This is a genomic window from Streptomyces sp. 7R007 (assembly GCF_054850255.1).
This window is the reverse complement of record NZ_JBTWMV010000005.1, coordinates 1-57,671: the sequence shown is the minus strand read 5'-3', so window position 1 is coordinate 57,671 and position 57,671 is coordinate 1. Positions and strand designations below refer to the sequence as shown.

38 protein-coding genes (1 of these 38 running past the window's edge) are annotated in these 57,671 nt (G+C 73.0%); 24 read left to right on the top strand and 14 right to left on the bottom strand.

Translation table 11 applies throughout. From position 1 onward, the window contains the following. The 5 genes from ACYF6T_RS08600 to ACYF6T_RS08580 all read left to right on the top strand — a co-directional run. A protein-coding gene (locus ACYF6T_RS08600) for a class I SAM-dependent methyltransferase (RefSeq protein WP_461694836.1) crosses the window boundary here: on the top strand, positions 1–281 show its end. The gene continues 517 nt to the left of window position 1, outside the view; only the last 281 of its 798 coding nucleotides appear in the window; its start codon lies off the left edge, out of view; it ends in the stop codon at positions 279–281. Between the two features lies 1 nt (position 282). Then, positions 283–1,119, top strand: a complete 837-nt coding sequence (locus tag ACYF6T_RS08595; protein WP_461694835.1) for an SAM-dependent methyltransferase — start codon at positions 283–285, stop codon at positions 1,117–1,119. A 31-nt stretch (positions 1,120–1,150) separates the two neighbouring features. Beyond that, complete coding sequence (locus ACYF6T_RS08590; RefSeq protein ID WP_461694834.1) at positions 1,151–2,431, top strand: MFS transporter; 1,281 nt, start codon at positions 1,151–1,153, stop codon at positions 2,429–2,431. After that, positions 2,397–4,589 carry an FAD-dependent monooxygenase gene (locus ACYF6T_RS08585; RefSeq protein ID WP_461694832.1) on the top strand — a complete coding sequence of 731 codons (2,193 nt, stop codon included), beginning with the start codon at positions 2,397–2,399 and terminating at the stop codon, positions 4,587–4,589. Before ACYF6T_RS08590 ends, ACYF6T_RS08585 begins: the two co-directional genes overlap by 35 nt. A 1,022-nt stretch (positions 4,590–5,611) precedes the next feature. Then, positions 5,612–6,193 (top strand): TetR/AcrR family transcriptional regulator, encoded by a 582-nt coding sequence (locus tag ACYF6T_RS08580; protein WP_461694831.1) that lies wholly within the window; start codon positions 5,612–5,614, stop codon positions 6,191–6,193. Between the two features lie 51 nt (positions 6,194–6,244). On the opposite strand, the gene ACYF6T_RS08575 is transcribed toward ACYF6T_RS08580, so the two are convergent. The 3 genes from ACYF6T_RS08575 to ACYF6T_RS08565 are packed head-to-tail and all read right to left on the bottom strand — an operon-like array spanning position 6,245 to position 9,137. Continuing rightward, on the bottom strand, positions 6,245–6,466 hold the full coding sequence (locus tag ACYF6T_RS08575; protein ID WP_461694829.1) for an acyl-CoA carboxylase epsilon subunit: 222 nt from the start codon (positions 6,464–6,466) through the stop codon (positions 6,245–6,247). A 23-nt stretch (positions 6,467–6,489) separates the two neighbouring features. Further along, on the bottom strand, positions 6,490–8,061 hold the full coding sequence (locus tag ACYF6T_RS08570) for an acyl-CoA carboxylase subunit beta (protein ID WP_461694827.1): 1,572 nt from the start codon (positions 8,059–8,061) through the stop codon (positions 6,490–6,492). Beyond that, the gene (locus tag ACYF6T_RS08565) at positions 8,058–9,137 is read right to left on the bottom strand and encodes a 3-oxoacyl-ACP synthase III family protein (protein WP_461694826.1); all 1,080 of its coding nucleotides are present in this window, start codon (positions 9,135–9,137) and stop codon (positions 8,058–8,060) included. Before ACYF6T_RS08565 ends, ACYF6T_RS08570 begins: the two co-directional genes overlap by 4 nt. Before the next feature lie 166 nt (positions 9,138–9,303). Here ACYF6T_RS08565 and ACYF6T_RS08560 point away from each other — a divergent pair, with 166 nt between their 5' ends. Both ACYF6T_RS08560 and ACYF6T_RS08555 read left to right on the top strand, forming a co-directional pair. After that, on the top strand, positions 9,304–9,912 hold the full coding sequence (locus tag ACYF6T_RS08560; protein ID WP_461694825.1) for a TetR/AcrR family transcriptional regulator: 609 nt from the start codon (positions 9,304–9,306) through the stop codon (positions 9,910–9,912). Between the two features lie 193 nt (positions 9,913–10,105). Continuing rightward, the gene (locus tag ACYF6T_RS08555; RefSeq protein WP_461694823.1) at positions 10,106–10,834 is read left to right on the top strand and encodes a TetR/AcrR family transcriptional regulator; all 729 of its coding nucleotides are present in this window, start codon (positions 10,106–10,108) and stop codon (positions 10,832–10,834) included. A 274-nt stretch (positions 10,835–11,108) separates the two neighbouring features. Here ACYF6T_RS08555 and ACYF6T_RS08550 read toward each other — a convergent pair whose 3' ends face one another. Next, positions 11,109–12,170: a PhlD gene (locus ACYF6T_RS08550; protein ID WP_461694822.1), complete on the bottom strand. Its 1,062-nt coding sequence runs from the start codon at positions 12,168–12,170 to the stop codon at positions 11,109–11,111. 572 nt (positions 12,171–12,742) lie between these two features. On the opposite strand from ACYF6T_RS08550, the gene ACYF6T_RS08545 reads away from it, so the two are divergent. From ACYF6T_RS08545 to ACYF6T_RS08530, 4 genes are all read left to right on the top strand, one after another. Continuing rightward, positions 12,743–15,295 (top strand): WhiB family transcriptional regulator, encoded by a 2,553-nt coding sequence (locus tag ACYF6T_RS08545; protein ID WP_461694821.1) that lies wholly within the window; start codon positions 12,743–12,745, stop codon positions 15,293–15,295. Continuing rightward, a complete protein-coding gene (locus ACYF6T_RS08540; RefSeq protein ID WP_461694820.1) occupies positions 15,292–16,281 on the top strand; it encodes an alpha/beta fold hydrolase in 990 nt (329 codons plus the stop codon). The genes ACYF6T_RS08545 and ACYF6T_RS08540 overlap by 4 nt, the downstream gene beginning before the upstream one ends. A 26-nt stretch (positions 16,282–16,307) precedes the next feature. Further along, positions 16,308–17,504: a glutamate 5-kinase gene (proB, locus tag ACYF6T_RS08535; RefSeq protein WP_461694818.1), complete on the top strand. Its 1,197-nt coding sequence runs from the start codon at positions 16,308–16,310 to the stop codon at positions 17,502–17,504. A 195-nt stretch (positions 17,505–17,699) separates the two neighbouring features. Beyond that, positions 17,700–19,181: an FAD-dependent monooxygenase gene (locus ACYF6T_RS08530; RefSeq protein WP_461694816.1), complete on the top strand. Its 1,482-nt coding sequence runs from the start codon at positions 17,700–17,702 to the stop codon at positions 19,179–19,181. A gap of 41 nt (positions 19,182–19,222) precedes the next feature. On the opposite strand, the gene ACYF6T_RS08525 is transcribed toward ACYF6T_RS08530, so the two are convergent. Genes ACYF6T_RS08525 through ccrA form a run of 5 tightly spaced genes read right to left on the bottom strand, consistent with a single transcriptional unit; the run spans position 19,223 to position 24,036 of the window. After that, positions 19,223–19,387, bottom strand: a complete 165-nt coding sequence (locus ACYF6T_RS08525; RefSeq protein ID WP_461694815.1) for a hypothetical protein — start codon at positions 19,385–19,387, stop codon at positions 19,223–19,225. 15 nt (positions 19,388–19,402) lie between these two features. Continuing rightward, positions 19,403–20,725 carry a glutamate-5-semialdehyde dehydrogenase gene (locus tag ACYF6T_RS08520; RefSeq protein ID WP_461694813.1) on the bottom strand — a complete coding sequence of 441 codons (1,323 nt, stop codon included), beginning with the start codon at positions 20,723–20,725 and terminating at the stop codon, positions 19,403–19,405. Then, on the bottom strand, positions 20,722–20,880 hold the full coding sequence (locus ACYF6T_RS08515) for a hypothetical protein (protein ID WP_461694812.1): 159 nt from the start codon (positions 20,878–20,880) through the stop codon (positions 20,722–20,724). Before ACYF6T_RS08515 ends, ACYF6T_RS08520 begins: the two co-directional genes overlap by 4 nt. 46 nt (positions 20,881–20,926) lie before the next feature. Next, positions 20,927–22,660 (bottom strand): 3-hydroxyacyl-CoA dehydrogenase family protein, encoded by a 1,734-nt coding sequence (locus ACYF6T_RS08510; protein ID WP_461694810.1) that lies wholly within the window; start codon positions 22,658–22,660, stop codon positions 20,927–20,929. After that, positions 22,657–24,036 (bottom strand): crotonyl-CoA carboxylase/reductase, encoded by a 1,380-nt coding sequence (gene ccrA / locus ACYF6T_RS08505; RefSeq protein ID WP_461694809.1) that lies wholly within the window; start codon positions 24,034–24,036, stop codon positions 22,657–22,659. The genes ACYF6T_RS08510 and ccrA overlap by 4 nt, the downstream gene beginning before the upstream one ends. A gap of 255 nt (positions 24,037–24,291) precedes the next feature. Between ccrA and ACYF6T_RS08500 the strand changes: the two genes are divergently transcribed. The 5 genes from ACYF6T_RS08500 (at position 24,292) to ACYF6T_RS08480 (ending at position 30,325) form a co-directional block, all read left to right on the top strand. Then, positions 24,292–25,614, top strand: a complete 1,323-nt coding sequence (locus ACYF6T_RS08500; protein ID WP_461694807.1) for a cation:proton antiporter — start codon at positions 24,292–24,294, stop codon at positions 25,612–25,614. 56 nt (positions 25,615–25,670) lie between these two features. After that, the gene (locus ACYF6T_RS08495) at positions 25,671–27,074 is read left to right on the top strand and encodes a citrate/2-methylcitrate synthase (RefSeq protein ID WP_461694806.1); all 1,404 of its coding nucleotides are present in this window, start codon (positions 25,671–25,673) and stop codon (positions 27,072–27,074) included. A 51-nt stretch (positions 27,075–27,125) separates the two neighbouring features. Beyond that, entirely contained in the window at positions 27,126–28,259 is a 1,134-nt protein-coding gene (locus ACYF6T_RS08490) for an acyl-CoA dehydrogenase family protein (protein WP_461694805.1), read from the top strand. Next, complete coding sequence (locus ACYF6T_RS08485) at positions 28,256–29,728, top strand: amino acid adenylation domain-containing protein (protein WP_461694803.1); 1,473 nt, start codon at positions 28,256–28,258, stop codon at positions 29,726–29,728. The genes ACYF6T_RS08490 and ACYF6T_RS08485 overlap by 4 nt, the downstream gene beginning before the upstream one ends. 66 nt (positions 29,729–29,794) lie before the next feature. Continuing rightward, positions 29,795–30,325: a flavin reductase family protein gene (locus ACYF6T_RS08480; protein WP_461694801.1), complete on the top strand. Its 531-nt coding sequence runs from the start codon at positions 29,795–29,797 to the stop codon at positions 30,323–30,325. A 75-nt stretch (positions 30,326–30,400) separates the two neighbouring features. On the opposite strand, the gene ACYF6T_RS08475 is transcribed toward ACYF6T_RS08480, so the two are convergent. Both ACYF6T_RS08475 and ACYF6T_RS08470 read right to left on the bottom strand, forming a co-directional pair. Beyond that, on the bottom strand, positions 30,401–31,156 hold the full coding sequence (locus tag ACYF6T_RS08475; RefSeq protein ID WP_461694800.1) for a thioesterase II family protein: 756 nt from the start codon (positions 31,154–31,156) through the stop codon (positions 30,401–30,403). Next, entirely contained in the window at positions 31,147–32,412 is a 1,266-nt protein-coding gene (locus tag ACYF6T_RS08470; protein WP_461694799.1) for a 4'-phosphopantetheinyl transferase family protein, read from the bottom strand. Before ACYF6T_RS08470 ends, ACYF6T_RS08475 begins: the two co-directional genes overlap by 10 nt. Before the next feature lie 159 nt (positions 32,413–32,571). On the opposite strand from ACYF6T_RS08470, the gene ACYF6T_RS08465 reads away from it, so the two are divergent. From ACYF6T_RS08465 to ACYF6T_RS08435, 7 genes are all read left to right on the top strand, one after another. Continuing rightward, entirely contained in the window at positions 32,572–32,829 is a 258-nt protein-coding gene (locus ACYF6T_RS08465; protein WP_461694798.1) for an acyl carrier protein, read from the top strand. Between the two features lie 122 nt (positions 32,830–32,951). After that, positions 32,952–34,319, top strand: coding sequence for an NAD(P)/FAD-dependent oxidoreductase (locus tag ACYF6T_RS08460; protein ID WP_461694796.1), 1,368 nt, complete (start codon positions 32,952–32,954; stop codon positions 34,317–34,319). Positions 34,320–34,447: 128 nt separating this feature from the next. Beyond that, positions 34,448–43,177, top strand: a complete 8,730-nt coding sequence (locus ACYF6T_RS08455) for a type I polyketide synthase (RefSeq protein ID WP_461694795.1) — start codon at positions 34,448–34,450, stop codon at positions 43,175–43,177. Continuing rightward, positions 43,177–48,564 carry a type I polyketide synthase gene (locus ACYF6T_RS08450; RefSeq protein WP_461694793.1) on the top strand — a complete coding sequence of 1,796 codons (5,388 nt, stop codon included), beginning with the start codon at positions 43,177–43,179 and terminating at the stop codon, positions 48,562–48,564. The genes ACYF6T_RS08455 and ACYF6T_RS08450 overlap by 1 nt, the downstream gene beginning before the upstream one ends. Before the next feature lie 33 nt (positions 48,565–48,597). After that, the gene (locus ACYF6T_RS08445; protein WP_461694791.1) at positions 48,598–50,265 is read left to right on the top strand and encodes an NAD(P)/FAD-dependent oxidoreductase; all 1,668 of its coding nucleotides are present in this window, start codon (positions 48,598–48,600) and stop codon (positions 50,263–50,265) included. Between the two features lie 283 nt (positions 50,266–50,548). Continuing rightward, positions 50,549–52,594, top strand: a complete 2,046-nt coding sequence (locus ACYF6T_RS08440) for an NAD(P)/FAD-dependent oxidoreductase (protein ID WP_461694790.1) — start codon at positions 50,549–50,551, stop codon at positions 52,592–52,594. A 292-nt stretch (positions 52,595–52,886) separates the two neighbouring features. Further along, the gene (locus ACYF6T_RS08435) at positions 52,887–53,570 is read left to right on the top strand and encodes a TetR/AcrR family transcriptional regulator (protein WP_461694788.1); all 684 of its coding nucleotides are present in this window, start codon (positions 52,887–52,889) and stop codon (positions 53,568–53,570) included. Here ACYF6T_RS08435 and ACYF6T_RS08430 read toward each other — a convergent pair. The 3 genes from ACYF6T_RS08430 to ACYF6T_RS08420 all read right to left on the bottom strand — a co-directional run bounded on the left by ACYF6T_RS08430 (position 53,465) and on the right by ACYF6T_RS08420 (position 57,238). Then, positions 53,465–54,412, bottom strand: a complete 948-nt coding sequence (locus tag ACYF6T_RS08430; protein WP_461694786.1) for a DMT family protein — start codon at positions 54,410–54,412, stop codon at positions 53,465–53,467. The two genes, ACYF6T_RS08435 and ACYF6T_RS08430, sit on opposite strands and share 106 nt — an antisense overlap. A gap of 181 nt (positions 54,413–54,593) precedes the next feature. Beyond that, positions 54,594–56,342, bottom strand: coding sequence for an MFS transporter (locus ACYF6T_RS08425; protein WP_461694785.1), 1,749 nt, complete (start codon positions 56,340–56,342; stop codon positions 54,594–54,596). A gap of 311 nt (positions 56,343–56,653) precedes the next feature. Further along, positions 56,654–57,238 carry a TetR/AcrR family transcriptional regulator gene (locus ACYF6T_RS08420; RefSeq protein WP_461694783.1) on the bottom strand — a complete coding sequence of 195 codons (585 nt, stop codon included), beginning with the start codon at positions 57,236–57,238 and terminating at the stop codon, positions 56,654–56,656. Between the two features lie 253 nt (positions 57,239–57,491). On the opposite strand from ACYF6T_RS08420, the gene ACYF6T_RS08415 reads away from it, so the two are divergent. Further along, on the top strand, positions 57,492–57,671 hold a 180-nt coding region (locus ACYF6T_RS08415; protein WP_461694781.1), incomplete at its 3' end, for a hypothetical protein.

Below are 57,671 nucleotides of genomic sequence, written 5' to 3'. Positions count from 1 at the left end.
ACACCCTCGCCGAGTGGGTCGGCCTCCTCCAGGACGCGGGCCTCAACGTCCCCGTCGCGCGCGGCGAGCAGGCCGAGAGCCGCACCGGAGTGCCGGTCAAGCGCTGGTGCGAGATCGCCTCCTCGGGCGCCGAGGCCGAGCAGGCCATCCGGCGCCGGCTGGCCGGGGCCCCCGAGGAGCGGCGGGCGGCGCTGGGCATCCGGCAGGACGGCGAGGAGTTCCTCATCCCCGTGCGCACCTGCATGGTGATCGGCGTCAAGCCGCTGGGCGGGGTGCGCTGAGATGCCGGTGATCAGGCTCTACTCCCCCGCCGCCAGCCCCGGCCGGGCCGCGCTGCGGCAACTGACCGAGTCCGTCACGGACCTGCTCGGACTGCCCGCCGAGCACTGCTGGGTGTGGTGGCAGCAGTTGCCGCCCGGCACCTACCACCGCCCGGAGTGGCGCGGCACCGAGGACAACCCGGCGCCGGTCGGGCTCGTCATCTGCAAGGAGAGCTACCCCACCGAGCAGGTCACCGCGCTGCTGCGGCTGCTGCAGACGCGTCTCGGTGAACTGCTGGGCGTGCGGGCGGACGAGATCTATCTGGCCGTACAGCGGGCCGGCGCGGGCGAGTTGCTGGTGCGCGGGGACGTCTGGGAACCGCAGCCGGGGCCGGCGCCCATCGCCGACCTCGTGCCGGTCGCGCACGTCCACAACGACCGCCGTGAGATCACCGACGACTTCTGGGGAGACGTGCCCTCGGTGATCCGCCTGGACGCCGACCGGTTCACGCCCGAGGCACTGCTCTCCCTGGACTCCTTCTCCCACGTCGAGGTCGTCTTCCATTTCCACCGGGTCCCGCCGGAGAAGGTGCAGACGGCGGCCCGGCACCCCCGCAACAACCCCGACTGGCCGCTCGCGGGGATCTTCGCCCAGCGCGGCAAGAACCGCCCCAACCGCATCGGCGTCTCGCGCTGCCGGCTGCTGAAGGTGGAGGGGCTGGACGTGCACGTCCTGGGCCTGGACGCGGTGGACGGCACCCCGGTGCTCGACATCAAGCCGTATCTGCGCCAGTTCGGGCCCCGTGAGGAGGTCGTCCAGCCCGAGTGGGTGGACGACCTGATGCGCGACTACTACTGACCGACCCGAACTCCCCTCGAACGGAGCCGACATGAAGAGCCCCGCACCGCGGGAGAAGCTGCCGGGCACGGTACTGGCGCTGCTGGCCGCCGTGTTCGTCGACGCCCTCGGCAGCGGGCTCTACATGTCCGTCTCCGTCATCTTCCTCACCCGCTACCTGGGCCTGGGCGACGGCCAGGTCGGCGTCGGCCTGTCCGTCGCCGGGGCGCTGTCCTTCGCGCTGCTGGTGCCGACCGGGATCCTCGCCGACCGGGCGGGGGCGCGGCGGATGCTGATCGCCGCGCACCTGCTGCGCGCGGTCCTGCTGACCGTGTATCCGTTCGCCTCGGGCTTCCTGCCGTTCCTGTGCGTGGTGTCGCTGCTCGCGGTGGCCGACCGGGCCGCCTCGCCGCTGCTGCAGGGCCTGTTCGGCTCGGCGGTCGAGGGCGGGGCGCGGGTCCGCGCGATGGGCCGGGCGCGCTCGCTGCAGAACCTGGGCCTGGCGCTCGGCGGGCTGGCGGCCGGCGCGGCGCTCGTCTCCGACAGCGACACGACGTACCTGACCGTCGTGTACGTCGACTCGGCGTCGTTCGTGATCGCGGCCCTGCTCGTCACCCGGCTGCCGGCCGCGGCCGACGGTCCGCGCGCCGGGAGCCGTCCGCTGCCCTGGCGGCGGCGCCTCGGCGTGTTCAAAGACCGCCGCTTCGCCGCGCTGACCGTGCTCAACTCCGTGGTCAGCCTGCACGTGACGGTCCTGACGGCCGGCATCCCGCTGTGGGTGCTCGCCCACGACACGCTGCCGCACGCCGTGATCGCCTGGGCGGTGGTGCTCAACACCGTCGCCGTGGTGCTGTTCCAGGTGCGGGCGACCCGCGCCACCGAGACCGCCGCGGACGGCGGGCGCGCGCTGCGGCTGAGCGGCGTGCTGCTCGCGGTGTGCTGCTGCGCGCTGGCGGCCACCGGCGCGCTGCCCACGGCCGCCGCCGTCGCGGTCCTGCTGACCGCGGTCGCCTTCCAGGCCTTCGCCGAGATGCACCAGCAGGCGGGCGCCTGGGCGATCTCGTACGAACTCGCCCCCGAGGACCGCCGGCAGGTCTACCTCGCCTTCTTCAGCCTGGGCAACGCCGCCCGCAACACCTACGGGCCGCTGGTCGTCACGTTCCTCGTGGTACGGCCCGGCGCCCCGGGCTGGCTGCTGCTCGGCGCCCTCGTGCTCGGCGCGGGCGCGTGGGCGGCGCGGTTCAGCCGTCCGCCCGCCGAGCCCCGCCCCCGGCCCGCGCCGGCGGCGCCGCTGACCGATGTCCAAGGAGGAACCCGTGGCCCACGCACCTGAGCAGTCCGTCATCGTCGCCGGAGCCGGCCCCACCGGACTCGCGCTGGCCTGTGAGCTGGCCGCCGCCGGAGTGTCCTGCACCGTCCTGGAACGCCGTCTGACCACGTCCGAGCAGTCCCGCGCGATGGGGCTGTACAGCAGGACGATGGAGGTGCTCGACCTGCGCGGGCACGCCGACGCGCTGGCGGCCGTGGGCCGTCCGGTGGGCCGTATGCGGCCGGTCCGCGGCGCGGTCATCGACTTCACCGAGCTCGACACCCGCTTCCCGGCGCTGCACGTCGTGCCGCAGAGCCGCACGGAGGAGGTGCTGCAGCAGCGCGCCCTCGACCTCGGGGTGATCATCCAGCGCGGGGCGGAGGTGTACGGCCTCGCGCAGGACGGCTCCGGTGTCACGCTCCAGGTGCGCGGCGAGTCCGGGGAGTGGGAGGAGAGCGCCGACTACGTCGTCGGCTGCGACGGCGCGCACAGCGCGGTGCGCGACCTGGCGGGGATCGCCTTCCGCGGTCGTACGTACGACATCGCGCCGCTGCTGGCCGACGTACGGCTGCGCAAGCCGCCGCCGGACGACGTGGTGGTCCTCGCCGGGGGCGGCGGGGTGATGGTGACGGTGCCCTACGGCGACGGGCTGTACCGGATCGCGGTGGCGCGGCGGGACCGGCCGTGGACGCGGGATCCGGTGACGCTGGAGGAGCTGGCCGAGGTGATGACGCAGGCGCTCGGCTTCGATCCCGAGCCCTACGATGCCGTCTGGCTCGCCCGGTTCAAGATCCACCAGCGGCTGGCGGACCACTACCGGGCCGGGCGGGTGTTCCTCGCCGGGGACGCCGCGCATCTGCACTCTCCCTTCGGCGGGCAGGGTCTCAACCTCGGCATCCAGGACGCCGTCAACCTCGGGTGGAAGCTCGGGGCGGCGGTGCAGGGGTGGGCGCCGGCGGGGCTGCTGGACACGTACGAGTCGGAGCGGCGGCCGCAGGCGGAGCGCATCCTGCGCGCCACGGACCGCGCGACCAACCTGGCCACGAGCCCGGTCCCGGCGGTGACGGCGGTCCGACGGCTCCTGCTCGGCCAACTCCTGACAAACCGCCGGATCCGCCGTTTCGCCGGAGAGGCGATCTCGGGGTTGCGGGCCGGGTACGGGCGCGGTGGGGGGCAGGGCGGGCTTGCGGGGGCTCGGACCGGCGGGATCGCAGCGCTGCGGGCCGGCGGCGGTCTTGCGGGGATTCGGGGCGGCGGCGGTCTTGCAGGGGCTCAGGCTGGTGGGATCGGCCGGGTGGTCGGGGGCGAGGGTGGGCTTCCGGGGCTGCGGGCCGGGCTGGGGCGGCTTGGAGGGCAGGTTGTCTCCGGGTTGTTGAGCGGGCGGGGGCGGAGCGGTGATGAGAGCGGGGCCGGGGCGTCGGCTGAGGCTTCGGTTGGCGCTTCGGCTGGGGCGTCGGCCGGGGCTTCGGTTGGCGCTTCGGCCGGGGCTTCGGCCGGGGCTTCGGCTGGGGCTTCGGTTGGCGCTTCGGCTGGGGTATCGGCTGGGCCTTCGGCCGGGGTATCGGCTGGGGCTTCGGTCGGCGCTTCGGCTGAGGCTTCGGTCGGGGTTTCGGTTGACGGTGAGCCGCGGGGTGGGGCGGTTGGTTCCGGGGCTGGGGGCGAGCGGGGGCAGGGTGGCCGTGGAGACGTTGGTTCCGGGGCGGCTGGTGTCGGTGTCGGGCATCGGGGGCGTGGCGGGCGGCGGTTGCGGGTTCGGGTCGGGCAGCGGGTGCCGGACTTGACGGTGCCGCGGCCCGGGGCGGCTCCCGTGCGGCTGTACGAGTTGATGCGGGACGGGCGGTTCGTGCTGCTCGACCTCGCCGGGGACGGACGGGCCGCGTTGATCACCGAGGCGTGGGGGTCGCGGGTGTGCCCGGTCCGGGTGGCCGGGGTGGTTCCCGAACTCGCGGGGCTGAGCGTGCTGTTGGTCCGGCCGGACGGGTACGCGGCCTGGGTCGACGGGGCGGCGGATCCCGGTGGGAGGGAAGGGCGCGTGCGGCAGGCGCTGCATCACTGGTGTGGAGCGGAGGGGCCGGTGGCACGGCTGGAGGTGGGGGTGGAGATGCCGGTGGGGGTGTCGGTGGAGACGGTTGCGGAGCGGGAAGTGGTGGAGGCCGAGCCTGCGGAGGTCGAGCAGGGGTGACGGGTGGGTGGGGGTGGGCGTCGGGGGTTGTCGCCCCCGCCGCCCCTACCCGTCCCATCCTCAGGGGCTGCCGCCCCTGCACCCCCGGCGGGGACCAGTCCCCCTGCACCCCTGGCGGGGCTCCGCCCCCGCACCCCGGCGGGGACTATGTCCCCTGCGCCCCTCGCAGGACTGCGTCCCCTGCGCCCTCGGCGCCCCGCGCGGGACCCAGCCTCGGCATCCCTCACGGGACACAGCCTCGACACCCCTTCCGGAACTCGCCTTGGACGCCCCTTCCGACACTCGCCCTCGCCGCCCCTGGCAGGACTCGCCCTCGCCGCCCCTGGCGGGACTCATCTTGGACGCCCTTGGCCGGCCCCGTCCTCAGCACCCCTGCAGGACCCGCCCTCGACACCCCGGCCGAACCCGCCCTCAGCACCCCCGACCGGACCCGCCCTCAGCACCCCCGACCGGACCCGGACTTCGCGCCCTCTCGCGGACTCGGGCTCCGCTTGCTATCGCGGAACCCGGGTTCTGCCTCCTCCTGCGGAACGCGAGCCCTGCTGCCTCTCACAGAACTCGTCCTCTGCCCCCTCTCGCGGAACACGGACCCTGCCTCCTCACAGGACCGCGACCGCGTCCCAGCACCCGGGGCGGGGCCCATCCCCATCACCAGCACTCTGCGGGGGCCTCACCCCAGCACCCCGCCCAGACCGCACCCCATACCCCGCACTTTTCGCCCATCTCGCCCCGCACTCAGCGGAGTTGCATCCCACACCCCCCTCCCATCCCGCCCTCGCGCCCACCGGAGTTGCACCCCACCCCCTCCCCGGTTCCGCCCTCACACCCACTCGAGTCGCACCCCCACACCCCTCCCTCCTGCCGAAGTTGCCCCTCCGCACCCCTCGCGGGTCCCGTCCCGGCCGACGGGGCTTGGCTGTTGGTGGAGCCGTCGGCAGACAATTCGTGCCGCCCGTTGAGCGGGTGGTCTCAGTGATCGGACGCGGCGTCCCGCGTGGGCGTCAGAGGAAAGGGGTCTCGTCATGACCCAACCCGTTTCGCCCCGTTCACGGCGGACGCGTGAGGCGATTCTGCGGGCCGCCCGGGTGCGGTTCGCGGCCGATGGGTACCAGCGGGCCACGATCAGGGCCATCGCCGCCGACGCCGCCATCGATCCGTCCATGGTGATGCGTTACTTCGGCAGCAAGGAGCAGCTCTTCGACGCCGCTCTCGACTTCGACCTGGGCCTGCCCGACCTGGCCGGCACCGACCCGGACCGGCTGCCGCAGACCCTCATCGCGCACTTCCTCGCGCCCTGGGAGAACGACTCCGACGAAGGCTCCCTGCGCCTGCTGCTGCGTTGCGCCGCCACCAACGAGCGCGCCGCCGAACGCCTGCGGCACATGCTGCACGAGCAGTTCGCCAGCAGCCTGACCGGCGTCCTCGGCGCGGAACAGGCCGCCGCCGGCAGTGGACTGCTGGCCGCGCAGCTGCTCGGCGTGGCGTTCACCCGGTACGTGCTGCGCCTGCGCCCGATCGCCGACCTCTCCGTGCCCGCGCTGGCCGAGCTCGTCGCCCCCTCCATGCGCACCGCCCTCGCCCTGCACGCCGTCGAGCGCGTCTGAACACGCCGGCGCCCGTCGCCGTCCAGCACGGCAACGGGCGCCCCGGCGCCGTCAGTTGCGCCAGCTCACCGGCGAGCGGTACGGCACCGACGGCGCCGGCCGCTCCCACAGGGGCACGACCCGTACTGTCTCCTCCGCCTCCCCCTCCTCCGGCGCCGCGGCCGCGCGGGAGAGCAGGACCGCGGTCAGGGCGGCGAGTTCGTCGGCGGCCAGTTCGCCGCCGCGGACCACCCGCACCAACGGCTCGGACGTGACGGTGGTGGGTGTTGTCATCTGATGCTCCTTCAGACAGACGGCTACTGGGGTGGGTTGCCGTGTTTGCGGGCCGCGAGCTCCGCGTGCTTGGTGCGCAGCATGCGCAGCGACTCGATGAGGACGCGGCGGGTGTCGACCGGGTCCAAGACGTCGTCGAGCAGGCCGCGTTCGGCGGCGTAGTACGGGTGCATCAGCTCGGCCTGGTACTCCTTGACCAGCTGGCGGCGCATCGCGTCGGGGTCGTCGGCGGACTTGATACGGCGGCGGAAGATGACGTTGGCCGCGCCCTCCGCGCCCATCACCGCGATCTCGTTGGTCGGCCAGGCGTAGGAGAGGTCCGCGCCGACCGAGCGGGAGTCCATGACGATGTACGCGCCGCCGTAGGCCTTGCGCAGGATGAGGGAGATGCGGGGGACGGTCGCGTTGCAGTAGGCGTAGAGCAGTTTCGCGCCGCGCCGGATGATGCCGTTGTGTTCCTGGGAGACTCCGGGCAGGAAGCCGGGCACGTCGACCAGGGTGACCAGCGGGATGTTGAACGCGTCGCACATCTGCACGAAGCGGGCCGCCTTCTCGCTGGCGTCGATGTCGAGGACGCCGGCCTGGACGAGCGGCTGGTTGGCGACGATGCCGACCACCTGGCCGCCGAGCCGGGCCAGGGCGCAGATGACGTTGGCCGCCCACCGCTCGTGGATCTCCAGGAACTCGCCGTCGTCGACGATCTCCTCGACCACGCGCCGCATGTCGTAGGGGCGGTTGCCGTCGGCGGGCACGATGTCGAGCAGGGGCTCGCAGCCGCGGTCGACGGGGTCCTCGGCCGGTACGGCGGGGGGTGTCTCGCGGTTGTTCTGCGGCAGCAGGGACAGGAGGTAGCGCACCTCCTCGATGCACGTCTCCTCGTCGTCGTAGGCGAAGTGCGCGACGCCCGAGACCTCCGCGTGCACGTCCGCGCCGCCGAGGCCGCCGATGGAGATCCGTTCGCCGGTGACCGCCTGGACGACGTCCGGGCCGGTGATGAACATCTGCGAGGTCTCGCGCACCATGAAGACGAAGTCCGTCAGGGCAGGCGAGTACGCGGCACCTCCCGCGCACGGGCCGAGCATCACGCTGATCTGCGGAATCACCCCGGAGGCGCGGGTGTTGCGGCTGAAGATGCCGCCGTAGCCGGCGAGTGCCGTGACGCCTTCCTGGATACGGGCGCCCGCGCCGTCGTTGAGCGAGACCAGGGGGGCGCCGGCGGCCATGGCGCGGTCCATGATGCGGTGGATCTTCTCGGCGTGGGCCTCGCCGAGGGCGCCGCCGAAGATGCGGAAGTCGTGGGCGTAGACGAAGACGGTCCGGCCGTGCACGGTGCCCCAGCCGGTGATCACACCGTCGGTGTACGGCTTCTTGTCCTCCAGGCCGAACCCGGTCGCCCGGTGCCGGCGCAGCGGCTCCGCCTCCTGGAAGCTGCCCTCGTCCAGCAGCAGCGCGATGCGTTCGCGGGCGGTGAGCTTGCCCTTGGCGTGCTGGGCGGCCGTGGACTTCTCGTCCGGGCCCTGCTCGATCTCCTCCTTCAGCGCCCTGAGCGCGGCGCTGCGGCCGTGGATGCCCGTGGCGGGCACGTCGGCCGTCATGACGCCAGCGGCGAGAACGTCCCGCCCGCCGTGAGGAGTTGGGGCACGGCGCTGTGCGCGTCCGCCGCCGCCGAGGCGCCGCCCATGGTCCACTCCAGCAGCGCCGTGCCGACGCTCATCCCGCCGCCGAACGCGGCGAGCACGACGAGTTCGCCGGGGGCGACGGCGCCCGTGCGGTCCATCTCGGCCAGGGTGACGGGCACGGAGGCGGCACCGGTGTTGGCGTACCGCTCCAGCGTCAGATGGAGGGCGGCGCGGTGCAGGCCGAGCTCGGGCCAGAGCTCGGCGAGCATGATGCCGTTGGCCTGGTGCGGCACGAAGTGGTGGACGGCGTCCGGCAGTACGGCCGAGGCGCGCAGCAGGCGCTCGATCTCGTACGGCAAGGTCCGCTGTACGAAGGAGCGCACGCCCCGTCCGTCCATGCGGAAGTAGTGCCCGCCCTCGGTCACGGTGCTCGGCGAGGCCGGCCGGCGGCTGCCGCCGGCGTCGACCCGGATGAGCTGGTGGGCGTCGCCGCGTGAGACCAGGGAGATGTGCCTGAGACCCTGGCCCGCGCCGACCGGCCCCAGCACGACCGCTCCGGCGCCGTCGCCGAAGAGGGCGGCGGTGCGGCGGTCGCTGTAGTCGAGGATGCGGGAGTAGATGTCCGCGCCGATGACCAGGCCGTGCCGCGGTTCGCCGGGGCCGGCCGCGGCGAGCAGCTTCTCCACGGTCTTCAGGGCGTAGACGAAGCCGCTGCAGACCGCGTTGACGTCGAAGGCGGCGGCGCGGGCGGCGCCGATCCGGTCCTGGACGAGCGCGGCCGTGGCGGGTTGCGGGTGGTCGGGGGTGGACGTCGCCACGACGACGTAGGCCAGTTGATCCGCCGTCAGACCCGCGCGCTTCAGGGCGCGTTCGGCGGCCAGGGCGGCCAGGTCGGAGGTGGCCTCGTGGGGAGCGGCGCGGCGCCGCTCGCGGATGCCGGTCTTGCGGACGATCCACTCGTCGGTCACGCCGGCGCCGTGCCCGATCTCCTCGTTGCTGATGACCGTCTCGGGCAGGTACGAGCCCACTCCGGTGATGCCGATGGACTGCACGATTCCTCCTCGGGCAGCGGCGAGCCCTACATAACTCACCATGCGTTGAAATCATCGCAGAGGCGCTTGACTAATTCAACATGGAGGGAGTTCACTTGCGAGTGAATTCTACGATGGCGGCGCACCGAGGCGCCGTCCGGACGTCCACCCAACGGGAGTTGCAGACATGACCGCCATCAGCGACGCGAGCGCGGCAGAGGCCAGGGCCGAGGCGACCCAGTCCCTGATCTCCGCGGGTCGCACCCTGTTCACCGAACGCGGCTACCGGCAGACCGACTACGCGGACATCGCCAAGGAAGCCGGTTTCGACGCCGACTACGCCCGCGACCTGCTCCCCGACAAGGCGGCCGTCTACGGCGCGCTGATCGAACGGACCGTCAGGGTGGCCGGGCTGCTGGCCCCCGCCGTCGCCGAGGGCATCGACGACGACCTGCCCGTCCGTCTCGCCCGCCTCTACCTGAACCTGTGGGAGCAGGGCGAGGAGGGCGAGTCCCCGCTGGTGGAGGTGTACCGGATCGGACTGTCCGACAAGGAGGCCTCGGCGGTCCTGCGCACCCGCATCGCGGAGACGCTGAACTCGATGGTGGACCAGGAACTGGGCGGCGACACCCCCGAGGTGCGCACCGCCCTCTTCGGCGCCCAGCTCGGCGGGACGGCGATCGTCCGGCATCTGCTGGGGGTCAAGGCCGTGGCGTCCCTGGACATCGAGACGGTCATCGCGACGATCACCCCGGCCCTGCGGGATACGCTACTGGCGGCCCCCACCGCGGACTGACGTCGGGCGACGACGGAGCGACGACATGGCGACGATCAGGCTGTCACCGACTCCCGGCGCGCCGAGCGACGGCGCGAACCAGAGGTTTCCCGAGCCCGACCTGTGGATGGAATCCCGGCGTCCCGCCTGATAGGATGTTTTCATCGTGTAGTGAATTACCTGCCGGTAAGCCCCCGTGAAGTGCAGTGATCTCATGACATCCAGGCGAGCGGACGGTTCCGCCACTCCTGCCCGAAAGTCCACCCCGGCCTCGCACACCGCGAACTCCGGTGCGCGCAAGCCGCGCCCCCAGCGCGCCCGCAGCGGGCGCCGCCCCGGCGACAGCGGCACGCGCGAACAGATCCTGGAGTCGGCGCTCCATCTGTTCGCGGACCGCGGATACGCACGGACGACGATCCGCGCGATCGCCGAGGACGCCCAGGTGGACCCGGCGTTGGTGCACCACTTCTTCGACAACAAGGAGGGGGTCTTCAACGCCGCCATCAACTCGCCCTTCAGCGTCTCGATGGCCTTCGACACCATGCCCGAGGAGCAGGCGGGCACTTCGGAGGCGGACTGGATCGCCCGGACCTACCTGGACTTCTGGGAGAACGAGCGGACCCGCTACGCGATGACCGCCATCTACCGGGCGGGTCTCGCCGACAGCGCCACCTCGGACGTCCTCAGGGCCCGTGTCGAGGCGAGCGCCAAGGCCTGGGCCAGCCGGAGCGGTTACCGGGAATACCCCGACTCCGAGATCCGTCTGGCCCTGGCCTCCAGTCACTTGGCCGGGCTCGCCATCATGCGGTACGTGCTGCAGATCAGCCCGCTCGCGGACATGACGTTCGAGGAGTTCCTCGCCTGGGTCGTGCCGTCGCTGGAGCTGCGGCTGTCGCCCAGGCTGGAGCCACGCAGCCAGTCGGAGGCACAGCCGGCGGAATGACGGCGGCTGGGCGGCCGGGGTCGACGGGACGAGGCGTGGACGGCTCACGGGCTTACGGGCGTACGGGCTTTTGGGCATACGGGCTTACGGGCTTACGGGCTTACGGGCTTACGGGCTTACGGGCTTACGGGCTTACGGAAACGGTGAACCGACGCCCTGGGGACAACGGTTTCCGAGGCCCGCAAGACGGGGGGTTGAGGCCCCTGATGTCGACGGCGCAGGCGGTGGCGCGAGGTGCTGGAACGTTCCGGCACCTCGCGCTCGGGCGTCCCTGTCAGACGCCGTCCCGCCACACCGTGCGCATCGCCATCACGGAGACACCCGGGCCGACGCCCAGCACCAGACCCTGCGCGCCCTCGGCCGGCGGCTTGGCGAAGGTGCGCTCCAGCACCTCCAGGACCGAGGCGGAGCCGAGATTGCCGACCTCGCGCAGCGAGTCACGGGCCGGGTCGAACATCTCGGGCGCGCACCCGAGACCCTCGACGAGGGTGTCGAGCACCTTGGGGCTTCCGGTGTGCGAGACGACGAACTCCGGCGCGCCGTCGGTCCCGGCGGGCGCGGTCCGCTCCAGCCAGTCCCTCATCCTCGGCATGACGCCGCGCACCGAGGTGACCAGGCCCGGCGAGTTGTACGTGTGCAACCCGTCGCCGGCCGTGCGGGTGCCGACGATGCCGTGGCTGTTCGGCTGGACGCACTCCCAGGACGCGGTGAGCTCCATGTGCGGGCCGCTCGCCTGGCCGCGGACCACGCAGGCCCCGGCCCCGTCGCCCAGAATGCCCTTGAAGATCATGCCGTCCATGCCCTCGTCGGCCAGGTGCAGGTAGTGGCTGAACACGTCGGCGCACACGACGAGAACAGTGGCATCCGGGCGGGCGGCGACCAGCTCGCCGGCCATGGAGAGCCCGAACACACCGCCGCAGCAGCCCAGTTGGGAGACCGGCACACGGCGCACCGACGACCGCAGGCCCAGCCTCGTCATCAGCAGGACGTCGAGTCCCGGCATGGTGTGACCGGTGGCGCTGGCCACGACCAGCGCGTCCACGTCGGACGGCACGAGTCCGGCCTCTCGCAGCGAGGCTCGCGCCGCGCTCTCCGCGACTTCCAGGCAGTCCCGCAGGTGCTCGCGGGTCCGCTCCGCGAGCGAGTAGTCCTTGCGCAGTTGCTCGGACAGGGGGCGGGTGTACCAGCGTGTGCGCACCGTGGTGGCCCGGATGATGCGCATCACGTCCGCACATCTGGGGTGGTCCTCGTACAACTCGGCGATGCGGTACAGCAGTTCGTCGGTACTGACCTGGTGGCGGGGAAGAGCGACGACGGGAGCGCTGACGACTGACACGACGTCTCCAAAGTGGGAAGCCTGTGGGAAAGTGCGGACTGGTCACACCCGCCCGATCTGACCGCGCCCGGACAACGGTTGGCGCCGTTGCCCGGCGACTCTCGCCACGGAGATCTGCGCACGCCGAACACCCCCCGGTGTTGACCGTGCTCCCCCCGTTGGGAGCGCCTTTCGCAAGCGCGGAACGAAAACGAGAACCTGAATCTCGGTACTCACCGGCACCCGGGACGGCCCACAGCACGTCTTCGAGGCTCTCCGTCGCCGGGGAGTGACATGACGGACGACGCCTCGGCTCGCACGGCCCGAGGTGCGTCAAGGAACAGCCCTGGGCGGTTCGCGACCCCGGAGTGTGTCCCCAACGTGACCGTACGGCAGAGCGGTTGGCTCCGGCAAGGGCGAATTTCAACGCCTGTGGAATCACACAGCGGGCACAGTTCGTCCAGGTCTCAACCACATTTGTGCTTCGGGGGGCTGCACGGGCCAGGAAGTCAACACTCATTGAAATCATCCGGTGTTGAGTTTAAGCTGGTCGCACGGACAGCCTCGTCACACCCGAGAAAGGGCCGACCGCCATGTACGCACCAGTGCGCCACCGCGCGGACACTGACCCCTGGGTGGAACGCGCGGTCTGTCGGGACGTCGACCCCGAGACCTTCTTCCCCCCGGCCGGCGGCACGGACGGCTCCGAGCGGGAGACGACCGCCAAGCGGCTCTGCGCGCGTTGCCCGGTGACCCGGGAGTGCCTGCGGGAGGCGCTGCTGCGGGAGGAAAGCACCGGCATCTGGGGCGGGCTCAACGTGCGGGAACGGCGTGAAGTGCTGCGCGTCGCCGCCACGTTGGACGAGATCGCCGGGGAACTCGCCGCGTTCCTCGCCGCCGGCGGGCGCAGGATCAGCGCGCCGCCCCGGGAGCGGCCCGCGTACGTGTGGTTCCTGCGCCGCCACGGCTGGGCTCCCGGCCGCATCGCCGGCGCCCTCGGCCTCTCCTTCAACCAGGTCCAACAGGCATGGCGGACCGCGGAGTACGCGTTCGCGTGCACGCGGGGTCCGGTGCACCGGATGCCGGGGTTCACCTTGGCGAAGGGGGCCGCCGGGCAGGGGCGCGGGGCCGGCGGGCGCCAGACGGAGAGCGCGGGCGGGGCGGCTGAGGGTGTGAGCCGTACCGCTCAGCGTGTGAGCCGCGTGGCCGAGGGCGTGAGCCGGGGTGCTCAGAGTGTCAGCCCGGCCGTCGAGACGGCCGCCCCGGCAGCTCGCAGGGTCGACCCGGTGGTCGAGAACGCGGGCCCCGCAGCTCGGAGTGTCGACCCGGTGGCTGACACCGGGGGCCCCGCAGCTGGGAGTGTCGGCTCGGCGGCTGACACCGCGGGCCCCGCAGCTCGGAACGGGTGCCGGGAGGCGGAGGGCGGGCGTCCTGAACGGGGCGGCGCGTCGCCTCACCGGGAGCGCGCGAGCCGCGAGACGGAGGGGGCGGCGCGGCAGCTGGAGAGCCGAGGTCGCGGTAGGGATGCGGAGGTCGGAGCCGGGCTTGTGGAGGCCGGGACCGGGCAGGCGGAGGTCGGAACCGGGCAGGCCGAGGTCGGGACCGGACAGGCCGAGAGTCGGCGGCCCGGGGACGACAGCGGTGCCGGGCGGGCCCAGAGCGGACGGGGCGAGGGCCCGGTGGGCCGGCACCGAGCGGCGAGCTGGCGCGCGGGCGCGGAGGCCGCAACCCGACGGGCGGAGACGCAACGAGCGCGCGGCTCCAGCGAAGACGCCCGGTCAGAGGACCGGCACGCAAGCGTGGAGACCGGAGCACGGCGGACGACGGAGACCCGACGCGCGATCACAAGGGCCGAGGCCCGGTGGGCGGAGAGTCGGCGGGCCCAGTACTCGGCCGCGGAGCTGCGCGCCGAGAACCGTCGTGCGGTGGCGGAGGTCGTGGCCCGGCAGGCGGAGACCCTGCGAGCCGAGTGGCCGGCCGACGGCCTGCGGGCGGAACGCGCGCAGGTGGAGGGGCCGACGGGAGACGGTCCGGTGGGAAGCCAACGGCCACAACACCCACAAGCCCAGGTGTCGTTGGGAGACAGCACGACGGAGGACCGACGAGCACAACGCCCGCCGACTCAGGACCCCTTGGGAGGCGGCACGGCGGAGAGCCAACGGACACAATGCCCGCAGGCTCAGATCCCGTTGGGAGACGGCACGGCGGAGAGTCGGCGGGTACAACGCCCGCAAGCGCAGGCCCCGTTGGGAGACGGCACGGCGGAAAGCCGGCGGACACAACGCCCGCAGGCTCAGGTCCCGTTGGGAGACGGCACGGCGGAAAGCCGGCGGGTACAACGCCCGCAAGCGCAGGCCCCGTTGGGAGACGGCACGGCGGAAAGCCGGCGGACACAACGCCCCCAAGCCCAGGCCCCGTTGGCAGGCGGCACGACGGAGAGTCGGCGGGTGCACCGCCCACTGCCCCAGACCCCCTTGAGGGATGGCTTGGCGGACAGCCGGCGGGAACAACACGCACGAGTTCAGGCACCGTTGGGAGACGGCACGGCCGAGAGCCGTCGGGCACAACGTCCGCAGTCGCAAACCCGCTTGGGGGACGGCACGGTGGAGAGCCGGCGAGCGGAGGGGGCCGTACAGGTTCCTCTGGGCCGGGGCGCAGGGGCGAGTGCGGAGAGCGGAGAGGGGCAGGCCCAGGATTCGCTGGTGCAGGTCGACGAGGTCCGCTCGGACGACCGGCGGCCGGAGGAACTGGCCGCACGTGCTCATGCGGCCAGGCCGCAACCCCAGCCGCCCGCCGGGCCAGCCCAGGCGGAGAACCCGCACCCCGTGCGGATGGTGCGCGGGCCTGGTTCCGCTGCGCGGCTCGCTCAGGCGGCCGAACGCCGTACGTACGGAGACGGTGCGGCCAGGCCGGCTTCGGGTGAGGACGGTGTGCGCTGGGTCCGTCAGCGTGTGGTCCGTGAGGACGACATCCGTACGGCCAACGGCCCCTCGCCCGCGCCCAGTTCACCACAGGACGTAGGGAACGCCGCTGAGCCGCCAGCGACGCCCCCGCAACCCTCCACGGCCGACCCGTCCGACGCACCGGTCGCCGCACCCCGCGGCCCGCGCTGGGTGCGGGTCGGTGGAGTTGAGCGGGCGTCATGAGCGAGGTTGCCGTGGGGGCCGCCCGGCAGGTGTGCCGGAGTGTGACCACCGACGACGGGGCCAAGATCGCCGTGTACACGCAGGGGCGGACGGACGCCCGTGCCACCGTCGTGCTCAGTCACGGGTGGACGATGTCCGCGCAGGGCTGGCGGCCGCACATCGACGCGCTCACCCGGCCGCGGCCCGGCTTTCCGGCGCTGCGGACGGTCAGTTACGACCAGCGCGGGCACGGGCGTTCCACACGCGGCACCGCACTGCTCGACATGGCGCTGCTCGGGCGGGACCTGGGCCGGGTGCTGACCGAGGCCACCGCCGGGCTGGACGGACCCGTGCTGCTGGTGGGGCATTCCATGGGCGGCATGGCGATCCAGCAACTCGCCGCGGCCCGGCCCGGGATGTTCGAGGCGCGGGTGTCCGGCGTCGGGCTGTTCTCCACGTGCCTCGACCAGGTGGGGGCCGCACCGGCCGCGCCCGACGAGCGGCCCGCGCAGCGCCGGGCCCGGGTCGGACAGCGCGCGGTCGCCGCGGGGCTGCTGCGTTCCCCCGGCTGGGCCCGTACCGTGCACCGGCTGCTCACCGGTCCGCTGTCGCACCCGGCGACCGCCCTGGCGTGGCGCGCGCTGTTCGGTGCCGGACGGCAGGGCGAGGGCATCCGCACCGACGCGCGGGCGCTGGGCGCGCTGCCGCCGCTGACGGTCGCCGAGTTCTACGCCGCCCTCAGCACCCACGACTGCACGGGCCGGCTGGCCGCGCTGGGCCGGGTGCCCACGCGGATCGTGGTCGGCGCGGAGGACTGCTACACCCCGCCGGCGCAGGCCGCGCGGCTGGCCGACGAGATCCCGGGCGCGCTGCTTCAGACGGTGCCGCGCCAGGCCCACGATCTGCCGTACGAGCGGCCGGTGTTGGTGGTGGAGACGGTGCACGCGCTGCTGCGGGAGCTACGGCCGCGTCCGGCCCGCGTCCAGCAGGTGGCGGCGGTCCGATGAACCGACCCGAGGACGGCGAAGTGAGCATGCGGACTGACGTTCTGACGGCCCGTCGGATCGTGGTGAAGGTCGGCTCGTCGTCGCTGACGACGGCGCTCGGCGGCCTCGACTCGGACCGGGTGGACGCCCTGGTGGACGTGCTCGCCCAGGCCCGGCTGCGGGGCCTGGAGATCGTGCTGGTCTCCTCGGGCGCCATCGCCGCGGGCCTCGCCCCGCTGGGGCTGACCGAGCGGCCCGACGACCTGGCCCGGCAGCAGGCGGCGGCCTGTGTCGGGCAGGGTCTGCTGGTCGCCCGCTACACGGCCTCGTTCGCCCGTTACGGCCTACGGGTGGGCCAAGTGCTGCTCACCGCCGACGACATGGGGCGCCGTGCGCAGTACCGCAACGCCTACCGCGCCCTCGCCCAGGTCCTGGCCATGGGCGCCATGCCGATCGTCAACGAGAACGACACCGTGGCCACCCAGGAGATCCGGTTCGGCGACAACGACCGGCTCGCCGCGCTGGTCGCCCATCTCGTCAAGGCCGACCTGCTGGTGCTGCTCTCCGACATCGACGGCCTCTACGACGGCGATCCGCGCCGGCCGGGCGCCCGGCGGCTCGGTGAGGTGCGCGGGCCCGAGGACCTGCGGGACGTGGAGATCGGCGGCGCGGGCAGCGCCGGTGTGGGCACCGGGGGCATGGTGACCAAGGTGGAGGCGGCGCGGATCGCCACCGCCGCCGGCATCCCGGTCGTGCTGACGGCCGCCCGGCACGCCGCGGACGCGCTCGCCGGGCGGGAGACGGGGACGCTGTTCCATCGCACCGGGGACCGGACCGCCGACCATCTGCTGTGGCTGGAACACGCCAGCAGCCCGCGCGGGACCGTGCAGTTGACCGACCACGCCGTGCACGCCCTGGTCCAGGGCCGCGGCCCGTTGCCCGCGGAGGGGGTGGCCGGCGTGGAGGGGCACTTCGTCGCCGGTGACCCGGTGGAGCTGGTGGACGAGGAGGGGCGGGTGGTCGGCCGCGGGCTGTCCTCGCTCGCCGTCCAGGAACTCGCTCTGCTGCGAGGGCGTTCGGGCCGCGAGGTGGTCCACCAGGACGACCTGGTGCTGCTGCCGGGCGCGACCCGTGCCGGACTTCCCGCCCAGCGTCGCAGGCGGGTCAGCGTCCGGATCCGGCCCGCGCACGGCGGCACGGTGCAAGCCGCCGCGCCCGTCGGCGAGTTGCCGTCCGCCGGCTGAACCCGCGCCGCCGGTCGGCAGGTTCGGCCTGCCCCCTCCCCACCGCCGTATCAGACCACAGGAGAATCCCCCACTGCCGTATCAGACACCAGAGAATCCCCGACCCCCGACCCCCGATTCCCCGAGCCCCCGCCCCCCCACATCGCCGCTACCGGAATTCCGAGCATCACAAGTCCAGAGAGGAGAGCGAACCTCATGGAAGATGTCCTGATCGTCGGGGCCGGGCCCACGGGGCTGGTCACGGCGGCCGAACTCGCGCTGGCCGGGGTGCGGTGCCGCGTGCTGGAGCGACGGGCCGAACGGTCCGGCTGGTCCCGGGCGTTCGGCCTGCACGCGCGCACGCTGGAGCTGCTGGACGCGCGGGGCCTGGCGGAGCCGCTGGTGGCCCGCGGCTACCGCTCGCCCGAGATCCGGCTGGACACACGGCTGGTCGACCTGCACCGACTGCCCACCCGTTTCCCCTACTTGCTCATCATTCCGCAGAACGAGACGGAGGAGGTCCTGGAGGACGCCGTACGCGGCATGGGCGTACCCGTGGACCGGTCCGCCGAGGTCGTCGACGTACGGCAGGAGCCGAACCACGTCCAGGTGCGGGTGCGGGACGCGGACGGACGGGTGCGTACCGAGCGGGCCCGCTACCTGGTGGCCGCGGACGGGCACCGCAGCACCGTGCGGCGGCTGCTCGGCGAGCCGTTCCCCGGGTCGCCGTACGAGATGACGGTGATGCTCGGGGACGTGGTGCTGAAGGAGCCGCTCGGGCCGCAGATGCAGATCGTCTCCACCCGGCGCGGCATGGTGCTGTGCACCCCGTTCCGCGACGGCCACCACCGGGTCATCACCATCGACCACCGGTTCACCGACGTGCCGGTCGGCGAACCGCTGTCGCTGCTGCAGCTCGCCTCCAGCACGCGCTACGTCAGCCGGCGCACGCTCGGCTTCGTGGAGGCGCGCTGGCTGTCGCGGTTCTCCAGCCACCAGCGGCAGGCGCCTCGGTACCGCGTCGACCGGGTCTTCCTGGTCGGTGACGCGGCGCACGTGCACTCGCCGGCCGGCGGGCAGGGGCTCAACACGGGGGTCCAGGACGCCGTCAACCTCGGCTGGAAGCTCGCCGCGGCGGTGCGCGGGTGGGCGCCGGAGTGGCTGCTCGACAGCTATCACGAGGAGCGGCATCCGGTCGGCGCCGACGTGCTGCGCCGTACGGACCTGATGCTGCGCGCCATGTCGCTGCGGGCGCGGCCGGCGCGGGCGATGCGCAAGGTCGGGATGGCGACGGCGCTGTCGCTGCCGCTGCTGCACCGCCGGGTGCGGGAGGGGATGGCGATGACGTCCCTCGCGTATCCGGCGCGCGGGCCCGAGCAGCATTCCTGGGCGGGACGTCCGCTGCCGGACGAGCATCTCGTCACCGCCGAGGGCCGTGTCTCCCCGTACCACCTGCTGCGGGACGGCCGTTTCCTGCTGGTCACGACGGGCTGGACGGCGGCCGGCGGCACGGCCGGCTACGAGGGGCGGGTGCGCGCGGTCGCCACGGCCGGGCTTCCGGGCCCCGACTGGCCGGCGGTGGTGCTGGTCCGGCCCGACGGCTATGTCGCGGCGGCCTCCGGCACCGTGGACGACGTGCCCGCGATGCTCGGCACCTGGTGCGGAACACCGCGGACGGCGGCCACTCCGCTGGGATGACCGCCGCCAGGGCCTGTCCGGCGCTCGGCGCCGGGCAGGCCCTAGTCGATGCCACGGACGATGTGCGACTCGGCGGGGTGGTCCTCGTCGACGCCGGCCAGACCCAGCCACGGGGCCTGCGGGGCGCTCTGCCGGTCGCGGGGCCGTTCGGCCTCGTAGACGAGCCGACTCGCCTGCTTCGTCTCGGTGATGATGCGTATGTACATGAACCTGCCTCCCGTCTACGGCAGCGGGGCGGCCGCTCCGCCCCGGATGTGACCGTCGCCCACCAGGACGTACTTGGTGGTGGTCAGCGCGGTCACCCCCATGGGACCGCGCGCGTGGAGTTTCTGGGTGGAGATGCCGAGTTCGGCGCCGAGCCCGAGTTCACCGCCGTCGGCGAAGCGGGTGGAGGCGTTGACGGCGACGACCGCGGTGTCCAGCGCGGCGACGAAACGGCGGGCCGCGGACTGCGAGTCGGTGACGATGGCCTCGGTGTGGCCGCTGCCGTGGCGGCGGATGTGGTCGACGGCCTCGTCCAGTGAGTCGACGACGGCGGCGGCGAGTTCGAGGGCCAGGTACTCGCGGTCCCAGTCCTCGTCGGTGGCGGGCAGCACGTCGGGGCGGAAGGGCCGTACGCGCTCGTCGCCGTGCACGAGGACGCCGCGTTCGGTCAGGGCCGCGAGGGCGCGGGGCAGGAACTCGGCCGCGACGGCCGCGTGGACCAGCACCGACTCGGTGGCGTTGCACACGGAGGGGCGCTGGGTCTTGGCGTTGAGCAGGATGGCCAACGCCTTGTCGAGGTCGGCGTGTTGGTCGACGTACACGTGGCAGTTGCCGACGCCGGTCTCGATGACCGGTACGGCGGCGTCGCGGACCGTGGTCTGGATGAGTTCGCGTCCGCCGCGCGGGACGAGGACGTCCACGAGGCCGCGCAGGGACATCAGTTCGTGTACGGAGGCATGGCTCGCGCCCGGTACGAGCTGGACGGCGTCCGCGGGGACGGCGCTCCCCGCGAGGGCTTCGCGGATGGCCGCGACCAGCGCCGCGTTGGTGTGGCGGGCCGTCGAAGAGCCGCGCAGGAGAGCGGCGTTGGCGCTCTTGAGGCAGAGGGCGGCGGCGTCGACGGTGACGTTCGGGCGGCCCTCGTAGATCATGCCGACCACGCCGAGGGGCACCCTGATGCGGCGTACGTCCAGCCCGTTGGGCATGACCGCGCCGCTGACGCTCTCCCCGACCGGGTCCGGCTGCTCCGCCAGCGCCCGCACCGTGCCGGCCAGTCCTTCGAGGTGCCCTCGGGTGAGGGCGAGCCGGTCGAGCACGGTGGCCGACTGCCCGGCGGCCCGCGCGGCCGCCACGTCCCGCTCGTTGGCGGCGAGGATCTCACCCGCCGCCGACACCAGTCCCCGGGCCACGGCGAGCAGAGCCGCGTCGCGCTCCCCGCCGGTGGTGAGCGCGAGCCGCCGGGCGGCGGCCTGCGCGGCGACGGCGGTGTCGCGGACGGAGGGGGTGGGGGGCGCGGCGTCCTCTGCCGCCGGTCCGGTCCGGTGGGTGGTCGCCGTCATCCGTTCTCCCCCTCCCGGTCGTTGGCGGCCGGTGTCATCGGGGGCAGTACGTCCGCCGAGGTCGGTGTGCAGCCGATGAGTTCGGCCAGGAGCGCCCAGGCGAGGGCGTCGGCCTCGGTGCTGTGGGTGGTCGGTTCGGGACCGGTGCTCTTCATCGCGTTCTCCCTGTCCTGACGTCCTGACGTCCCTTGCGGTGCCGGGTCAGCCGTAGACCCGGAACCCCGCGCCCGACTTGCGTCCCGCTCGACCGGCGGCCACCAGGTGGCCCAGCAGCGGTGCCGGTACGGTGCCGGGGCGCCGGTCGGCGTCGTGCAGGACCCGCTGGATGCTCAGGGACACGTCGAGGCCGATCACGTCGAGCAGTTCGAAGGGCCCGAGCGGGTATCCGCACCCGTGCTTCATCACCGCGTCGATGTCGTCCGCGCCGGCGTAGTGACTCTCGGCGAGCCGCACGGCCCCGTTGAGGTAGGGGAAGAGCAGCGCGTTGACGATGAAGCCGGGCCGGTCCATGCACTGCACGGGGTGTTTGCCGAGCCGCCGGCACACCGTGCGGGCGGTGTCGACGTGCCGCTGTGCCGTCTCCAGGGACGGGATCACCTCGACGAGCCGCATCACGGGGGCCGGGTTGAAGAAGTGCAGGCCGATGACGTCCTCGGGGCGCCCGGAGGCGAGACCGCACTCGATCACCGGCAGGCTGGAGGTGGTCGTGGCGAGCAGCGCGCCCGGCCCGCAGACCGCGCCGAGGCGGGCGAACAGCGCTTTTTTGACGTCGAGTTCCTCCGCGACGGCCTCGATGACGAGGTCGCAGTCGGCGAGCCGGTCGGCGTCGCCGGTGGGGTCCAGCCGTTCCAGCGCGGCCGTCTGGTCCGCCTCGGTCAGCCTGCCGCGCCGCACGGCCCGCCCGGTGGAGGCGGCGACCGCCTCCCACGCGCTCTTGGCCCGTTCGTCGCTGCGGCCGACGAGCAGCGTGTCGAGGCCGCCCTTGGCGAAGACCTCGGCGATGCCGGTGGCCATGGTGCCGGTGCCGACGACGCCGACCCGGCGCACCAGGGAGGCGCCCTGCGAGCGGCGGGCGGGGGCAGGGGCCGTGCTGCCGGCCTGCTCCCGGTAGTCGTAGAAGCCCCGGCCGGACTTGCGGCCGAGGAGGCCGGCGAGGGCCATGTGCCGCAGCCGGCGGGCGGGTTGGAAGGCGGGCTCGTCGCAGCGGGCGGCGAGGGCGTCGAGGATGTCGCAGGCGGTGTCCGTGCCGATGACGTCGAGGAGTTCGAACGGCCCGTGCGGCAGCCCGCAGCCGTAGCGCATGGCGGCGTCGATGTCGTCGTGTCCGGCGGCCCGCTGGTCGTACATGGTGACGGCCTGGTTGAGGAAGCCGAACAGCAGGGCGGCGGAGATCAGGCCGGGGCGGTCGCCGACGGTCACGCTCCGCAGGTCCAGCGCGCCGGCCAGATCGCGTACCCGGGCGACGGCGGAGGCGTCGGCGATGACCGTGCGGCCGATCTCGACGAGGCCGGCCGTGGGCAGCGGCAGGTGCAGGCCGACGACCCTGCCGGGCCGGCCGGAGGCGGCGGCGAGGTCGGTGAGGGAGAGCGCCGAGGCGGTGGTGGCGAGGACGGTGTCGGCCGGGCAGACCCGGTCGAGTTCGCGCAGCACCTCGGCCTTGGTGTCCCGACGTTCGGGCACGGCCTCGACCACGACCCGGGCCGAGGCGAACTCCGCCCAGCTGCGGGCGAGCCGGATGTGCCGGCCGGCGGCGCGTGCCTGCTCGGGCGAGTCGAACAGCTGCGTCAGCCGCTCGCGCGCGTCGGGCCGCGGATCGCGTACGACGACGGAGTGCCCGGCGAGCACGGCCCGCCGCAGCAGGGCGCCGCCGATGGTGCCGATGCCGACGATGCCGAGGGCGCCGTCCGCGGATCGCGGTGTCCGTGCGGTGCTCATGCCGCCACCTCGCTCAGCCGTGTCCTGGCGGTCTGCCGGGCGGCGTCCCGGAAGCGGTTGATGGCCGGTTCGTGGCGGGCGCGCAGTTCGGGGTCGCGGACGCCCAGGCCCTCGGCGGGCGAGAGGCACAGCACGCCGACCTTGCCCTGGTGCTGGTTGCGGTGGATGGAGTCCACGGCCTGGGCGACGTCGTCGAGGTCGTAGGTGCGCGAGAGGGTGGGGTGGATCCTGCCCTTGGCGATGAGGCGGTTGGCCTGCCAGGCCTCGCGGTAGTTGGCGCAGTGGGTGCCGATGATCCGCTTCAGGGACATCCACAGGTAGCGGTTGTCGTACTCGTGGACGTAGCCGGCCGTGGAGGCGCAGGTGACGATGGTGCCGCCCTTGCGGGTGACGTACACGGAGGCGCCGAAGGTCTCGCGGCCGGGGTGCTCGAAGACGATGTCGACGTCCTCGCCGCCGGTCAGTTCACGGATGCGGGAGCCGAAGCGCTTCCACTCCGCGGGGTCCTGGGTCCGCTCGTCGCGCCAGAAGCGGTAGCCCTCGGCGCTGCGGTCGATGATCAGCTCGGCGCCCAACGACCGTGCCAGCTCGGCCTTTTCGGGTGACGACACTACGCAGATGGGGGTGGCGCCGCCGGCCAGGGCGAGCTGGGTGGCGTAGCTTCCCAGGCCGCCGACGGCGCCCCAGATCAGGACGTTGTCGCCCTGTTTCATGCCGGCGCCGTTGGGGGTGACCAGCTGGCGGTAGGCGGTGGAGTTGACCAGGCCGGGGACGGCGGCCTCCTCCCAGGTGAGGTGCTCCGCCTTGGGCAGCAGCTGGGTGGCCTTGACGAGGGCGAGGTCGGCGAGGCCGCCGTAGTTGGTCTCGTAGCCCCAGATGCGCTGCTCGGGGTCGAGCATGGGGTCGCCGTGGCCCTCGGCGTCCTCCAGTTCGACCGAGACGCAGTGCGCCACGACCCGGTCGCCGATGCCCCAACGCCGTACGCCGGGGCCGCACTTGACGATGACGCCGGCCAGGTCGGAGCCGATGACGTGGTACGGCTGGTCGTGCCGGGCGGCGAGGCCGCCGAGGCGGGCGTAGCGCTCCAGCATGGCGAAGGTGGGCACCGGCGAGAACAGCGCGCTCCAGACGGTGTTGTAGTTCACGGCGCTCGCCATGACGGCCACCAGGACCTCGCCGGGGCCCGGTTCGGGCGTCGGCACCTCCTCGATGTGCAGGGAGTCCGCGGGACGCCGCTCGCGCAGTGGGACGCCCTCGAACATGCCCGCCTCCGCCTTGTGCAGCACGGCGGCCCGGTAGGAGCCGGGCACCCCCACGGCCGCCACGTCGGCCGGCACCGAGTCCGGTGACTCGATGGCCTCCACCAGTTCACGCATGAGCCGGCACCACCTTCCGCGGTTCGGTGCGTTGCCGCAGAGCTCGACGGTTCGCACCCAAGAACTCAACAAAGGATGAACTCAACAGGTAAGGAGTTTTACACGCAGACAAGGCCGCAGCAAGCCCCGTCCGCAAGGCTCACATCGGGCCGACGCCCCTTGTCCGCACCGACTCCGCATGCAAAACTCATCGGCAGTTGAGTTCTCTGCTCGTTGAATTTTGTTCGAGATTCCCAGGCATCCGAGGGAGCTGCCGTGACACCGCATCAGCTCGAATCCCTGCAGGCAACCGCCATCGCCGGGATCGCCGGCATCCTGATCGCCGGAACGGCACTCGCCTATGTGGCGCGCAGGGTCCGTCAGCCCGCCGTCATCGGCGAGATCACCGCGGGCATCCTGCTGGGCCCGAGCCTGCTGGGCCTCTTCCCGGGCGACCTGACCCATCGCCTCTTCCCGGACAACGTGCGCCCCTTACTGTCCATGGTGGCCCAACTGGGGCTGCTCCTCTTCATGTTCACCGTGGGCTGGGAGCTGGACTGGGCCTCCATGCGGCGCCGCAAGACCTCCGTGGTCGCCGTGACGGCCGGCAGCATCCTCACCCCGCTGGCCCTCGGCATGGGCGTCGCCGCGCTGCTCTACCACCACCACTCGGTGGTCGACGGCGACAAGGTGCCGATGTTCTCCTTCACCCTGTACCTGGGCGTCAGCATGTCGATCACCGCCTTCCCGGTGCTGGCCCGCATCCTCAAGGACAACGGCCTCAGCCGTACGGCCATCGGCGCGCTCGCGCTCACCAGCGCGGCCTTCGGCGACGTCCTCGCCTGGTGCCTGCTGGCCGCGGTGGTCGCGGTGGTCACCGCCTCGGGGCCGTCCGGGTTCACCGACACGCTGTGGATGTCGGCCGGTTACGGCGCCGCGATGATCGTCGTGGTCCGCCCGCTGCTGCACAAGGCGGTCGCCCGGGTGGCGAAGAAGGGCACCGGGGCCTATCTCGCCGCCCTGGTGACGGCGGGCCTGCTGCTGTCGGCGTACACCACCTCGAAGATCGGCATCCACCCCATCTTCGGCGCCTTCGCCTTCGGCCTGGTCATGCCGCGCAAGCCGCAGGTCATGCTGGAGGAGCGGATGGTCCGCCCGCTGCAGCACGCCGGCGAGCTGATGCTGCCCGTGTACTTCATCATCACCGGTCTCAACGTCGACGTCGCGGGGCTCTCCGCCCGCGCCTGGGGCGAGTTGGGCCTCATCCTCGCCGCCTCGGTGGCCGGCAAGCTGCTCGGCGCCGGACTGCCGGCCCGCTCCTTCGGCCTGAACTGGCGTGAGTCCACGGGCGTCGGCGTCCTGATGAACACCCGCGGCCTGACCGAACTGATCATCCTCGGCGTCGGACTGAGCCTCGGTGTGCTCGACGAGACGCTGTTCACCGAGATGGTCCTCATGGCGCTGATCACCACCGCGATGACCGGCCCCCTGCTGCCGTACCTGTTCCCCCACAAACTCGGCCTGGTCACCACGCGCCCCCCGGCCTCCGTGGTCCGGATGCCCGAACCCGCGGAGCAGGCCACCGATCTGGCCGGCTGACCGGCCGCCCGCCCGGCCCGCGGCCGCCGGGCGGGACGCAACGTACAACGAAGGAGATGGTCCAGGTGCACCCCGTCATCAGCACGCTGTCCCGGGTTTTCGACATGCCGTCGGAGTTCATCGGAGACGAGATGCGGCTGCGCGCCGTGTCCAGCTGGGACGACCTCACCGCTGTGGAACTCCAGGTCCACCTGGAGCACGAGCTGGGCACCACCCTCGACGACCACCTCATCGAACGCATCGAGTCCGTAGGCCAGTTGCGCGAGTTCTACGACGAACGCCTGGCCGAACTGTCCTCGATGAAGGCTCCGCCGGACGCCTCCGCCATCGCCCCGCCGCTGCCCGGTCCCGCCGACCGGCTCACCCCCGACGAGGTGGTGTTCGGCGAGACCCGCATCTCCGAGGTGGACCCGGTGCGCGGCCGGCTGGCCTACCGGGGCTACCCGGTCCAGGAGTTGATCGGCAAGGTCACCTTCGAGGAGGTCGTCCACCTGCTCATCCGGGGCTGGCTGCCCGACCCCGACGAACTGACCGCCTTCCGCGCCCGGCTCGCCGCGGCCCGCGAGATGCCCGCCATGGTGGCCACCAACCTCGTGCTCAACGCGGGGTGCAGCACCTCCAGCGTGCTGCGCACCGCGGTCTCCGCGCTCGCGGTGGCGGCGGAGGCGGACGCCGACCCGGCGGCCCACATCGACCTCGGCGAACGCCTGGTGGCGCGCATCCCCACCATCTTCGCCATCCAGCAGGCCGCCCGCACCGGCCGCCGGCTGCCGCGGCCCGAACCGGAGCTGTCGCACGCCGAGAACATCCTGCACATGCTGGGCCTGCCCCGCGACCCGGAGCGGGTGCGGCTGGTCGACCTCTGCCTGATCCTGCAGGCCGAACACGGCTGCAACGCCTCGGCGTTCGCCGCCCGGGTCGCGGCCGGCACCGGCGCCGACATCTTCGCCACCATGACCGTGGCGCTCGCCACCTTCACCGGCCCGCTGCACGGTGGTGCCGCCCACCAGGTCATCGACCTGGCCCGGGAGGAGCGCGACCCCGGCACCGCCGCCGCCTATCTGCGCGGCCGCGTCGACCAGGCCCGCAGCGAGCGCGCCCGCCAGAACTCCTACGCCGGGGAGGATCCCCGGGTGCGCCCGCTGCGCGAGGCGGCCCGCCGGTTCCGCGGCGGCAGCCCCGACGGCCAGCACGTCCTGGAGGTCCTGGACGCCGTGCGCACCGCCGCCCATCCGTCGAAGGGCCCGCGCCCCTATCTGACCGTGGACTGCTACGCGGCCGCGATCTACCACATGCTCGGCATGCCCTCCGACCTGTTCGTCCCGATGTTCGCCGCCGCCCGGGTCCCCGGCTGGCTCGCGCACGTCGAGGAACAGCGGACCCAGCAGGGAGGCATCCATCCGCGGCTGCGCTACGTCGGCCCGCGGAACCTGCGCCTGCCCTCGTCCCGTACCGACTGAGAAGCGACCGCCGCGGGAGGGCGTCCCCTTCCCCGTACCCCAGGAGCAGATGTGGAGTTCGGCTGGAAAGCAGAGCAACAGGCCCGCTACAACCGGGTGTTGGAGGCGACCCGGGCCGCCTTCCCCACACCGCCGACCGGCGGGTTCTACAGCCGCAAGGACTGGCTGCGGCTCGGCGAGATCGGCATGCTCGGATCCTGCCTGCCCAAGGAGTACGGCGGAGGGGGCCTCGGCGCGCTGGACACCGCGCGGGTGGTGGAGGCGGTGGGCCGCGGCTGCGCCGACACCGGGCTGGTGTTCGGGGCGGCGGCGCACACCTTCGCCTGCTCGGTGCCCATCGCCGAGTTCGGCAGCCAGGAGGTGCGGCGCCGGCTGCTGCCCGAGCTGGCCGCCGGCCGGCTGATCGCGGGCAACGCGATGACGGAGCCGGAGGCCGGCTCCGACTCCTCCCGGCTCGGCATGATCGCGACGGCCGTGGACGGCGGATACGTCCTCAACGGCACCAAGAGCTTCATCAGCAACGGCCCGGCCGCCGACGTGTACGTGGCCTACGGGACTGTGAATCCGAAGGCGGGCTTCCTCGGCGTGACCGGCTTCGTCATCGACCGCACGGCCGACGGGGTCGTCGTGGGACCGCCGTACGAGAAGATGGGCATGCACTCCTGCCCGGCTGGCGCCGTCACCTTCCAGGACTGCTTCGTCCCCGAGGAGAACGTGCTCGGCGGGGTCGGCGCGGGCGCCGCCATCTTCCAGCACTCCATGGGCTGGGAACGCGCCTGCCTGTTCGCCCTCTACATCGGGCTGCTCGACCGGCTGCTGGAGCAGTGCGTGACGCACGCCCGCGAGCGGCGCCAGTTCGGGCGCCGGATCGGTGAATTCCAGTCGGTGTCCAACCGCATCGCCGACATCAAGCTGCGCCTGGAGAGCGCGCGGCTGCTGCTGTACCGCGCCTGCTGGTCGATGGACCAGGGCGACCCTTCCGTGCTGGAGATCGCCCTGTCCAAACTCGCCGTCTCCGAGGGCGTGCTGGCCTCCGCCTCGGACGCCGTACGCGTCTTCGGCGGCCGCGGCTACCTGCGCGAGGACGGCATCGAGGCCGCCCTGCGTGACGCCGTGCCCAGCACGATCTTCTCCGGAACCTCCGACATCCAGCGCCAACTGATAGTGAAGGAGATAGGGCTGTGAGGCTCCACCAACTGGTCATCGACTCCGCCCGGCGGGACCCGGCCGCCACGGCGGTGCGCACCTCCAAGGGGGTGCACAGCTACGGGGAACTCGACGAACTCGCCGACCGCTACGCCGCCGCCCTGCACCGGCGCGGGGTGCGGCCCGGCGACCGGGTGGTGCTGTGGACCCACAAGACCGTGGACGCGATCGCCCTGATGCAGGGCGCGCTGCGCGTCGGCGCGATCTACGTCCCGGTCAGCGCCAACAACCCGGCCGCCCGCGTCCAGCGCATCGCCGCCGGCTGCTCCCCGGCCCTGGTGGTCGCCGACGCCGACGGCATCCGGCGCGCCGCCGACCACGACTGGCCCGCCGAACTGCCGCTGGCCGCCTTCGACGACGTACGCGAGGAGGCGCCGGCCGCCGACGCGCCGCCCGTCCACGACAACGAGCCCGACGACGCCGCGTACATCCTCTACACCTCCGGCTCCACCGGCGAGCCCAAGGGCGTGTGCATCAGCCACCGCAACGCCCTGTCGTTCGTCAACTGGGCCGTGAAGGAGACCGGGTTGACCGCGGCCGACCGGCTCTCCAACCACGCCCCGTTCAACTTCGACCTCTCCGTCTTCGACCTGTACGGCGCCTTCGCCGCCGGCGCCTCGGTCTTCCTGATCCCCGAGGGCCTCGCCTACGACCCCTCCCAACTCGCCACGCTGCTGCGGGGCGAGCGCATCAGCGTCTGGTATTCGGTGCCCTCGGCGCTGATCCTGATGATGCAGCGCGGCGACCTGCTGGCCGGCGACCCGCCCGAGGACCTGCGGGTGTGCATCTTCGCCGGCGAGCCCTTCCCCATCCAGCAGGTGCACGAACTGCGCAAGGCCTGGCCGGACGTACGGATGTTCAACTGGTACGGCCCCACTGAGACCAACGTGTGCACCAGTTACGAGGTGACCGAACGGGACCTGGGCAGCACCCGTCCGCTGCCGATCGGCGCCCCGGCCTCCGGCGACCGCATCCGCATCCACCCGCCGCGCGAGCGGGAGGGCGAGATCGTGGTCAGCGGTCCGACGGTGATGCTCGGCTACTGGGGCCGTGAGCCGCAGCAGGGCGCCTACTTCACCGGGGACATCGGCCGGATGGGTCCCGACGGGATGCTGGAGTACGTGGGCCGGCGCGACCACATGGTGAAGGTGCGCGGCCACCGCATCGAGCTCGGCGACGTGGAGTCCGTCGTCGCCGCCAACCCGAAGGTCGCCGCCGCGGCCTGCGTGGTGGTGGGCAGCGGTCTGGACGCCCGCATCCACGCCGTGGTGGTGCCCGAGGGCGACAAGGCGCCCGGTCTGCTGGAGCTCAAGCGGGACTGCGCCGACCGGCTGCCCCTGTACATGGTGGTCGACGCGGTGCACGTGGCCGACGAACTGCCCCTGACGGCCAACGGCAAGACGGACCGTCAGGCCCTGCTGGAGCGCATCACGTCCGTCGACTCCTGAGGACGGCGTCCGCCGATGTCCGCGGCCCTGGCCCGCCTGGGCCTTACCGACGACGAGGATCTACAGATGCCTGAACAACTCCGTTCCGTCCAGCCCGTGTTGGACCAGGTGGACCTGCACACGTTCCGCTCGGTGATGGGGTCGCTGCCCACCGGGGTCAGCGTGGTCACCAGCGTCACGTCCGACGGCGAGCCGCGTGGGCTGACGTGCAGCGCGGTGTGCAGCGTGTCGGCGTCGCCGCCGCTGCTGCTGGTCTGCGTCAAACACCCCAGCGCCACCCTGGAGGCCATTCACGAGAGTTCGGTGTTCGCGGTGAACTTCCTGTCCTCCGGGATGGCGGAGACCGCGAAGACGTTCGCCTCGCCGGTGCCCGAGCGGTTCTCCGGCGTGCGGTGGACGCCGGGCAAGCGCATCGCGGCGCCGGTGCTCGATGACAACGTCGCCACCGCCGAGTGCATGCTGACCAGCAGTTATCTGGCGGGCGACCACCAGATCCTGGTCGGTCGCATCGTGCACGGCGACGTGAGCACGACGCAGATGCCGCTGGCGTACTGGAGGGCCCAGTTCTCCGAGCTGACGGCACAGCCGGCTGCCTGAGCGCCGCGCGAAACGCCGCCGGCCTTCCCCCTGGGTGACGGGGGAAGGCCGGCGGCGTTTCGCGTGCGGCGGGCGTCAGCCGGGCAGGACCCGCAACACCCCGCTCACGTAGGCGTGGAAGGCCGCGTCGTCGAGCAGGAAGTGGCCGCCGGGCAGCCACTCGATGCGCACCTCGCCGGTGCCGTGGTTCTCCCAGTCCCGGAGCCCGGCGTCGTCGACCATCGGGTCGTCGGTCCCGGCGCACACCCACAGCGGGCAGGCGAGCGGCGGTCCGGGCAGCGGCTCGTACGTCTCCGACAGGGTGAAGTCGGCGCGCAGCACCGGCACGAACAGCTCGATGAGCTCGGGGCGTTCGAAGAGCTGCGGCGGGGTGCCGCCGAGCCGGCGCACGGCGTCCAGGAACGCGGGGGCGGCGAGGCGGTGGATGTCCGGGAACGGCCGCCGGGCGGTGGGACCGTTGCGCCCGACGAGGATCACCCCGGCGGGCGGGCGCCCCAACGCGCTCCAGTGCCGGGCGAGTTCGTAGGCGAAGGCGGCGCCCATGCTGTGGCCCAGCAGCACGTACCGGCCCGTGGTGTGCGGTGCGGAGGACCGCGCGAGGTCGTCCAGCACGTCGGCGAAGTCGTCCCGGACGGGTTCGGTCATACGGGTGCCGTGCCCCGGCAGCTCCAGCAGCACGGTGCGCGCGAGCGACGGCACGGCGGCCCGCAGACTCGCGAACGCCCGCGCGGCGCCTCCGGCGTGGGGCAGGCAGAGCAGGGTGGGCGCGTCGGCGGGCGCGGCGAACGCACGGAGGGCAGACGCCGCGGCTCCTGTGGAACTCAGCTGCATGTCGGAATCTCCTTCACATAAGACACGCCGACCAAGGAAGAGGCCGACGGGGTGGGCCGTTCCGGGAGGGGCTGCGAGGTGGGGGTGGAGGTGGGGTGGGGGCTGGACCGGGGGCTGAGGTGGGGAGTGGTGTCGGCCGTGGGATCGGGGTCGGGGGGTGGGGGTGGGATGAGAGTGGAGGTCGTGCGTGGGATCGGGGTCGAGGGTGGGATGAGGGTCGAGGTCGGACGTGGGATGGAGGTCGGGGGTGGGGTTTCCGGGGCCGGAGACACCGGCCCGGGGTTGGCCACCACGGAGGGTTCGGGATGGGCCGCCGCGGAGGGGCCGGGGTTGGCCGCCGCAGAGGGGCCGGGATTGGGCACCGCGGCGGGTCCGGGGTGGTACGGCGGAAGGGCAGGAGGGGCCTGAAGACCACCGGGGGCAGGAGTGCCGGGGCCCGAGGCGGGCGTCGGCAGGCCGGCAACGGAATCGGGCACGCGCACCCCGGGACCCAGCACTCCGAGACCCGAGAAGTGGAGCAGCACGCCGGCGACCCTGTCGGACACGCCCACCCCCGGACCGAACACCCGCACCAAGCCGCCCCCGCTCGCCACCGCGACCGCCGCCCGGTACTCCTCCCCCACGTCGATGAGCTGGAGCCGCCACGCTCGCCCCGCCGCACCCGGCGCGCGGTGCACGGTCACCGGCCCGTCGCGGCGCCGGCCCGGTGTCACCCACACGGCCGCGAGGTCGCCGGCGAGGCCGTTGCCGAGGGCCTTGAGGACGGCCTCCTTGCAGGTCCAGCTGGTGAACAGGGAGACGTCGTCAGAGGTCGCGCAGCGCTCCGCCTCCCAGTCGGAGAGGATCTGGCGGCGCAGTCCGGCCGGGTCGCGCAGCGGCTTGACGCGTTCGACGTCCACGCCGACCGGCCCGTCCCGGCTGACCGCGACGAGCGCGAGGCCCTCGGTGTGGGAGAGGCTCACCCGCAGCCCGGGATCGCCGGTCACATACGGTTTCCCGAACTTCCCGCGCGCAAAGCGGACGTCGGTCGCGGGACGACCCGAGTACAGCGCGGTCACGGCCCGCAGCGCCGCGTGCGAGCAGGCGTACAGCGTGCGCGCCGACGGCACGATACGGCCGAAGCGGCGCCGTTCGTCCGGCGCGAGCACCCCGACGCAGCGGCTGAGCAGCGCTTCCCGGCGCGCTCCCGGCGCGGGTTCGGGGACGACGAAGACGTGCGTCTCACCTGCGGGCGGACCGTATCGCATTCGGTTCATGGCGCCTCCAACCTCGGGTTCGTCGGTCGCAGTTGGCCCCTTGACGCGAAACTCAACACTAGTAGAGTTCATCAGGAAATGACATCATCAGGCGTTGAAATCAACGAGTGTTGAGCTCTTTGCCGCACCCGCCCTCAACGCGTCCCAAGGAGGCATGGCGTGGCCAGTGACCGCGAAGAACTGCTCTCCCAGCTCACCGAGTTCGTCCAGGAGCGACTGCTCTCCGAGCCCGACTCGCAGGGCCTCGCCCCGGACACCCCGCTCCTGGAGTGGGGGATTCTCACCTCGATGAACACGGCCCAACTGCTGACGTTCATCCGGGACGACCTGGGAACCAACATCCCCCCCACCGAGCTGACCGGCTCCAACTTCCAGAACCTGGACAGCATCACCGACCTGGTGCTGACCCTCCGCTGACCCGCGCGCGCCCGCCCGGCGCGCGCTGAGCGACCGCGACTGACCCGCGCGCGCCCGCCCGGCGCGCGCTGAGCGACCGCGACGGAACGCCGCCCGACACCACATCACGACAGGAGATCACGTTGTCCGAGGCAACCGAGAACCAGGCGACCTACGACTACGACATCGGCATCATCGGCGGCGGACCGGCCGGCTCCAGCGCGGCCGCGTACCTCGCCAAGGCGGGCCTGTCCGTGGTGGTGTTCGAGGCGGAGACCTTTCCGCGCGAGCACGTCGGGGAGTCCCTCGTGCCGGCCACCACCCCGGTCCTGATCGAGACCGGCGCCATGGAGGCGGTCGAGGCCGCGGGCTTCCCGAAGAAGTACGGCGCCGCCTGGACCTCCGCGGAGGACCGGGACATCGACCACATGGGCTTCACCGGCCTGGACCACGACTTCCGCGCGGCCGAGGTCCTCTTCAGCGAGCGCGACCAGGCCGGCGTCGACCGCGACCACACCTTCCACGTGGACCGCGGCAAGTTCGACCAGATCCTGCTGCAGAACGCCGAGTCCCTGGGCGCCAAGGTCTACCACGGCGTCCGCGTCAACCGCGTCGACTTCACCGAGCGCGACCGCCCCGTCATCCAGGCCAAGGTCGGCAACCAGCCGATCGGCGTCCCGGTCCGCATGGTCGTCGACGCCTCCGGCCGCCGTACGATGATGGGCTCGCAGCTCAAGTGCAAGGAGCCGGACCCGGTCTTCAACCAGTACGCGGTGCACACCTGGTTCGACGACTTCGACCGCAAGGCCCTCGCTGTCAACAAGGACCAGGCCGACTACATCTTCATCCACTTCCTGCCGCTGGAAGACACCTGGGTCTGGCAGATCCCGATCACCGACACCATCACCTCCATCGGTGTCGTGACGCAGAAGGCCCGCTTCAAGGCCGCCAAGAACGACCTGGAGACCTTCTTCTGGGACACCATCGGCAGCCGTCCGGCGCTGCGTGACGCGCTCAAGAACTCGCGCCAGGTCAAGCCGTTCAAGTCCGAGGGCGACTACAGCTACGCCCTGACGAAGATCGCCGACGACTCGCTCGTGATGATCGGCGACGCGGCCCGGTTCGTCGACCCGATCTTCTCCAGCGGTGTCAGCGTCGCGCTCAACAGCGCCCGCCTCGCCGCCGCGGACATCATCGCCGCCCACAAGGCCGGCGACTTCCGCAAGGAGCGCTTCGACACCTACGTCAACACGCTCCGGGGCGCGGTCAACAACTGGTACGAGTTCATCTCGATCTACTACCGCCTCAACATCCTCTTCACGGCGTTCGTCCAGGACCCGCGCTACCGCCTGGACGTCCTGAAGATGCTGCAGGGCGACGTGTACGACGGGGAGCCCAAGGCCCTCGCGGCGATGCGGGAGATCGTCGAGGCGGTCGAGAACGACCCGACGCACCTGTGGCACAAGTACCTGGGCACGCTCAAGGCGCCCTCCGCCGCGGCCAAGTTCTGACGCCGACGGCACTCCGGGTGGCGCGTGGCGCCCCGCGCGCCACCCGGCCCCTTCCTTCCTCCCCTGCCCTCCATCCCTCCCATCCCTTCTCATCCCGGCCGAACCGTCGCTCCTGACAAGGGGGATCCATGCCCGCCCGCAACGGAACCAGCACCGACCCGGCCATTGCACTCGTCGGCATCGGGTGCCGTTACCCGGGCGGAGTGGTGGACCCCGAGTCCTTCTGGCGCGTCCTGCGCGACGGCGTCGACGTCATCGGGGAGATCCCACCCGAACGCTGGGGACCCGAGTACATCAGCGAGGACGGCGCCGCCCCCGGCACCGGCTACTGCCGCTGGGCCGGCGTACTGCCCGGACTCGACCGGTTCGACGCCGACTTCTTCGGCATCTCCTTCCGCGAGGCCCGCGAGATGGACCCGCAGCAGCGGCTGCTGCTGGAGGTGTCCTGGGAGGCCCTGGAGCACGCGGGCCTGACCCGGCCGAAGCTCTCCGGGTCGAAGACCGGTGTGTTCTTCGGCATGCTCGGCATGGACTACACACTGCTGCACTCCAAGACCCGCGGTGTGAAGGCCATCGACCCCTACTACGCCAGCGGCAAGGAGTTCAGCTTCGCGCCCGGCCGGGTCGCCTACACCCTGGGCCTGCACGGTCCGGCGCTCGCCGTGAACACCGCCTGCTCCTCCTCCCTGGTCGCCGTGCACCTGGCCTGCCGCAGCCTGGCCAGCGGCGAGGCCGACACCGCGCTGGCCGGCGGCGTCAACGTGCTCGCCGCGCCCGAGCTGTCCATCTTCATGAGCAAGGTGCAGGCCCTGTCCCCGACCGGGCGGTGCAAGCCGTTCTCGGCCGCGGCGGACGGCATCGTGCGCGGCGAGGGCTGCGGGGTCGTCGTCCTGAAGCGGCTCGACGACGCCCTCGCCGACGGCGACCGGGTGCTCGCCGTGATCCGCGGCAGCGCCTTCAACCACGACGGCCGCAGCGCCGGCCTGACCGTCCCCAACGCCTCCGCGCAGGAAGCCCTGTTGCGCGACGCGCTGGTGCGGGCGCAGGCCACCCCGGAGCAGGTCGCCTTCGTGGAGACGCACGGCACCGGCACCCCGCTCGGCGACCCGATCGAGGCGTACGCCCTGCAGCAGGTGTTCGGCCCGGGCCGCGAGCGCCCGCTGCACATCGGCTCGCACAAGGCCAACTTCGGGCACACGGACGCCGCGGCCGGTGTCGCCGCGCTCATCAAGACCGTCCTGACCGCCCGCCACCGCCTGGTCCCGCCGCAGCTGCACCTGGGCACCCCGAACCCGGCGATCCCCTGGAACGGCCCGCTGAGCATCTCGGCCGAGGCCGTCCCGGTCGACGGCGCGAGCGAGGAGACCCTGTTCGGCGTGAGCGCCTTCGGGCTCAGCGGCACCAACGCCCACGTGCTGCTGTCCGCGCCCGCCGAGGACACCGCGGTGACGGAGCCTCAGCAGGCCGGGCCCCAGGTCCTGTTGCTGTCCGGCACCACCGAGGAGGCCCTCCAGGAGCGCGCCCGCGACCTCGCCGAGGCGCTGGACGGCGACCGCCCGCTGCCGGACCTGCTGCACACCGCGGCCGTACGACGCACCCACCACGAGGCCCGGGCCACCGTCATCGCCGCCGACGCCGGTGAACTGCGCTCCTCCCTGCGCGAGTTGGCCGAGGGCAACCCCGACGAGCGGACCGTCACCGGCACCGCCGAGCCGCGCCGCCGGCACCGCACCGTCTTCGTCTTCTCCGGACAGGGCTCGCAGTGGCGCGGCATGGGCCTGGACCTGTGGGACAGCGACCCGGTGGCCGCCGCCTCGCTGGAGCGCAGCGACGAGGTGCTGCGCGCCGCCGGCCTGCCCGGGCTGCGCGCACTGCTCGGCGACAGCGACCTCGCCGCCACCGAGCTCGCCCAGCCCGCCGTCGTCGCCCTGCAACTGGCGCTCGCCGAGGTCTGGCGGGCGCGTGGCGTGGAGCCGACGGACGTCGTCGGGCACAGCCTCGGCGAGATCTCCGCGGCCTGCTTCACCGGCGCCCTCGACCTGGACACCGCCCTCGACCTCGCCGTACGGCGCGGCCGGATCATGGCGGCGGCGGCCGGCACGGGACGGATGCTCGCCGTGGCCCTGCCCGAGGAGGAGGCCGTGCAGACCGCGGCCGGCACCGGGCGCGTGGTCACCGTCGCCACGGTCAACGGCCCGTCGGCCACCGTGTTCGCCGGGTCCGAGGAGGACCTGAGCGCCATCGCGGCACTGCTGCGCGAGCGGGGCGTCTCCGCCCGCTTCGTCCCCGGCGACTACGCCTTCCACAGCCCGGCCATGGCCCCGTACGCCGAGCAACTCCGCACCGAGCTGGCCGACTTGACGCCGAGCCCGCGCCCGGACGCCTTCGTCTCCACGGTCTTCCCGGACGAGCCGCCGGCGGTCCTGGACGCCGACTACTGGGCGGCCAACGTCCTCAGCCCGGTGCGTTTCTGGCCCGCCGTCAGGAACCTGATCGCCAACCAGGGCGCCGACTTCGTCGAGATCGGCCCGCACCCCACCCTCGTACGCCCCCTCAACGACGGCCTGACCTCCCTGCGCCGCCAGGGCATCGCGGTCGGCTCGCTGCGCCGGGACGCGGACGGCCCGCACACCCTGCTCACCGCGCTGGCCGAACTGCACTGCGCGGGCGCCTCGGTGCGCTGGGACGACCTGCTGCCCGGGCGGCTGACGGACCTGCCCCGGCATCCGTGGCAGCACGAGTCGTTCTGGCTGCCCGAGGTGACGCCCGGCACCCAGTACGCGCCGGGCGCCGTGCCCGAGGCGGGCGTGCGGCCCGCACGGCTCGCGGTGCAGCTGATCGACGAGTCCGGCAACCCCCTGGGACCGGCACGTCAGCTCGACCTCGGCGAGGGGGCGGCCGAGACGGCCGGTGCGCCCCTGGCCGGCCTCACGACTCCGGTGGAGATCCCCCCCTCCGCCGGCGACTCCCCGGTCGCGGCCCCGACCCCCGACGCGGCCGACCGGGAAGTCGAACCGTCCGCCGCCGCTCCCGTGATGAGGCGGAGCGGAGCGGCGGCGGACACCGAACCGGCGACCACCGGTCGGCCGGCCACGGGCCACAAGGCCACCGGTCAGCCGGCCAACGGTCAGACGGGCGGCACCGACCGGCTGCGGCGCACCCTGATGCGCCGCACGAGCGAGGTGCTCGCCTCGGTGCTCGGCCAGGACCCCGGCCGGCGCATCCCGCCCCGGCGCGGTTTCGCCGACCTCGGCCTGGACTCGCTGACCATCGTGGAGTTCGTCGACCGGCTCGGCCTGGAGCTGAGCCTGGACATCCCGCTGTCCACGCCGTTCGAGCGGCCCTGCCTGGACGAGCTGGTGGACCATCTGCTGCCGATGGTGGCGGAGCGCGAGGCGGCCGAGGCCGGCGGTGCCGCGGAGGAGGCCGCCCAAGAGGTGCCGGGCGCCGAAGTCGCTGCGGCCGACGCCCCGTTGGACACCACTCCCGCGTCCGTGGCCGACGACCCCATCGCCGTCGTCGGCATGAGCTGCCGCTTCCCCGGCAGCCCCTCCGTCGGCGACTACTGGCAGCTGCTGACCGACGGCCGTGTCGTCATCCGGGACGTGCCGTCCGACCGCTGGGACGGCCAGGCGTTCCTCTCCGACGGGCCCTGGACCCCCGGCACCATCACCTCCCTGCGCGGCGGCTACCTGGACGACGTGCGCGGCTTCGACGCCGCCTTCTTCCGGGTCTCCCCGCGCGAGGCCCGCAGCCTCGACCCGCAGCACCGGCTCTTCCTGGAGGTCGCCCACGAGGCACTGGAGGACGCCGGCGCCACCAGGGAGCGGCTGCGCGGCTCGGCGACCGGCGTCTTCGTCGGGATGAACAGCTCCGACCACTCCCAGCAGGTGGCGAGCCGCCTGCAGGACGTCGACCTGTACTACGGCACCGGCAACTCCTTCGCCGGGGCGGCCGGCCGGCTGTCGTACTTCCTGGGCCTGACCGGTCCCAGCATGGCCGTGGACACCGCCTGCTCCTCCTCGCTGACCGCGGTGCACCTGGCCATCCAGAGCCTGCGCTCCGGCGAGAGCGACCTCGCGGTGGCCGGTGGTGTCAACGTCATCCTCAGCCCGGTCATCCCGGTGTCGGTGTCGGCCGGCGGCGCCCTGTCCCCCTCCGGGCAGTGCCGCACCTTCGACGAGGCGGCCGACGGCTATCTGCGCGGCGAGGGCTCCGGCGCCGTCGTCCTCAAGCGGCTGTCCGACGCGCTCGCCGACGGCGACCGGGTCTACGCCGTGCTGCCGGGCAGCGCCGTCAACCAGGACGGCGCGAGCAGCGGACTGACCGTGCCCAACGGCACCGCCCAGCGGGCGCTGATCGAACGCGCCCTGGAGCAGGCCGGGCTGGAGGGCCGCGAGGTCGGCTACGCGGAGGCCCACGGCACCGGCACCCCGCTCGGCGACCCCATCGAACTGCGGGCGCTGGCCCAGTCGCTCAGGCCGCAGGGCCCCGACGGCGCGCCCCTGCTGGTGGGTTCGGCCAAGCCCAACATCGGACACCTGGAGGCCTCCGCCGGCATGGCGGGCCTGATCAAGGCGATCCTGGCCGTGCACCACGGCGCCATCCCGCCGCACGTCGGCGTGACCACCCGGCCGACCCCGCAAGTGCCGTGGGAGCGCATGGGGTTGGCGATCGCGTCCGGCGGCGACAGCTGGCCGGAGCCGGAGCGGCGCCGTATCGCGGGCGTCAGTTCCTTCGGCTTCACCGGCACCAACGCGCACGTCCTGGTGGCCGAGGCCCCGCACCCTCCGCAGGCCCCCGGGGCCGCCGGGGCCGCCGAGCCGCCCACCCGTTTCGCCCTGCCCCTGTCTACGGCGCAGGAGACCGCGCTGCCCGACGCGGCCCGGCAGTATCTCGACCTGCTGGAGTCGGCCGACGCACACACCCTCGCCGACCTCGCCTTCACCGCGGGCGCCCGCCGCAGCCATCTGGAGCACCGGGCCGTCGCGGTGGGCCGGGACGTGGTGTCGGTCCGTTCGGCCCTGCGCGCCCTGACCAAGGGCGCGGAGCACCCCGGACTGCTCACCGGCACCGCCGACACCGCGCGCTCCTGCGTCTTCGTCTTCTCCGGCTTCGGCTCCCAGTGGGCCGGCATGGGCCGCCAACTCCTCAACACCGAGCCGGTGTTCCGGGAAGCGGTGGAAGCGTGCGAGGAGGAGATGCGCAAGTGGATCCCCTGGTCGCCGCTGGCCTCGCTGCGCGGCGAGCCCGACAGCAGGCCGTTCGACGAGGGCATCCCGCAGGAGCTGATCTTCGCCGTCCAGGTCGGTCTGGTCGCGCTGTGGCGCAGCTGGGGCGTGGAGCCGGCCGCGGTCGTCGGGCACAGCATGGGCGAGGTGGCCGCCGCCTGGGCGGCCGGGGCGCTGACGCTGGCGCAGGCCGCGGAGGTGCTGTGCCTGCGCTCGCGGCTGCTGGACACGCTGGTGGGCACCGGCGGTTCGGTGGTCGTGGGGCTCGGCCGGGAGGAACTCGCGCCCTATCTGGTGCTCTACGAGGACAAGTTGGGCATCGCCACCATCAACGGCCCGCGCACCACGGTCGTCGCCGGTGACGTCGACGCCCTGGAGGAGCTGGCCGAGGAGCTGACCGAGGCGAACGTCTTCGTCCGCCGGGTCAAGGTGCCCGTCGCCCCGCACTCGCCCCTCATGGACCCGCTGCGCGAGCGGCTGGTGTCCGGCCTCGCCCACCTCACGCCGTCCGAGGCGCGCATCCCGGTGTACTCGGCCGTGGCCGGCGGCGAGGTCTCCGGCCTCGACCTGACCGCCGAGTACTGGGGGCGCAACCTGCGCGACACGGTCCTCTTCCAGGACGCGGTGAGCGCGGTGGAGGACGCCGAGGACCGGGTGTTCGTGGAGGTCTCCCCGCATCCGGTGCTGGTCTCCGGCACCGAGGAGTCCCTCGCGGCGGCCGGCGCCGGGCGCCCGCTGGTGCTGCCCTCGCTGGTCCGCGACGAGGACGAGGTGGGCGCGCTGCTCACCACCCTGGGCGCCCTGCACGCGCACGGCGTGCCGGTCGACTGGGCCGCGTTCGCCGGGCCCGGACGCCGCGTTGTGGACCTGCCGCTGTACCCCTGGCAGCGCAAGGAGCACCGGCTGCCGGACCTGCCGGTGGACCGCACCGGCACCGCGGGCGCCCTGGTCGGCGCGCCGGTCCGGCCCGCGCACGCGCCCTGGACCGCCCTGGTCCCGGTCTCGGTCGACGGCACGCGCAGCCCCTGGCAGACGACGGGCGAGGGCTCCCGTACGACGGTGTCGGCGTCCGCGCTGCTGGAGGCGGCGCTCGCCACGGCCGCCGCCACGGGCTCCGCCACCCCGGCCCTGAGCGACGTACGCTTCGGTCCCCTGCCGCGCACGGACGCCGAGCACCGGGCGGCCCTGCAGGCGGTGGCCGACACCCGCCAGGGCACGCTGGCCCTGCGCGCGCTGGGCGAGGACGCGCCGGCCGACCCGGCGCTGACCGCGGCCGTGGGCCTGCCGGACGACCTGGACGACGTCCCGGCGGCCGCGACGGACGCCGGCGCGCTCGCCGACGACGAGACGCTGCGCGCCGCCCTCGCCGAGGCGTTCCCCGCGCTGGGCGTGGAGTCGGCCCGCAGCGGCGGCGGCTCGGCCGAGGTCACCGTCCGGATGCCCGACACGGCCGCCCGGCACCGGCTGCCCGCCGAACTCCTGCGGCTGGCCCTGCACGTGACCGGCGACTCCGCGGCCGACGGCGTCGCGGCCATCGGCTCGGTGCGGGTGAAGGCCGCGGTCGACGGCACCGTACGCCTGTGCCGCGGGCCGGTGCGCCGTACGCCCGACGGTCAGCCGGAGGCGGACGTGCGCGTCCTGGACCCGGCGGGCCGGGCGGTGGTGGAGCTGACCGGGCTGCGGCCCGCGGCGCCCGAGGCGCTGGTGCCGGCCGACGCAGGGCGGGACCGGCTGGAGAGCCTGCTGTACCGCATGGTGTGGCAGCCCGCCGCGCAGCGGCCGGCCGGCGAGCAGGACGGCACGGCGGTACCGGCGACGCGCTGGCTGGTGTGCGGTGACACCGAGCACCTGGCCGGGACGGTGGCCGAGCAGCTCAGGGCCGCCGGGTGCGAGGTGCGCCGGGTGCGGTCGCTGGCCGCGCCGGCCTCCGCCGACCCGCACGACCTCAGCCTGGACCCGGCCGACCGGGACGCCTGGCGGACCCTGCTGGCCGTGCACGCCAACTCGCCGACCACGGCGGTGTGCGACCTGTGGCCGCTGGAGGATCTGGACTCGCGTTCCGGGGGCTGGCTGACGACGGTGGCGCTGACCGCCGCCCTCGCCGACACCGAGGGCCCGGCGCCCCGGCTGTGGCTGGTGACCCGGCACGCCCTGCTGCCCACCGGGCACGCGGGCTACCCCGACGGCAACCAGGGCGCCCACGCCGGGCTCGGCCGGACCCTGGCGATGACCTGCCCCGACGCCTGGGGCGGGCACATCGACCTGACGCACGGCAGCGCCGAGGAGCTGCGCACGCTGGTGACCCGGCTGCTGGGCGTGCCCGGCGACGAGCACGTGCGCATCGAGCACTCCGCGGTGCAGGTCGGCTCGCTGGTGCGCGGCACGCCGCCGCGGCGGCCCGCCCCCCGGCATCTGGCGGCCGACCGCTGGCACCTGGTGAGCGGCGCGGGCGGCGCCCTGGCCCCGGCCGCGGTGGACTGGCTGGTCGGCGCGGGTGCCCGGCGGATCGTCCTGGTGGACACCGAGCCGGACGGCGCGCCCGAGCCGGTGGACGTCGAGCGGATCGCCGGCTGGCGGTCGGCGGGGGCCGAGATCCGGCTCGCCGCCACCCATGGCTCGCGTGGTGAACTGACGTCCCTGGTCGAGGAGTTGCGGGCCGAGTGCGGGATCGCCTCGGTGGTGTGCGCGGGCTCGCCGGGCGCGGCCGTACCGCTGGAGGAGACCACCGAGGCGCTGCTGCGGGCCGAGCTGAACCGGGCCGAGACCGCGCTGCTGCTGCACCGGCTGACCGCCAAGGACCCGGTGGGCGTGTTCGTCCTGCTGGGTTCGGTGCCCGGCACCTGGGGCGGCGCGGTCACCGGCGCCTCGGCCCCCTCGGACTGGTCGCTGCGGGCGCTCGCGGCCCGGCGCCGGGCGAGCGGGCTGCCGGTGACGCACCTGGAGCTGATGCCGATCGCCGGCAGCGAACTCCTCGACGAGCGCACCACGTTGCTGCTGAAGACCAGCGGGATCGCCCCGCTCCGAGAGGAGGACCTGGTCGCCGCGCTCGATCTGCTGGCCGGGGACGACTCGGTGCACTGGGCGGTCGCCGACGTCGACTGGGGCCAGTTCCGCACCGCGCTCGCCGACGCGCCGCACCGGAGGCTGTTCGCCGAGGTGCTCGGCGGCGGGCAGCGCGAGGACGGCACCGGCTTCGTCGCCGGGCTCGACACCCTCGACCCGGACCAGCGCCGGGACCGCACGCTGGACTGGGTGTGCGGGCAGGTCGCGGCCGTGCTCGGTCTGTCCGAGGACGAACTCCGCGCCGACCAGGGCTTCTTCGACCTCGGCATGGACTCGGTGATGTCGCTGACCCTGCGCCTGCGGCTGTCGCGCGAGCTGGATCTCGAACTGTCCTCGACGGTCGCCTTCGAGCACCCCACCGCGCTCGCGCTCACCGCGCACCTGCTGGAACGCCTCGGCTATCCGGCCGAGGCCTCCGAGGAGGCCGTCACGGAGGAGGACCCGGCCGAGGCGCCGGCCACCGAGGACCTCGACGACCTCGACGACCTCGACGACGACGAACTGCTACGCCAGTTGGAGGCGGAGATCTCCGACTCACAGAACTTCGGGTTTGAGGAGAACTGATGACGAAGAGCCACGCCGAGCAGCCGAGCCAGGACGTCCTGCGCGGCCGGCTGAAAGACTCCCTCGGCACGATCCGCAGTCTGCGCGCCCGGGTCCAGGAGCTGCAACGGCCCCAGCCGCTGGCGGTGATCGGCATGTCCTGCCGGCTGCCGGGCGGCGGAAGCCCGGAGGAGTTCTGGCAGTCCCTCACCGACGGCCGTTCCCTGACGTCCCAGTTCCCCGAGGAGCGCCACTCCGTCGCCGGCTTCTACCACCCGGACCCCGACCACCCGGGGACGGCGTACACCCTGGCCGGCAACTTCCTCCAAGGGCCGGTCGACACCTTCGACCCGACGGTCTTCGGCATCTCGCCCCGCGAGGCGGCCGGCATGGACCCGCAGCAGCGGCTGGTGCTGGAACTCGCCTGGGAGGCCATGGAGAACGCCTGTCTGCCGCCCGCCGAGCTGGAGGGCAGCCGGGTCGGTGTCTTCCTCGGCGCCAGCACCAGCGACTACGTGCGCATGCGCCAGCAGAAGGGCGCCATGTCGGACGTCGACGCCTACCAGCTGATCGGCGAGCCGAGCTTCCTGGCCGGCCGGGTGTCGTACACCTTCGGCTTCCAGGGTCCCAGCATGGTCATCGACACGGCCTGCTCCTCCTCGCTGGTGGCGCTGGAGCAGGCGGTGCTCAGCCTGCGCTCGCGGGCCTGCGACATGGCGCTGGTCGGCGGGGTGAACCTGATGCTGTCGCCGTACGGCTTCGTGCTGGTCAGCAAGTTGCGCGCGCTGTCGCCCGACGGCCGCTGCAAGACCTTCGACGCCTCCGCCGACGGGTACGCGCGCGGCGAGGGCGGGGCGCTGTTCGTACTGAAACGACTCGCCGACGCGGAGGCGGCCGGTGACCGCATCCTCGCCGTGGTGCGCGGGGTGGCCACCGAGCACGACGGCCGCAGCAGCGGTCTGACGGTGCCGAACCCGGCCGCCCAGCAGAACGTCATCAGCTCGGCGCTGAAGAACGCCGAGGTCTCCCCCGAGCAGCTGTCCTACGTCGAGGCGCACGGCACCGGCACCCAGCTGGGCGACCCGATCGAGCTCCAGGCGCTGAACGCGATCACCAGCGTCAACCGGCCCGACGACCGGCCGCTGCTGGTGGGTTCGGTGAAGACGAACATCGGGCACCTGGAGCCGGCCGCGGGCGCCGCGGGCATGCTGAAGGTCGTCCTGGCCCTCCAGCACGACACGCTGCCCAGGCACCTGCACCTCAACGACCCCAACCCGCAGATCCCCTGGGACCTGCTGAACGTCAAGGTCACCACCGTCGACACCCCGTGGCCGCAGGGCCCCCGCGTCGCGGGCGTCAGCAGCTTCGGCGCGAGCGGCACCAACGCGCACGCGGTGATCGCCGAGGCGCCCAAGCCGGCGCCCCGGGAGGGCTCGCCGCGCGAGGTCGGGCTGCTGACCCTGAGCGCCAACAGCACCGAGGCGCTGCGGGAGATGGCACGGTCGTACGAGCCCTTCGTACGGTCGGCGGACCCGCGCACCCTGTCGGACATCTGCTACTCGACGCACATCGGCCGCGCCCGGATGAAGCACGGGCTGAGCATCACCGGTGACCGTGACCAACTCGCCGCGGGGCTCGCCGCGTTCGCCTCCGGTGAGCGGGCCGAGCAGATGGCCGCGCACGGTCCGGCGGGCGCCAAGGCCCGCCGGGTGGGCTGGCTGTTCACCGGGCAGGGTTCGCAGTACGCCGGGATGGCCGCCGAACTGGCCGCCAGCGAGCCGGTGTTCGCCGAGGCCCTGGCCGAGTGCGTGGCGGCGCTCGACGAGCACCTCGACGAGCCGCTCGGCCCGGTGCTGGCCGGCAGCGGCGGGGACGGCGAGCGCATCAACCGCACCGGGTTCACGCAGCCCGCGCTGTTCGCCGTCGAGTACGCGCTGGCCCGTATGTGGGAGGCGTGGGGCATCCGGCCGAGCGCGCTGATCGGGCACAGCCTGGGCGAGATCACCGCGGCCTGCGTGGCCGGGGTGCACTCCCTCGCCGACGCGGCCCGGCTGGTCACCGCGCGGGCGCGGCTGATGGAGGCGCTGCCCGAGGGCGGTGTCATGGAGACGCTGGTGTGCGACGAGGAGACGGTGCGCGCGGCGCTCACGGAGGCGGGACCGGTGCCGGGCACGGCGATCGCCGCGGTCAACGGGCCCACCGACGTGGTGCTGTCCGGGCCCGAGGAGGAGGTCGCCCGGGTCGTCGAGGTGCTCGCCGCGCGCGGCCTCAAGCACCGCCGGCTGAACGTCTCGCACGCCTTCCACTCCCCGCTGATGGCGCTGATGCTGGAGGAGTTCCGCGCGGTCACCGAGACGTTGGCCTTCAACCAGCCCAAGTATCCGATCATCTCCAACGTCACGGGCCGCGAGTGGGGCCCCGACCAGCTGCGCGCCGCGTACTGGTCGGAGCACGTGCTCGCCCCGGTCCGCTTCTACCAGGGCGTGACCCGCCTGTACGAGACGGGCTGCCGCACCTTCCTGGAGCTGGGCCCGGCGCCGGTGCTGCTGGGCCTGGGCGCCCGCTGCCTGCCGGAGGACGGGGTCGCCTGGATCCCGTCGCTGCGCCGCGACCGCCGTGACGCGCACATCGTGGGCCAGGCCCTGGGCGCCCTGCACCACCGGGGCGTCAGTATCGACTGGCAGGCGGTGCACGCCGCCGAACAGCCCCGCCGCACCTCGCTGCCGAGCTACCCGTGGCAGCGTGAGCGGTACTGGTTCAACGACGGCGACCCGTCCGCGGACCCCGCCACACTCTCCGCCGACGACGGCCCCGGCGCCCTCTTCGAGGGCCACCTGCTGTCCGGGCCACCCACCTTCTCGCCGCAACTGGACCAACTGCCGGAGGAGTTCGTGCAGACCGGGCAGGACGGCCGGCGTCAGGTGTCCGCGGGCGGCTTCTGCAACTGGGCGCTGGCCGGCGCGGCCCGGCTGCCCGGCGCGCAGCCCCGCCTGGTGGACCGCTTCGTGGTGGGCGAGCCGCTGCTGCTGGACCCCGAGCACCGGCCGGCGAAGATCCGCGTGTACGTGCTGCCGCAGGACGACGAGGGCCGCTCGCTGTTCCTGTGCTTCTCCCGGCAGGGTGTGGAGTCCGTGGAGAGCGGCAGCTGGCGGCTGCACGCCCGCGGTGTGCTGGTGCGCCGTCCGCCCACCGACACCGGGGGCGACCTGGCGGCGATCCGGTCGCGCTGCGTGCCCGCCGACCCGACGTCGATCACCGTGCCGGCCTGGGCCGACCCGGTCGTCAACGAGATCTACCAGGGTCCCGGCGAGGTCCTCGCCGAGGTCAACCAGGAGGCGGAGAAGCTGCCCCGCGGCGCGCTGCTCGACCTGACGCTGGGCCTGCTGCGCCAGTCGGAGCACGCCCCCGAACCGGGCCCGGGCCCGCAGCCCACCGCGATCCCGGCCGGCACCCGGCGCTATGTCCACGGCTGGCTCGCACCCACCTCCGGCGAGGGCGGGCTGCGCGGCGGCCTGGAGATCCTGGGCGCCGACGGCAGCGTGCTGATCGCGATGCGGGACGTGCAGCTGCGCCCGCAGACCGAGCCGGCCGTGCCGGACGCGGGAGCGGACGTCCGCGAGGACACGGTGTGGGAGGAGGTGTGGCGGCCCGCCGACCCGGCCCGCTTCACCGAGCGCGCGCTGCGCGGCGAGCGGGTGCTGCTGCTGGGCGGCGCCGAGCTGGCCCAGGACGTCACCAAGCAGCTCGTGCTGCGCGGCGCCGACGTCACCCGCACCGACGCCGAGGCCGAGGCCGCGGTCCGGGCCCTGGAGTCCAACGGCGGCTACGAGCACGTGGTGCTGCTGGGCGGGCTCGACCTGCCGGTGTCCGGTTTCGACGCCGACTCGGTGCGCCAGGCGCGCGAGAGCGTCGAGTACGTCTTCCTCGCCGTGGCCCGCACGCTGGCGCAGGCGCAGGCGCCGACGCGGATGTGGGCGGTGACCCGGGGCGCCCAGTGGACCGGTGCCGGTCAGCGCGACCTGTGCGTGCCGGCCGGGCCGCTGTGGGGCCTGGGCAAGGTGGCGGCGCTGGAACACCCCGAGCTGTGGGGCGGGTTGCTGGACCTGGACCCGGCGGGCGCCGCGGACGAGGCCGAGCAGATCGCCGCACTGCTGGCGACCGAGACGGTGGAGGACCTCACGGCCCGGCGCGGCGGCGAGATCCTGGTGCCGCGGCTGGTGCCGGTGGCCCGCGGCGAGGAGCGGGGCGCACCGCGCCTGAGCGACCTCGGCAGCTACCTGATCACCGGTGGTCTGGGCAGCCTCGGTCTGCTGGTCGGCGAGTGGCTCGCCCGCAACGGCGCGGGCACGGTCGTCCTCATCGGCCGCAGCGGCCTGCCCGACCGCTCCCGCTGGGACGCGGCCGACCTCGACGACGCCACCGCCGCGAAGATCGCCGGCGTGCGGCGGATCGAGGCCCAGGGCGCGGACGTGCGCATCGAGGCCCTCGACGTGTGCGACGAGACCGCGCTGCGCTCGCTGACCGACCAACTCGGCCTCGCCGGGCGCCCGTTGCGGGGCGTGGTGCACGCGGCGGGCCTGTCCGAGCCGCAGTTCCTGCGGGAGAGCGACCCGGACACCTACGACCGCTGCCTCAGGCCCAAGGCGGACGGCACCTGGGCGCTGCACAACGCGACCGTCGACCAGTCCCTGGACCTGTTCGTGTCGTTCTCCTCGATCGCCTCGGTGTGGGGCTCGCAGCACCTGGCGGGCTACTCGGCCGCCAACGCCTTCCTCGACTCCTTCGCGCACTACCGGAAGCTGCGGGGGCTGGCGGCCACGACCGTCAGCTGGGGTCCGTGGGGCGCGCGTTCGGGGCTCGCGGACGACTCGGTGATGGCGTTCCTGCGCTCCATCGGCCTGGTCCAGCTCGACCCCGGGCACGCCCTGGACCTGCTCGGCGAGGCCATCGCCGACGGGGTCGCGCACCGCACGGTGTGCGCGGCGGACTGGGCGCTGTTCCGGGACCTGATGGAGGCGCGGCGGGAGCGGCCGATCCTCAGCGAGATCCGCAGCGCGGCCGCCGCCGCCGACGGCGCCGACCCCGAACTGGGGCCGCTGATGGCCAAGTTGGTCGACCTCGGCCACGCCGAGCGGCTGGCCGAGCTGAACGAGTACATCCGCGCCCAGCTCTCCGCGATCCTGCGCCTGGAGCTGGACACCCTCACCGAGGACACCCGCCTCGCCGACATGGGCCTGGACAGCCTGATGGTCATGGAGCTGATCAGCCGCTGCCGGGACGACCTGCGCCTGGAGATCAACAGCCGCGACTTCTTCGCCTGCCCCGGCATCCACTGGGGCGCCCATCTCCTGGAGCTGGTCGAGGAGAAGTACCCGGCCGGCCACAAGACGCCCGCCGCACAGGCCTGACCATCCGCCTCGACCACTGGAGGAACGAGCATCATGCAGCCACTGCCCGCGTCCGGTCCGTCCGGCCCGGCGGACCACGACGTCGCCATCCTGGGCGCCGGCATCGCCGGTTCCATCCTCGCCGCGATCCTGTCCCGCAACGGCGTCAAGACCGTGCTGATCGACGCGGGGACCCACCCCCGCTTCGCCGTCGGCGAGTCGACCATCCCCTACACCTCCGTCATGCTGCGCATCCTGGCCGCCCGCTACCGGGTGCCGGAGATCGCCCACCTGAGCCACTTCTCCACGATGCGCTCCAAGGTGTCCTCGAACTCGGGCCAGAAGCGCAACTTCGGCTTCGTCTACCACCGCGAGGGACAGCCCCAGGACCCGCGCGAGATCAACGAGTTCGTCATCCCGGTGGCCCTGTCGACCGAGTCGCACATGTTCCGCCAGGACGTCGACGCCTACATGTACAACGTGGCGTTGCGCTACGGCGCCACCAGCCGCCTCAACACGCGGGTGAGCGACGTCGACATCGACGGCTCGGGCGTCACCCTCGCCGTCGAGAAGGGCCCGGACATCCGCGCCCGCTACATCGTGGACGCCGGCGGCCACAACTCGCCGCTGGCCCGCAAGTTCGGCCTGCGCGACGAGGTGCCGCAGCAGCGCACCCACTCGCGCACCCTCTTCACGCACATGATCGGGGTGCGTCCCTACGACGACTGCCCCGCGGGCCGGCTGCACGACAACCCCAGCCCCTGGCACCAGGGCACGCTGCACCACATCTTCGACGGCGGCTGGCTGTGGGTGATCCCCTTCGACAACCACAAGGCCGCCACCAACCGGCTGTGCAGCGTGGGTCTGACCCTGGACCCGCGCCGCCACCCCAAGACGGACACCCCGCCGGAGCAGGAGTTCGCCGAGTTCCTGGAGCGCTTCCCGGCCGTCGCCCCGCAGTTCAAGGACGCGCGGGCGGCCCGGCCGTGGGTGTCCACGGGCCGGCTGCAGTACTCCTCCAAGCAGGTGGTGGGCGACCGCTTCTGCCTGACCTCGCACGCGGCGGGCTTCGTCGACGCGCTGTACTCGCGCGGCCTGACGAACACCACCGACGTGGTCAACTCCCTTGCCTGGCGGCTGATCGAGGCGGTGAAGGACGACGACTTCTCGGCCGAGCGCTTCGCCCACGTGGAGCGGCTCCAGCTGGGCCTGGTCCGCGCCCACGACGACGTCGTCTCCTCCTCCTTCACGTCCTTCCGCGACTACGGCATGTGGAACGCGACGTTTCGCATGTGGGCGCTGGGCACGGTGCTCGGCACGCTCAACGCCCAGGACGCGCTGACGCGGTTCCAGCGCACGGGCGACCACCTGATCTGGCGCGAGCTGGAGGCGCAGCCGCATCCGGGCGCGCTGTTCCCCGCCAGCGTCGGCTTCAACAAGATCACCGACGCCGCGTGGGCGGCCTGCCGGGACGTCGAGGCCGGTCTGATGACTCCCGACCGGGCCACCGGCGAGCTGTTCGACCTGCTCTCCGACGACGGCTACGCCCCGCCGCCGTTCGGTCTGCACGACCCGGACAACCGCTTCTACAACCCCAACCCGCCGCGCATGATCCGCACCATGCACTGGGCCAGGCGCGGCTCCGCGGCCCCCGACACGGGCCCCGTCGTGGCCAGCGCCCTCGGCGGCTTCCTGCGCTCCCGTTTCCACAAGAGCGCGTGAGAGCGAAGGAGGACACGAGATGCCCAAGGACGAAGGGGCACCAAGGCCCACCGCAGCGTCCCGCACCCGCCGCACGGCCACGCCCAAGGACGTCCAGTCCCGCCGGACCCCCAAGGCGGCGCCACACACCAAGTCTGACGAAGCATCAGCGGCCACAGCGGTCACCGCGGCGACCGTGATGACCGCAACCGCGGCAGCCCGGACGATAGCGGAGGCCCCCACACCGAACACGGCGACACAGACGGCGACCGAGACCCCCACGCCGGACACGACCGCGCGGGCAGTGACCGAGAGTCCCTCGCCGGACACGACCGCACGGGCGGCGACCGAGACCCCCACGCCGGACACGGCCGGGCGGGCGGTGACCGAGACCCCCACGCCGGACACAACCGCACAGACGGCGACCGAGACCCCCACGCCGGACACGGTCGGGCGGGCGGTGGTCGAGGCGGCCCCCTCGCGGGACACGGTCGTCGCCATCACCCCCGTGTACGACGGCAGTTGGCTCGACGGGGCCGACCCGGTGGGTGCCGCCGAGTCGGCCCTGCCGGACGAGCCGGACGACGTGACGGACGACGTGACGGACGAGGCGGCCGGCAGCGCCGCGGACGTGTCGCTGCCGACGCCCCCGGCGACAGCCCCGGCGACGGCCCCCGGCACGCTACCGCGCCCCGCCGCCGCGCCCGCGCCCGGCTCCTCCCCCGCCCGTCCCCTCCCCCGCCACAAGGTCGCCGTCCTCGGCGCCCACCTCGGCGGGAGCATGCTCGCCGCGATCCTGGCGCGGGCCGGTGTCGACGTCGTGCTGGTGGACTCCGTGCACGACACCGCGATCCCGGCCGGCGAGACGACGGTGCCCTACACCGCGGAGGTCTTCGAACTCCTCGCCCGCCGCTACGGCGTCCCGGAGCTGGCCGCGCTCGGGCACTTCGGGCAGCTGCCCGAGTCGGTGCGCCGGACGTCGGGGCTGAAGTCGAGCATCGGCTTCGTGTACGCCCGCCCCGGCTGCCGCGTACGCCCGCACCAGGTCGTCCAGTTCAACGTGCCGAGCGAACACGGCGAGTCGCACCTGTACCGGCCCGACGTCGACGCCTGGGTGCACCGGGTCGCCGTCGCGCACGGGGCGCGGGCGCCGCGGGGCCGGGCCGCGCTGAGGGACGTCAGGGGCGAGCAGGGGGACTTCACCGTCGAGCTCGCCGACGGCAGCACCGTGGGCGCCGAGTTCGTCGTCGACATGTCCGGCCCCGACGCCCCGATGCTCGCCCGGCTGGGTCCCGAGCCGGCGCTGCGCCCGCTGCGCCACTCCTCGCGGGTGCTGACCGCGCACCTGCGGGGGGTGCGTCCGCTGGAGGGACGCGTGGACCCGGGCCCGGGCGGCACGCCGTGGACCGGCGGCACCACCCAGTTCGTCTTCCCCGGCGGGTGGATCCAGCTCGTGCCGTTCGGCGAGGACCGCACCGGCGAGGAGGCGCTGACCAGTGTGGCGGTCAGCCTCGACACCAAGCTGTGGCCGCAGGGTTCGGCCTCGGCCCAGGAGGACTTCCAGCAGCTGGTCCGTCAGTTCCCGGACCTGGCCTGGCAGTTCGAGCAGGCGACGGTGGTCCGCCCGTGGACGAGCGCGGAACCGTGGCAGTACGCGGCCACCGCGGCGGCCGGCCCCGGCTTCGTCGTCCTCGACCGCTCCGCCGTACGCTGCGACTTCACGCTCTCCCGGGACGTCACGCTCACCGCGGAGCTGGTCCACGAGGCGGCGGCGCACATCATCGCCGCGGCGTCGGACGGCGACTGGTCGGTGTCCCGCTTCAGGACCCTGGAATCCTTCCAGTCGAACCTGATCGAGCACAGCGAGCGGCTCCTGGGCACGGCGCTGACCGCCACCACCGACTTCCGGCTGTGGAACGCCTTCACCCGGGTGTGGCTGCTGCACTCGATGTTCGCCGCCCTCTCCCTGAAGCGGGCCCGCAACGACGCCCTGGCCAGCGCCGGCCGGGCGGGGCAGTGGCGGGAGCTGGGACGACCCCGGGGCGCGGGGCTGTGGTTCCCGGTGTACGCCGGGTTCGTCGCCCTGTTCGACGACGCGGAACGGCTGGCGCGCCAGGTAGCGGACGGCCGGTTGGGCGCGGGTGCCGCGGCCGAGCGGATCTTCGGCCAAATGCGGGACGCGTCCTTCGTGCCGCCGCTGTTCGGCTTCGGCGACCCGGGCGACCGCTACTACAGCTTCACCCCTCTGAAGCGGATCAAGGTGCTGCTGTGGGCCAAGCGCCGGGCTCCGTACCTGGTCCAGCGCGTCCTCACGCCGGGCGCCACCGTCCTGCCCAGCGTCGAGCGGTGACCCGGCGTCCCACGGCTCCCTGAGGGCGGCAGGGAAGGCGTCGCCGTTCCGCGCTCGCCGGGCGAGGCGAGCGCGGAACGGCGGCTCCGTGTGCGCGCACCCCCGTGCGAACTGCCGCGCCAACTGCCGTGTTCCCGACGGCCGTCGAATCCGGCCAGCGGCGCCGGGGGGCGCAACCGGTGTGGCTGGACAACGGCGCACACCGAACGGAATGCTCCCTACCGGGGAGTCGTTGCATGTGGAATGCTGGTAACGTTGATTTCCACATCCCATGAATTAAAACGGAGGGGCAATGAGTAACGGAGCCGGGAGCCCCTGCCCGAACAGCACCGGCACCCGTCGGGGCACCGCCCGCGGGAGCCGGCCCGCGCGGGGCAGCGGTCGGCGACCGGGCCAGAGCGGAACGAGGAACCAGATCCTCACCGCCGCGCTCGAACTCTTCGCCAACAAGGGCTACTCGGGCACCACCATGCGTGGCATCGCCCAGCAGGCCCAGGTGGACCCCGCGCTCATCCATCACTTCTTCAACAACAAGGACGGCCTGTTCCAGGACGCGGTCTCCTCCCGCATCGACATGTCCGCGCTCTTCGACTCCCTGACTCGGGAGGAGGCGGAGGCCGGGATGAAGAACCGCGGCGAGTGGATCGCCCGTACGTTCCTGTCCTTCTGGGAGGACGAGGCGACCCGGCCCGCGCTGGTCGCCGTCTACCGCACCAGCCTGTCGGACGAGGCGACGGCGAAGACGTTCCGGGACCAGATCGAGGCCGCCTTCGCGGACTGTCTGCGCCGCATCGTGCCCGAACACACCGACGGCACACCGACGTTCACGTCCCTGGTCTCCGCGCAGCTGGCCGGCCTGGTGATGCTGCGCTACGTCCTCGCGGTGGAGCCGCTGGCCTCGCTCGACTTCGAGGAGCTGATGGAGTGGCTCGCGCCGGCCATCGAGGTCCACTTCGACCGCCTGTCCCAGGAGTAGCCGCGGGGCGCGGCGGGCGCCTGTTCGGCCCGCGCCAGGACGAGGACGCCCCGCGCCGCGGTCAGCGCCGCGGCCAGCCCCGCGAGGACGGTGGCCGCGCCCGTCGCGTACCGGTCCCCCAGCACCACCACGCCTATGACCGCCGCGAACACCGGGTTGACCAGGGTGACGGTGGCCAGCGGGGCCTCCAGGCCGCTGCGGTAGGCGAGTTGACACAGCATCAGGCCGCCCGGCGCGAGCGCGGCCACACCGACGGCGACCAGGAGCGCGGAGCCGGGCGTGAGCGGGCCCCGGCCGGTCAGGCCCAGCACGGCGGTCTGGGCGAACGCCGAGGCGGCCCCGAAGGCGACGCCGGCGGCGGCCGCGTACGCCAGGCTCACCACGACCGTCCTGCGGGTCACCGCCGCCACGACCATCGGCACCCCGAGGCATACGGCGGTCAGGGCCACGACGGCCACCAACTCCCTCCCGCCGAGCGGGCGGTCGGCCCCCGAGGAGGGGACCAGCATCAGCAGCCCGACGACGCCGGCCACGGTGGTCGCCGTACCCGACCACTGCGCCGGGCTCATCCGGCGCCCCAGCAGCAGCGCCGACAGCAGCGGTGCCGCGACCAGGGTGAGCACGCCGAGCATCTGGACGGCCACCAGTGAGCCGTAGCGCAGGCCCGCGGTGTGCAGCAGCGCCCCCAGGCCGTTGAGCGGTACGGACACCCACCACGCGAGCGACCGTCCCAGCCCCCGGCCGTCATCCCGCGCGGCGGCGGCCCGCTGGGCGACGGCCGCCGCCGCGTACACCAGGGCCGAGCCGGCACCGAGCGCGAGAACCGTAAACACGCTGGTCACGGAATCCTTTCACCGCGCGCGACGCGGCCGTCGGAAGTTTCCTGCGCCCCACACGGGCACAATCCGCGACCGGCGCCACCGCCGGCCCGGAAACGAACGGAAGTCCGGGACGAGGCATCGCCCCGGCCCGGAGCGATCCGGTCCGGGGCGGGCACCGCGGCACCCGCCCCGGCTTACTCGGTCACGCTCCGCCGGGCACGTCCGCGACGTCCTCGGGGCGGATCTTCGGCAGGGCGAGGACCAGCAGGCAGGACAGGCCGAAGCAGCCGATCTGCCAGTACACGACCTGCTCGAAGCTGTCGCTGAAGTTGGCCTTGCGGGCCTCGGGCACGGCCTTGCCGAGCACCGCGGCCTGCACCTTCTGCTTCACCGCCTGCGGCACCGGCGCGCTCGCCATCTCCTTCTGGATCTGGGCGCAGCTGGCCGGTGTGTCGGTGAGGTCCTTCTGGTTCATCTTGTCGTGGAAGCAGGTCTGGAACGCGGTGGTGATGTGCGTCTGCTGCGCGCCGGTCACCCCGGCCGACGTCAGATCGCCGCGCAGTTGCGGCAGCGCCGACTGGCTGGCGCCGTCCGCGTTCGTGCCGAGCAGCCCGTAGAAGATGATGCCCGCCACCGCGATGCCGATGGCGATGCCGACCTGCTGCACGGTGGCGAGCATGCCGGAGGCGGAACCGGCGTTGCTGGAGCGGATGCCCGCCAGAATGATGCCGGTGCACGGCGCCAGGAAGAAGCCGCCGCCCATGCCGGCCACCATCAGGGAGGGGATCAGCTGGTAGCCGTGCAGATCCGAGCCGGCCCAGTGCAGGGTGCCGATCACGCCCGCCATGCCGATCAGCAGCAGACCGGTGCCGAGCGCGAGCGTCTTCGTGCCGAGCTTCTTCACCACGGCCGCCGAGCGTGCCGAGCCGACCGCGATGAGCGCGGCGAAGCCGAGGCTGACCAGACCCGCGGAGATCGGCGTGTAGCCGAAGCCGATCTGCAGGCTCATGAAGAAGGTCATGAAGAACGACGGGATGCCCGCGAAGAACACGACGCTGATGATGAGCCCGACGGTGAACGACCGCTCCTTGAACAGCCCGGTGGGCACCAGCGGTGACCGTCCCGCCAGCTTCGAGAGCTTGTTCTCGTACAGGAAGAACTCGGCGAGCAGCACCGGGCTGAGCACCAGCAGCACCAGGCTCCAGCCCGGCCAGTCGTGCTCACGGCCGATGACCAGCGGGAGGATCAGGCTGAACAGACCGGCCGTCAGGATCACCGCGCCGGTCACGTCGAGCCGCTGCGCACCCGGCGCACGGGACTCGGGGATCTTCGCGAGGCCCAGGCACAGGGCGATGATGCCGATGGGCAGGTTGACGTAGAAGATCGCCCGCCAGTCGGTGCCCAGGATGTCCAGGTCGATCAGCCAGCCGCCGAGGACCGGGCCGAGGACGGTGCCGAGCCCCACCGAAGCGCCGTACATGGCAAGGGCCTTGGGGCGTTCCTTGGTGGAGAAGGTCACCTGGATGATCGACAGCACCTGGGGGAACATCAGGCCCGAGCACATGCCCTGCAGCACTCGGGAGCCGATCAGGAAGGTGGAGCTGGGGGCCGCGCCGCACAGGGCGGAGGCGATGGTGAAGCCCAGCATGCCGATGAGGAAGATCTTGCGGCGACCGTGGATGTCGCCGAGCCGGCCGCCGGTCACCAGGGTGCAGGCGAAGGCGAGCGAGTAGACGGCGACCACGAGCTGGATCTCGGCGAACGTCGAGCCGAGATCGCTCTGCAGCGACGGCAGCGCGACCATCGTGATGGTCGTGTCCAGCATCTGCATGAAGATCGCGCTCAGCGTGACCGCGAGGATCACCCATCGTGCGGGGTTACCGGTGGCGGACGTAACGGGCGCGGCGCCGGGCGGCGCCGCCGCCTTCGTGCCGGTGTCGATGGATTCCATGATTCCTCCCTGGGTCGCCTGCCTGCCCGACAGCGCCCTCCAATATTTCACTCTCCAATGAAGTCTACGAGTACTGAATTCCTGGCCGCAACCGGTACGACCGTGATCCGGACACCTGACGTCCGCTCAATCAGGCCTCTTGGCCGCTGGGTTGACCTGCGAGGACATCGGTGGTTGGCGCAAAGAAGCCCCTCCGCCCCGGCGTTGGGGGGCGGAGGGGCACGAAGGTTCGACACCGCAAAGAGGGCGGGAGGTCAACAGGTGCGGAACGGAAGGAGTCGGCACGGCGCCCGGCAGGGGCCGCGCCGGGGTCAGGCGGTGCGGCGCCCGTCGCTCGCCGCCCCCTCCGGCGCGAGGTAGGAGGCGACGACCGGGGACAGGGACCGCACCAGCTCACCGTCGGCGTGCGTGAACCGCTCGTCCAGCAGCCCCATGTGACGGGACGTCATGACCCCGATGAACAGACTGCTGATCATCCAGACGCGCACCTCGTCCGCGCCGCCGCCCTCCACCCCCTCGGGCAGCAGGGACTGGCGCAGCCGTTCCCGGGCCGCCGGCAGGTCGGACACGGACCGCAGCACCCCGAGGATGCGCCGGCGCTGCACGGGGTCGTCCCAGTCGGCGACGGCGTGCCGCAGCAGCCACTCCGCCACCTCCGGATCCCGGCGTTCGATCGCCTCGCGGATCACCTCGGCAGGCCGAACCGTTTCCTCCACGACGGCGTCGTAGAGCACCTCCTTGGAGGCGAAGTAGTGCGTGACCAACGCCGGATCGCAGCCCGCGTCGGCCGCGACGGCACGCATCGACGTGTTGTTGTAGCCCAGTTCAGCGAACAGGTCCGCCGCGGAGCGCATGATCGCGCGCCGGGTCGCGGATGCGCCTCTGGCCTTTGTCACGGCGGCACTTCCTCTCGCTCCCGAGTCCCCCGAGGAACGCACGACGCAAATTCATGTTGGCGTGAAGTCTACGGTCAGTGACTTCCAGGGTCAAAGCTTTCGCCGCGCGTAGACGCAACCGGACACTACCGTCCACGTCAAGCCAATTCAACACCCATTGAAATCATCGCTTGTTGAGCTTACGCTCGCCCCGGGGCGCGCACCCTACGCCAGCGCGACACGCGTATTTCCGCCCACGGGGAGGCACTTGCCGGTGACGAATCAAACACAGCAGCTCGCACGGGTCGTCATTCGCTTCTCGGGCGACTCCGGCGACGGCATGCAGCTGACGGGTGATCTGTTCACCTCACAGACCGCGTCGTTCGGCAACGACCTGGCGACCCTGCCGAACTTCCCCGCGGAGATCCGCGCCCCCGCCGGAACCCTGCCGGGC

Coding starts and splice junctions, on each gene's coding strand:
- ACYF6T_RS08595 (WP_461694835.1), top strand. CDS start 283: ATGCCGGTGATCAGGCTCTACTCCCCCGCCGCCAGCCCCGGCCGGGCC.
- ACYF6T_RS08590 (WP_461694834.1), top strand. CDS start 1,151: ATGAAGAGCCCCGCACCGCGGGAGAAGCTGCCGGGCACGGTACTGGCG.
- ACYF6T_RS08585 (WP_461694832.1), top strand. CDS start 2,397: ATGTCCAAGGAGGAACCCGTGGCCCACGCACCTGAGCAGTCCGTCATC.
- ACYF6T_RS08580 (WP_461694831.1), top strand. CDS start 5,612: ATGACCCAACCCGTTTCGCCCCGTTCACGGCGGACGCGTGAGGCGATT.
- ACYF6T_RS08575 (WP_461694829.1), bottom strand. CDS start 6,466: ATGACAACACCCACCACCGTCACGTCCGAGCCGTTGGTGCGGGTGGTC.
- ACYF6T_RS08570 (WP_461694827.1), bottom strand. CDS start 8,061: ATGACGGCCGACGTGCCCGCCACGGGCATCCACGGCCGCAGCGCCGCG.
- ACYF6T_RS08560 (WP_461694825.1), top strand. CDS start 9,304: ATGACCGCCATCAGCGACGCGAGCGCGGCAGAGGCCAGGGCCGAGGCG.
- ACYF6T_RS08555 (WP_461694823.1), top strand. CDS start 10,106: ATGACATCCAGGCGAGCGGACGGTTCCGCCACTCCTGCCCGAAAGTCC.
- ACYF6T_RS08545 (WP_461694821.1), top strand. CDS start 12,743: ATGTACGCACCAGTGCGCCACCGCGCGGACACTGACCCCTGGGTGGAA.
- ACYF6T_RS08540 (WP_461694820.1), top strand. CDS start 15,292: ATGAGCGAGGTTGCCGTGGGGGCCGCCCGGCAGGTGTGCCGGAGTGTG.
- proB (WP_461694818.1), top strand. CDS start 16,308: ATGCGGACTGACGTTCTGACGGCCCGTCGGATCGTGGTGAAGGTCGGC.
- ACYF6T_RS08530 (WP_461694816.1), top strand. CDS start 17,700: ATGGAAGATGTCCTGATCGTCGGGGCCGGGCCCACGGGGCTGGTCACG.
- ACYF6T_RS08525 (WP_461694815.1), bottom strand. CDS start 19,387: ATGTACATACGCATCATCACCGAGACGAAGCAGGCGAGTCGGCTCGTC.
- ACYF6T_RS08520 (WP_461694813.1), bottom strand. CDS start 20,725: ATGACGGCGACCACCCACCGGACCGGACCGGCGGCAGAGGACGCCGCG.
- ACYF6T_RS08515 (WP_461694812.1), bottom strand. CDS start 20,880: ATGAAGAGCACCGGTCCCGAACCGACCACCCACAGCACCGAGGCCGAC.
- ACYF6T_RS08510 (WP_461694810.1), bottom strand. CDS start 22,660: ATGAGCACCGCACGGACACCGCGATCCGCGGACGGCGCCCTCGGCATC.
- ccrA (WP_461694809.1), bottom strand. CDS start 24,036: ATGCGTGAACTGGTGGAGGCCATCGAGTCACCGGACTCGGTGCCGGCC.
- ACYF6T_RS08495 (WP_461694806.1), top strand. CDS start 25,671: ATGGTCCAGGTGCACCCCGTCATCAGCACGCTGTCCCGGGTTTTCGAC.
- ACYF6T_RS08480 (WP_461694801.1), top strand. CDS start 29,795: ATGCCTGAACAACTCCGTTCCGTCCAGCCCGTGTTGGACCAGGTGGAC.
- ACYF6T_RS08475 (WP_461694800.1), bottom strand. CDS start 31,156: ATGCAGCTGAGTTCCACAGGAGCCGCGGCGTCTGCCCTCCGTGCGTTC.
- ACYF6T_RS08470 (WP_461694799.1), bottom strand. CDS start 32,412: ATGAACCGAATGCGATACGGTCCGCCCGCAGGTGAGACGCACGTCTTC.
- ACYF6T_RS08455 (WP_461694795.1), top strand. CDS start 34,448: ATGCCCGCCCGCAACGGAACCAGCACCGACCCGGCCATTGCACTCGTC.
- ACYF6T_RS08450 (WP_461694793.1), top strand. CDS start 43,177: ATGACGAAGAGCCACGCCGAGCAGCCGAGCCAGGACGTCCTGCGCGGC.
- ACYF6T_RS08445 (WP_461694791.1), top strand. CDS start 48,598: ATGCAGCCACTGCCCGCGTCCGGTCCGTCCGGCCCGGCGGACCACGAC.
- ACYF6T_RS08435 (WP_461694788.1), top strand. CDS start 52,887: ATGAGTAACGGAGCCGGGAGCCCCTGCCCGAACAGCACCGGCACCCGT.
- ACYF6T_RS08425 (WP_461694785.1), bottom strand. CDS start 56,342: ATGGAATCCATCGACACCGGCACGAAGGCGGCGGCGCCGCCCGGCGCC.